Below are 55,507 nucleotides of genomic sequence, written 5' to 3'. Positions count from 1 at the left end.
CGGCTGATTTCCAGACGCCGCCATCAGGGTTTTCCCTGTGTGTTCCCCGAGACACTTCCAGGCAAAATCGAAGTCGTCCAACTACAAGAATTCCAACTTTTTCCAATATGGAACTTGCGTCCACGATCCGGTATTTCCTGACTGAATGGACATATATAGCGACCGCGACCAACGGTATGTTAAGTGGTATTATGCCGCCGGTTAATTACCTGTCGTTTAATGGCACAGTGACTCCAGCGTTTCATTAGCAATGTTATTGCCGGTCAATGATTGCTTAACGAATGCGGTATGAATCAATAACATAATTGACAGTATTTCCACACAGAGATCCGCCAGTCACCGGTCGGTCTGCCCGCAGCGAACATCCATTGGCTCCATCCGTTATGTACGCCAGTCTCAAGTCACTTATTACATGGCCACCCTCGCGGGAAAACGCCCGGCGCTTCACACTAGTGCTGTGTGTTCTGGCGACTATTGGCAGTCTGCTGGCCTATGTTTTTTCCGCGCACATTCCACTGGGGTTGCTGGCACTCGACATCGCCGCCACCGCGTGCGTCTGGGTGCAATATCGCTTGTCGCGCAAATCGATCAAGTTTCAGCCACAAGAGCTGGCTGATCGACTGCTGCAAGTCCAGGAAAACGAACGACATCGCCTCAGCCGTGAATTGCACGACGATATCGGCCAGTTGCTCACCGCCGCGAAGCTGCAAAGTGACTGGCTCAAACGCCGCCTGCCGGAAGATCTGCAGGAACAATGCAAGGTCCTCTGCGACACGCTGGATGAAACCCTGACCAAGGTGCGTGACGTCTCGGCGATTCTCAATCCACGTCAATTGACCAGCCTGGGCCTCGAAGCCAGCCTGCGTGCGCACTTGCTCAAGACACTGGCCAACACGCCGGTCAACTGGAGTCTCGATTGCCAGCAACGGCTCAACGGCATCCCCGAGGAAATGGCCGTCGCGGCGTTTCGCATTGCCCAGGAAGCCGTGACCAACATCCTCCGGCACGCACAGGCAAAAAACCTGTTGATTCGGGTACAGCGATTGCCGCAAGGTCTGACGCTGTTGATCAGTGATGACGGCCTGGGTTTTGCCCCGGCGGCCGACCCGGCCAGAGAAGGCCAACGCGGCATGGCCGGAATGGCCGAGCGCATCGAACAGTTGGGCGGCACATTGAGCGTTATCAGCGAGCCGGGCAAAGGCACTCGAATCGAAGCACTATTCCCGTGGGCGCCTCGGGCACTCGAACGGGCCAGTACGAATAAGGTTATGCGTTGACTTGTAACTTACTTCTGGTGGATGACCACTCGCTGATCAGAGCCGGCGTGCGCGCTCTGGTACTGGATATTCCCGGTTACGCGGTAATCGGCGAAGCCAGTGATGGTTCACAATTGCTTGAAATGGTCGAGCAATTGAGCCCAGACATCGTATTGCTGGATATCTCGATGAGGGAAACCGGTGGCCTGGAAGCCCTGCAACGGCTCAAGCGCGTTCGGCCGCAGAGCAAAGTGCTGATCCTGTCGATGCACACCGATCCGGCGCTGATCATGCAGGCGCTGGAATCCGGTGCCCATGGCTACCTGCTCAAGGACACCACGGCCACCGAGCTCGAGCACGCGCTGGAAGCCCTGCGCAACAACGAACGCTACCTCAGCCCGGCCATCGCTCATACGGTGATCAATCAGGCACTGACGCGAAACCAGAAAAGCCAGCCGGACATCGCCGATTCGCACAATCTGACCGCGCGCCAGCTGGAAATCCTTCGCCTGATCGTGCGCGGCAAATCGACCCGGGAAATTGCCAACGGCCTGGGCTTAAGCGTCAAGACCGTCGAAACCCACCGCGCACAGATCATGAAGCGCCTGCAAATCTACGACGTGGCGGGCCTGGTACTGTTCGCTGTGCGTGAACAGATCATCAGCCTTGATGACTGATTGACGGTTGTTGGCCCAATAACGGCGAGTCCTTCGGCAGATGCACCTGCAACGCTGCAGGTTTCGCAACAAATCGCAGACTGTCGCCTTCCAGCGGCTCGCCATCGAGATTGATGCTCAGCCCTTCGGCGACCTTGATCTCGACCCACGGCAATCGCGCCCGCACAAACATATTGTCGAGGCCGAAGCCCTCGCTCAGCAGATTCTTCAGCGTGCCGACCAGCTCCTGCGGTGCCGGCAAAATGCTGATGTCCAGCAAACCATCGTCGACTCGCGCCTCGGGGCACAGCACATGGCCGCCGCCCGCCTGCCGTCCGTTGCCGATTCCCAGTGCAAGCAGTTCACCCTGCCAATGAAAATCCGGGCCTTGCAACTCGCCGTAAGCGGCATGCAGTTCGCTGAACCGGGTCAGGCCGGTAAATAGATAAGCGGCGCCGCCCAAGACCTTTTTCAGGTCTTCCGAAGTATTGGCGGTCACCTGGCTACCGAATCCGCCGGTCGCCATGTTCAGGAAAATCTGCCCGCCCACCTCGCCCAGATCGATATCCGAGGGCTGAACATCCAGTAGCTCAAGGGCTTCGGCCGGCTCCAGGGAAATACCGGCGGCACGGGAAAAATCGTTGGCGGTGCCCAGCGGCAGGAGGACGAGACTGGCTTTTTGCGGATGCTGCGCCAGCGCCTCGGCAATATCGCGCAACGTGCCATCACCGCCACCGGCGATGATTTTGCTGTAGCCGGCCGCCAACGCTTCCTCAACCAGACGCTGGGCGTCGCCAGCCTCCCACGTCACTCGCACAGCCAGTTCCCAGCCTTGCTCACGCTTGGCTTCGACGGCAGCGCGGACATCTTCGTTGAGTGCCTGTTTGCCATGCAAGATCAGCAGTGCCCGGCGTTCACTCATAACGTCACTCCAAGAATTGAAATCGATTGAAACATCTTGACCACTGCGCGCGTTAAAAAAGCCGCAGGGATGGCAATTAATTGCTTTTCAAACGGCCAGCGTCCTACACAGCGGTATTTTTTCGTACGGAACAAGAGGAATCGGCTTAATTGACCCCGTCCGATCATTGGGTCACCGTGTGCCGGCAGCACCAACTTTCAACTCAATAACACAAGGATGTGCCGGTAATGAACGGATACCCCGCGATTCATTTCCATGAATCGAGCAATGGAATAATCAGCAAGCGTGCAGTTGCTACGACCAGCGAGTACTTCCATGCGCAACCATGAAACCAAGGCACCGGTGACCCCGGTCGCCGCTCTCGCCGAAAGTCGTGCCAGCAAGAAACCAGACTTCTGTAACAGCGCCAAGACCCCTGGAGAGTTTGATATGGAACCCCGAGTCAGCGAGCTGGAGACTCACTTCAAATACATGCGCCGCGACATGGACGAAGTGCTCAATGATGTGCGGACGATCAAACACCGTCTGGCGTATTCGGCGGGTGCTACCGCTGTCATCCTTGGTCTGCTGGGATGGGTGGCCAACAGCCGATTCGACCAGTTGGTGACGTTGATCAGCAACTGACCGAATCAATCGTTGCACGCGCCGTGCTTACCCGCCGACGCGTGCATGGGCAAGACCGGCTACCCCAGCAGGTCACTGAGGGGAATGAAGCTCACTTCATCACCCTCGCTCAGCGTGCGGCCCTCTCGGACTTCCACCAACCCGTCGGCCCACGCGGCGCTGCGCAGCACACCCGAACTCTGGTTGCGGTAAATGATTGCGCGCCCCTGCTCCAAACGTCCGCGCAAATATTCACGACGGTTGCCGGCCACCGGCCAGACAAAGCCTGCTGGCACTGCAAACTTGAGTGGTTCGACGGCTTGCACACCCAGGCGACGCAAAAGATAAGGCCGCGTCAGCAGGGCGAACGTCACCAGCGTCGAGGCGGGATTGCCGGGCAGGCCAATCACCGGCACGTTGCGAAAATGGCCGAAGGTCAACGGCTTCCCGGGCTTGATGGCCAGCTTCCACAGGGCCAACTCGCCTTCTTCACGCAGGGCAATGCCGAGGAAATCCGCCTCACCGACCGAGACACCGCCGGTAGACAGAATCAGATCGACATTTTGTAGCTCGCCCAACCGCGCCCGCGTGGTGGGCAGATCGTCCGGGAGAATTCCGCCATCAATCACTTCACAACCCAGACGCTGCAGCCAGCTGCACAAAAGCACGCGGTTGCTGTTATAGATCTGGCCCGGACCCAATGCCTGACCGGGTTCAACCAGCTCGTCGCCGGTGGACAAAACAGCGACGCGAGGTTTGCGCACGACATTGAGGCCGGCACAGCCAAGCGAAGCAGCCAAGCCTTGCTCAATCGGTCCGAGCCGGGTTCCAGCTTGCAGTACCAATTCGCCGACCGTGGTTTCCTGCCCTTGCGGACGAATGTTCTGCCCGGCCTTCAAAGGCTCAAGAAAGCGCACTCGGCCGTCGGCCTGAACTTCGGCGTTTTCCTGCATCTCGACACAGTCAGCGCCCGGCGGCAGCGGTGCCCCGGTAAAGATGCGTGCGCAGGTACCAGGCTCCAACGGCTGCGGAGATTGCCCGGCGAAGACCTTTTGACTGACCGGCAGCGGCTCGCCCTGCCAATCCGCCAGGTTCAAGGCGTAGCCGTCCATGGCGCTGTTCGGCCATGGCGGCAGATCCAGCGTCGAGATCAGATCTTCCGCCAGCACCCGCCCTTCGACTTGAGCCAGCGGCAAGTGCTCGCGCTCGACAATGCGCGACGCATCGGCCATGGCCAGCAAACGCTCGAGCGCCGTTTCGACAGGCAGCAAACTGCCGGTCTTGCCCGGCTTACCCACGGGATTCACAAGGCGCCGCCTGCTTCAGATGGGTGACGAAGTTGCAGGGACGATGACGGGCGTCCAGTTGCTCAGCGAGAATGCCGTCCCAACCGGTGCGCACTGCATTGGTCGAACCCGGCAGGCAGCAAACCAGCGTGCCGTTGGCCAGACCAGCCAAGGCCCGGGACTGCACAGTCGAAGTGCCGATATCGGCCACGGATATCTGGCGGAACAGTTCGCCGAATCCGTCGACCTGTTTGTCGAGCAGGCATGCCACCGCTTCCGGTGTGCTGTCACGCCCGGTGAAGCCAGTGCCGCCGGTGATCAGCACAACCTGAACCACATCGTCGGCAATCCAGTTGGCGACTTGCGCACGGATTTTGTAGAGATCATCTTTAAGCAAAACCCGCTCGGCCAGCGCGTGACCGGCCGCGATCAAGCGATCAACGAAGACCTGGCCGGAGGTATCGGTTTCCAGGGTTCGGGTGTCGCTGACAGTCAGCACCGCAATATTGAGCGGCACGAAAGGTACATCAGCCTTGGCTTTCATAGGCTCTTCCAGTTGTAGGGGAAACAGCCCGGTGTTATATCACAGCGGCTCATTTTTCCGCCGCCCTCTGGAGAGTCGTCATGCCGTCGAACAGTCAATTGTCGCCCTGCTCCGTCCTGCTTCTGGCCGGTGGACGCGGCCAGCGCATGGGCGGTCAGGACAAGGGGCTTATCGAGTGGCTGGGCGAGCCTTTGATCGCGCATTTGCAGCGCAAGGTACGGCCGTTGACCGACGATCTGATCATCTCCTGCAACCGCAATCGCGAGCGTTATGCCGGGTTTGCCGATCAGTTGGTGATGGATGATGAAGGCGATTTCCCCGGGCCGCTGGCCGGTATTCGTGCCGGGCTGAAAGCGGCGCGCCATGCGCATCTGCTGGTGTTGCCATGTGATGTGCCGCGAATCGACGAGGCCTTGCTCGAAGACATGCTGATTACTGCCAATCTGCAACGTGAAAAACCTTTAATGCTGCGCCACGGCGAGCATTGGGAACCGCTGCTGTGCGTGATTCCCGTGGCGCTGTTGCCGGCATTCGAAGCAGCCTGGAATGCAGGCGAGCGCAGCCCGGGGCGGGTAATGCGCAGCCTCGGCGCCGTCGCATTGCAATGCCCTGACAACGACCCGCGACTGGCCAATCTCAACACCCCCGAATTGTTACATCTGCACAACACTGTGTCAGACTGACACTATCCAAGGAACTCTCACGCCTTGTTTACGTCTCAAGCTCAGTAACCAGAAGATTTCCCATTCGGAGACACACTCATGACTCAACGGACCCTCGCCACTTTCATGCTCGCACTGGGCCTGGCAACCCTCGCAGGTTGCTCCTCGCCAACAGTGATCACCTTGAATGACGGTCGCGAAATCCAGGCCGTCGACACCCCGAAATACGATGATGATTCGGGCTTCTACGAGTTCCAGCAGCTGGACGGCAAAGAGACCCGCATCAACAAGGATCAGGTTCGTACCGTTAAAGAGCTGTAAGGCTCCGCGTCGTTACCGGATACAGAAAAGCCCGCATTGTCATGCGGGCTTTTTCATGGGCACTCGGAAAGCAGTTTCAGCATTACCACTGCAAGGTGATTTGACTCTCGAACTCCCGCAACTCACCGGTCACCGGGTCGATGAAGCGCAGGCCTTGCGCAAGCAGCTTCAACGGGTTGGCGTAATCGTCCTCGACATCTTTCAACACAGTCGGATAAAACGGATCGTTGCAGATACTCGCTCCCAGCGACGTCATGTGCACACGCAACTGATGCTTCTTGCCCGTCACGGGATACAGGCCATAGCGCCACAGATCACCATTTTTCTCACGCACCTCGACCGCCGTTTCGGTATTGCTGGCGCCAGGCCCCTCTTGCATGCGGAAGAACGGCTCGCCATCCACCAGGCGGCTCTTGTGCACCAGAGGGAAATTCAGCTCGGGCAACGCCGGGGCAATCGCTTCGTAGCGCTTGTCGATCTGCCGGGTCGGAAACAACGACTGATAGGCCGAGCGGGTCTGCGGATTGGCCGAAAAGATCACCAGCCCCGCCGTATGCCGATCGATGCGGTGCAGCGGCACCAGATGCGAATTGTCCAGCCGACGGATCAGCCGCCGCAGCAGGGTTTGTTCGACATATTCCCCGGCCGGGGTGACTGGCAGAAAGTGAGGTTTGTCGGCCACCACCAAGTGTTCATCGGCATAGAGAATCGACTCGAGAACCGGGATCGGCTTCTCGTCCGGCACTTCGCGAAAGTAGTGAATGCGCAGACCCTCCCTGTACGGCAAGTCCAGCGCAATTGGCTGGCCATGCGCATCCAGCACCCGTCCGCGAGCAATCCGGTCAAGCCACTGTTCGCGGCCGATGGCACTGAAGTGCTCGCACAGGCAATCGAGTACCGTCAGCCAGGAACCGGGCGGCAAGTACAAGGTGCTGGCCTGATTGTGCGCAGCGGAAAATACGGGACTGGACATACGAAACAGAATTCCTCAATGCAAGCCGGCATTATCCAACAGTGAGGCAAAGCCACCTAGCGCAGTTTGATCAGGCCGGAATCGACTTGAGGGCCGCCGCTTCGGTGAACTCCTTCAGCCAGCGCAACACATCGACCGCTTCCCAACGCCCTGGATCGTACAACGCGTATAACAGTCCCTGATAACCGACCACATCCAGCTGCTTGTGATAACCGGCGCGTTGAAAAAGGGCTTCGATTTCGGCAAAGCAGGTATTGAAATGCAGCTTGTTGAATGGCGTCTTGCCTTCCGTGACCAGCCCGTCCAGGCGCAATTCGAGGACGGCCTCGCGCACCACGTCCACCGACATCCGGTTAACGCTGCTCTTCAACTGTTCGACATTGACCACGGTTCATCCCTCTGACTCGATTGCTGTATGGACATACAGTAACCGAAGAACTCAGCGAGCGCCAACGCAAGGATGTATCGCTGCGACCAGCGGAAGGATCAAGGCAAAATCAACAGCCTAAAAATGCCACTACCTGGTCGCCACTGAACGGCCAATCCAGCTCAGCGCCAGTGTCGACCCGCCGCAGTACCGGGATGCGCAAGCTGTATTTTTCGAACCACGATTCGTCTTCGGTGATGTCCACCAATTCAACCAGCAGACCATGCTCGACGAAGGGCATCAGCTCGGCTTCGGCAACTTCACACAGATGACACCCGAGGGTGCCGAACAGCTGACATTCTGGAGACATGACGGCATTACCGGAAAACAAGTGAGCCCATTCTAGGACGCCACTAAACCCTCGTCGACCCGGCGCCGCCCAAAGGACCCAGCGCTCCCGGGGCAAAATCCTGACGCAAATCATTCAGCGCAAATTGCAAATGCGTCATCCTCGCGGACTTTTTGCCTCTACGCTTCAGAGGCCAACGCCCTGACAGCGGAGTGTCCCGTGTTTGCAAATCTGTTGATCATTCTCGCCTCATCCCTGGTGGTGATTGCCCTGTTCCGGCGCCTGCGACTGCCGCCGGTGCTGGGTTACCTGTGCGTGGGATTACTGGTCGGGCCGAACGCATTCGACTGGGTCAACGAGAGCGAACATCTGCCCGATGTCGCCGAGCTGGGCGTGGTGTTTCTGCTGTTTTCGCTGGGTCTGGAGTTCTCCCTGTCGAAGATGATTGCGCTGCGTCAGGTGGTGTTTCGCCTCGGCAGTCAGCAAGTGCTGATCAGCACAGCGCTGCTCGGCACACTGTTGATGGGCCTGGGCATGCCGCTGATGCCGGCGCTGTTACTCGGCGCAGGGTTATCGCTGTCATCCACGGCGATCGTGACCAAGGAGCTGGGCAGTCTTGGTGAAGTATTCAGCAGCCACGGCCAGAACGCGGTCGGCGTGTTGCTGTTTCAGGACGTTGTCGCGGTATTGCTGCTGACACTGGTTCCGGTCTTCGCCGGCACCAGCGAGCAGGCCTGGTATTGGGCCCTGCCGTTGACCCTGGGCAAAACCGTGGTGCTGTTCTTCGGCCTGCTGCTCGCCAGTCGCTGGTTATTGCCACGGCTGTTTCATGAGGTGGCGGCCTCGCGCTCTGCGGAGCTGTTCGTCCTGCTGGCGCTGGTGATCGTGCTGCTGACTGCCTGGCTCACGCACTTGTTGGGGCTGTCGCCTGCACTCGGCGCTTTCCTCGCCGGCATGTTGCTCGGGGAAAGCCATTACCGGCACCAGATCGAAGCCGACATCCGGCCCTTTCGCGACATTCTGCTCGGCGTGTTCTTCGTCAGCATCGGCATGCTGATCGACCTGCAATTGTTCGTCAGTCACAGCCTGTTGATCATCGGCCTGACGCTCGGCCTGATGCTGATCAAGGGCATCGTGGTCGCGCTGCTGGTGAAGTGGCGCGGCAGTGACAGCGAAACCGCATGGCGCAGCGGCCTGGCCCTGGCCCAGGGTGGCGAATTCTGTTTTGCCTTGATGGCGCAGATGCAGCAGAACAGCCTGTTGCCGGCCGAACCGGGCGCCCTGCTGCTCGCGGCGACCTTCTGTTCGATGCTGCTCACGCCACTGCTGTTGCGTGCGGCGCCGCGCATCGCCGCCGTGCTGCACCGCAAGCCCAATCAGGAAGCGCAGATCGAACAGATCAGCGCGCTCAACGCCGACCTCGACCAGCACGTGGTGATCTGCGGCTACGGACGCGTCGGCCAATCCATCGGCCGCTTCATGGGCAACGCCGGGCAAGCCTATGTTGCGCTGGACAACGATCCGGTGCGGGTGCAGGAAGCCGCATCTGCGGAAAGCGACGTGCATTACGGCGACTCGGCGCGTGGCGATCTGCTTACTGCGGTTGGCCTGTTGCGCGCCAGGCTGCTGGTGATTGCTGTAGATCAGAGCGACGTGGCGTTGCGCATTCTGCGCGAAGCCCGCCGACTCAACCGACAGGTGCCCATTCTGGTACGCACCCGTGACGACAGCCAATCGGCGGAACTCAGAGCCGCCGGTGCCACCGAGGTGGTGCCGGAGCTTTTGGAGTCGAGCCTGATGCTCGCTTCACATGCGCTGATCATGCTCGGCCTGCCCGCGCACAAAGTGCAGGAGAAGGTCGATCAAGTGCGTATCGATCGCTATCGCCTGCTCCACGGTTTCTATCCCGGAGCCAATGATGAGGAAATCTAGTCCTGACTCACCGCGCCGATCTTGTGCAGCGACAGGTCGGCGCCGTAATACTCTTGTTCCTGACTCAGGCGCAGCCCATGCAATGCCTTGATCGCGCCGTAGACGACGAAACCGCCGACCAGCGCGACCGCGACGCCAAGCGCAGTGCCGATCAACTGGCTGATCAGGCTGACACCGCCCAGGCCACCCAGCGCAGACTGACCGAAGATGCCGCAGGCAATCCCGCCCCACACGCCACACAAACCATGCAGCGGCCATACGCCCAGCACATCATCGATGCGCCATTTGACTTGGGCAGCGGTAAAGCACCAGACAAACAAGGCTCCGGCGATCGCGCCGGTTACCAGCGCACCCACCGGATGCATGAGGTCGGAGCCGGCGCAAATCGCCACCAGCCCGGCCAGCGGGCCGTTGTGCAGAAAGCCCGGGTCATTGCGCCCGACGATCAACGCGGCGACGGTGCCACCGACCATGGCCATCAGCGAGTTGACCGCGACCAGGCCACTGACACCTTGCAGGGTTTGCGCGCTCATCACGTTGAAGCCGAACCAGCCGACAATCAGGATCCACGAGCCCAGCGCCAGAAACGGAATGCTCGACGGCGCGAACGCGACCAGGCGCCCATCGCGGTAGCGACCATTGCGCGGGCCGAGCAGCAGAACAGCGGCCAACGCCAGCCAACCGCCCACGGCATGCACCACCACCGAGCCGGCGAAATCATGGAATGCCGCGCCAAACTGCTCCGCCAGCCAGCCTTGCAAGCCGAAGTTGCCGTTCCAGATCAGCCCTTCGAAAAACGGATAGATAAACGCTACGATCAGCGCCGTCGCGCACAACTGCGGGACGAAACGCGCGCGTTCGGCAATGCCGCCGGAAATGATCGCCGGGATCGCGGCAGCGAAGGTCAGCAGGAAGAAAAACTTCACCAGGCCATAGCCGTGGTCAGCCGCGAGCACCGCCGCCGGTTGCATGAAGGTGACGCCATAGGAGATCCAATAGCCTATAAAGAAATAGGCCAGGGTCGAGACGGCGAAGTCGCTGAGGATTTTCGCCAGCGCGTTGACCTGGTTCTTCTGCCGGACCGTGCCGACCTCCAGAAAGGCGAAACCGGCGTGCATCGCCAGTACCATCACCGCACCGATCAGAATGAACAACGTGTTGGAGCTGTGAACCAGCGTGTCCACAGCGCTTTGCAGATTTTCCATGAGGAGGCAGACCCAAGGCTAAAAGGCACCAAAGCGGTTCATGCGGGCATTTCATGCACCAAATTACGACTCATCAGTCATACAACCGCAGGGTTGATGAACTGATTTGGCGCATATATCGATGCCCGATCACAAACGGCTAGCAAATGAATTAGAGTTTTTCTGCTCGGACGCCCGGCAACAGCGCACATACGCGGAGCGACGCACCACGACACAGCAAAAGTTGTACCAGGCATTTGCACTGAACCTTCGCGCAAGGCTCATACTCGAACGCTTCAAAGCCACCTACGGAGATCCACCCATGGCCAGCATCAAGGCAAAGACTGCTCAAGAAATCCTGATGAACGACTTCCAGACTCTGGTCGCCGACACCGAACGCCTGCTCGAGCACACCAAGACCCTCGCTGGTGATCAGGCCGATGAGCTGCGTGCCCAGATTCACGACAGCCTGCTGCGTGCCCGGGAAACCCTGAAAGTGACTGAAGACACCCTGCGCGAACGCGGTCAGGCGGCGGTCACCGCTACTGAAGACTATGTATCGGCCAACCCATGGCAATCGGTGGGCATCGCTGCCGGCGTCGGCTTTCTGATCGGCCTGCTGGCAACTCGGCGCTGATCATGTCGATCGGTGAATCCGGCCCGACTACGGGCACCGCCTCCTCCACACGTCGCCTCGGCGCTGCCGTTCTGGGCCTGCTGCACAGTCATGTCGAGTTGTTCGGCATCGAATTGCAGGAGCAGAAATCACGTACCGTCAGCCTGCTGCTGTTCGCGGGCTTGGCACTGGTGTTTGCCCTGCTGTTGCTGGTGGGTCTGTCGACGCTGGTGATGATCATCTTCTGGGACACCTACCGCCTGGCAGCGATCATCGGCCTGTGCGTGTTTTACACGCTGGCGTCGATCTTCTGCGGCCTGCGCCTCAAAGCGGCGATTTTCGATGAGTCCTCGCCTTTCCACGGCACGCTCGAAGAGCTGGCCAACGACCGGGAGCGTCTGCTGCCATGAGCCTGCCTGAACTTCCGCACAACAGCTCGCGCCGGGAAATGCGCAAGGCACTGATCCGCCTGCGCATGGAAATGCATCGTCAGGAAATCCGCCACGAGACCGCGCAAGTGTTGCAACCGTTGCAGCGCATGCGTGGCATGAAGCAGAACGTGCAGGACGGTTTCGGCATCAAGCACGCGCCGTTGTGGGGCGTGGCGGCGGTGACGCTGCTGGGTTTCCTCACCGGCAAAGGCTCGAAACGCAGCAGTGGTGGCGGTTTGACGCGACTGCTGCGTCTGGGCACGACGCTTGGGCCGCTGATCAGACTGGTCATGCACAGCTCGGGCAAACGCTGAAGCGCCCATCTGGCTACATTCTTGCAATAGCGCCGGGATGAATCTCCTTATCGGGAGATTCCATCCCGCGTGCCTATCCGGCAAGCGCGGCCAAACCAAAAACAAGATTAAGGACTTGCCGTGATCGACGGGCAACCGCTCGCCTGTTTTCAGCCTTTCATCGATACCGCCACAGGCCGCATCGCTGGTGTCGAAGCACTCGGTCGCTTGCGCCAGAGCGATGGTCAACTGACCTCGGTCGGGCCATTGTTCGCCGACCCACGGACCCCGGCCACCGCCTTGCGCCGTCTCGATCGGCAGATCCGTGACCACGCCCTCAGCCGCCTGCATGAAGCGCCGGCGGAGTGGTTCCTCAGCCTGAACATGTCGCCACGCTGGATCAGTCGCCTGCGCGCCGATCAAGCGCTGCCAAGCCTCAAGCAATTGGCGCGACACCAGGTTGATCCGCAGCGCATCGTTTTCGAAATCACCGAACTGGGTGGTAACAGCGAACGCCTGGCCCACGTGGTCGGGCGCTACCGTAACGCAGGGGCGAGAATCGCCATCGATGATTTTGGCGCCGGCTATTCGCAGCTGGATCGGGTACTGGCCCTGCAACCGGACATTCTCAAGCTCGACATGCGCCTGTTTCAGGCTGCGGCCCTCGGCGGACCGAGCAGTGACGTGGTCAAAGCACTTGCGCAGATGGCCGAAAAAACCGGCTGCTGGATCATCGCTGAAGGCGTCGAAACCGAAGCACAGCTGAATTTCGCCCTGGAGTGCGGCTCGCGCTACGTACAAGGTTTTCTTTTCGCCCGGGCGCAGGAAGACTTCTTCGCTACGGATGCTTTCGTCGCGCATTTCGCCCAACTCAGGCAGCGCTACGTAAAACAGAAACTCAGCGAGCGCGGAAGGCTGATGCAGATGCGTCAGCAGCTCAGCGAACTGATGGCGATTCTGCAGCAATGGGCCCAGGCCCGCGCCCCGCTCAGTGCATTGCCGCAATTGCAGGCGTTTCCCTGGCTGCTGCGCTTTTATCAGTGCGATCGCCACGGCACGCAACTGACGCCCAACCTCGAATGGCGCCATGACGGCTGGTTTGCCGATGACCGCTATCTGGGGCACAACTGGTCGTGGCGACCGTATTTCTATCATCTGCTGGCCGAAGGCTGGGAAGAACGCCGCCTGACCCTGTCGAACACCTATCGCGATGCCACCAGCAACCAGTATTGCCTGACTGCCGGACAGTTTTTCGATAACGGTGAACGCTTGCTGTTGATCGATATCGACGCAGCAGGCCTGTAGTTCTGCTTGCAGGCACAGGGCCGAACCGGGAAGCTAGGACGATCAGTCACCAGACGGAGAGATTCAGCCTTGGATTGGCCAACCCTGCTCAACCGCGAACGCCTCGGCAAACCGCTGCACAGCCCGCAAGAACTCGGCCGCAGCCCTTTTCACAAAGACCATGACCGCATCATTTTCTCCGGTGCCTTTCGCCGCCTCGGGCGCAAGACCCAAGTGCACCCGGTCACCAGCAACGATCACATTCATACCCGCCTGACCCACTCGCTGGAAGTCAGTTGTGTCGGCCGTTCGCTGGGCATGCGTGTCGGTGAAACCTTGCGCAGCGCGCTGCCAGACTGGTGCGACCCGGCCGACCTCGGCATGGTCGTGCAATCGGCTTGCCTGGCGCATGACATCGGCAATCCGCCGTTCGGCCATTCCGGCGAAGACGCGATTCGCCACTGGTTTCAACAAGCCGCCGGGCGTGGCTGGCTGGACGGCATGAGCGAGGCCGAGCGTGGTGATTTCCTCAATTTCGAAGGCAATGCTCAAGGCTTTCGCGTGCTGACGCAGCTGGAATATCACCAGTTCGACGGCGGCACGCGCCTGACCTACGCGACGCTGGGCACCTATCTGAAATACCCATGGACCGCGCGCCACGCCGACTCCCTCGGCTACAAGAAACACAAATTCGGCTGCTATCAGAGCGAGCTGCCATTGCTCGAACAGATCGCGCACAAACTCGGCCTGCCGCAAATCGAAGACCAGCGCTGGGCACGCCATCCATTGGTCTACCTGATGGAAGCCGCTGATGACATCTGCTATGCGCTGATCGATCTCGAAGACGGTCTGGAAATGGAGTTGCTCGAATACGCCGAAGTCGAGTCACTGCTGCTCGGTCTGGTCGGCGACGATTTGCCGGAAACCTATCGCCAGCTCGGCCCGCAGGATTCCCGGCGGCGTAAACTGGCGATCCTGCGCGGCAAGGCCATCGAGCACCTGACCAACGCGGCGGCGCGGGCATTTGTCGAACAGCAGGATGCTCTGCTCGCCGGCACGCTGCACGGCGATCTGGTCGAACACATGCACGGGCCGGCGAAGCGCTGCGTGTTGAACGCCAAGGACATCGCGCGCAAGAAAATCTTTCAGGACAAGCGCAAGACCCTGCACGAGATCGGCGCGTACACGACGCTGGAGATCCTGCTCAATTCGTTCTGCGGCGCCGCGCTGGAGCAGCACAACGGTCGCACGCCGTCGTTCAAGAGCCGGCGCATCCTCGATTTGCTTGGCAACAATGCGCCGGATCCGCAGGGTTCGTTGCACAGTTCGTTTCTGCGCATGATCGATTTCATCGCCGGCATGACCGACAGTTACGCCAGTGACATGGCACTGGAAATGACCGGGCGTTCAAGTCACTGAGTCTTGAGGGGTCAGCCGGTCACTGATCTGACCGGCTGACCCCCATGAGAGTTTTGCTGAATGCCCCTGTGAACCAGGTGAGATTCAACTACGCTTGACCCATTAACCAGATCAAATAAACACCGCTGATTAAACACAACTTTAAACACCGACAAATAATTGAATATCAATATTGGCCTTCGGATCATTTCAATCTTCGGCTAATTGATTGCTCGCCCTTCCTTACGCCGAACCTAATTTCAACGTAGTCTCTTTCCTCATTACGCGTAGGATTAATCCGATAACGTAGTCGCGACACTACCAGTCCATGCGAGTGCTCATGCATCTGAGCTAAGGTGCGCGCTTTATTCATGCTTGCATGGGACTCTATTTATGAACTCCGTTTTTATTGTGGACGATCATCCGGTCATCCGCCTCGCCGTGCGAATGCTCCTGGAACATGAAGGCTACAAGGTCGTCGGCGAGACCGATAACGGTGTCGATGCCATGCAGATGGTCCGTGAGTGCATGCCCGACCTGGTCATTCTCGATATCAGCATCCCCAAGCTGGACGGCCTCGAAGTGCTGGCCCGCTTCAACACCATGGGTTCGAATTTCAAGATTCTGATCCTGACGGCGCAGTGTCCTACGCTGTTCGGCATTCGTTGCATGCAATCCGGCGCATCGGGATATGTCTGCAAGCAGGAAGACTTGAGCGAATTGGTCAGCGCAATCAAAGCGGTACTTTCCGGTTATAACTATTTCCCCAGTCAAGCGCTTAATCCGGTGCGCGCCGACGACACTCGATACGCTGAACTTGAACTGTTCAAATCCGTCAATGACCGCGAACTGATGGTATTGCAGTTATTTGCTCAGGGACGTACCAACAAGGAAATAGCCAAGGGCATGTTTCTCAGCAACAAAACCGTCAGCACTTATAAAAAGCGTCTGATGCAAAAACTCAAAGCCAGATCCCTTGTAGAACTTATCGAGATGGCCAAACGTAACGCACTCGTGTGAGACTCCGCATGCCCAGCCGTGTAAAGGACTACCTGATTGCCTTGAGCGCTGTTCTGTACCTGAGCGCCAATGCCCTCGCCGCGCCAAGCGCTTCACCGGACTATGCATTGCTCAGCCGCTCGGCCACCGAGGCCGTGCAAACTGTCCTGCAGCCGTCACAACGGCAATGGCTGCAGACTCGCAGCGAACTGAAACTGGGTACCTCCGCACCTGATTACCCGCCATTCGACATGACCGTCAGTGGCCAGGACTACGAGGGACTGACCGCCGATTACGCAGGGATTCTCGGTCAGGCCACCGGTTTGCCGATTCGCGTGCAACGCTTTCCCTCGCGCGAGGCTGCAATTCGCGCCTTGATCGATGGCCAGATCGACCTGCTTGGCACAGCCAACGGCTACGAAGCAGGCAATGCCAACCTCGCGCTTTCCAGACCCTATGCGGTCGATCAGCCCGTACTGGTAACCCGCGAGGACGAAACCCGCTCGTTGACCGAAGGCCTCGCCGGGCTGCGCCTGAGCATGGTGTATCACTACCTGCCGGTGCCCGAGATCAAAGCGCTGTATCCCAAAGCGCTGATCACCTGCTATCCGTCCTACCAGAATGCAATCAACGCGGTGGCCTTCGACCAGGCCGATGTGTTTCTCGGCGACACCCTCTCCACCCATTACATGATCAACAAGGGCTATCTCAACAATGTCCGTATGGCCAACTTCGGCAAGCAGGAAGCCCATGGCTTCAGCTTCGCCGTGCGGCGCAGCAATCCGCAGCTGCTGGGCATCATCGACACGGTGCTCGCAGCGATCCCGAGCAGTCAGCGCGACGACATCGCCAAGCGCTGGAGCGCCGGCAGCGACCTGCTGCTCACTGACAGAAAACTGCAGCTGACAGATCGTGAGGAAAACTGGCTCAAGCAGCATCCCGTCGTCAGCGTGGTGGTCAATGAAGCTTACGCACCGTTGACCTTCTTCGACAGCGCCGGCAATTTCCGCGGCATCAGTGCCGACCTGCTCGAGCTGATCCGCTTGCGTACCGGCCTGCGTTTCGAGGTTCAGCGCAGCCGCAACGATGCGGAAATGATCAGGCAGATCGACAATCACAAGGCCGATCTGATCGCAGCCCTGCTGCCCAGCGCCGAACGTGAAAAAAACCTCAGTTTCAGTCGCCCGTATCTGGAAAATTCCTACGTGCTGCTGACCCGCAAAAGCGCCGACAGCCCGACCAATCTGGGCCAACTCAAAGGCAAGCGGCTGGCAATCGCTCAAGGCAATCCGCTGGTCGCCTACTTGCATGAGAATTTTCCGGGCATCGAACTGATCGAAACCCCCGACACGTTCAGCGCCGTGTCGATGCTCGCCGAGAACCATGTCGACGGTGCGGTGAACTCGCTAGTGATCGCCAACTATTTCATCTCATCGCGCATATTCGATCGGCCACTGCAAATCACCACCACGATCGGCACCAGTCAGGCAGCCTTCTCGCTGGCGACCGCCCGTGACAACACCGAACTGGCCTCGATCATCAACAAGGCGCTGCTGAGCATCGCTCCCGAGGAGCTCGGCGTGATCAACGGCCGCTGGCGCGGTTACTCCACGGCATCACAGAACATCTGGCAAAACTACCAGCGCCTGTTCTACCAAGTGGTCGCAGCCGCCGGCCTGATCCTGCTGCTGTTGTTGACCTGGAACGCCTACATGCGCCACCAGATCAAACAACGCCAGGCTGCCGAACGTGCACTGAACGATCAACTGGAGTTCATGCGCTCGCTGGTCAACGGCACGCCGCACCCGATCTACGTGCGAGATCGCCAGGGTCTGCTGCAAAGTTGCAACGACAGTTATCTCGAAGCGTTCAACGCCAGACGCGAGGACATCATCGGCAAAGGCGTGATGCATGGCACCCTGAGCAACGCATGCGAGGCCGAGGCATTCCAGGCCGATTACCAGAGAGTCATTGCCGAAGGCATTCCGTTGATCCTCGACCGGCCCCTGCACATCGGCAACCGCCGTTTGACGATTTACCACTGGATTCTTCCCTACCGCGACTCCAGCGGTGACGTTCAAGGGATTATCGGCGGCTGGATAGACATCAGTGAACGCCGCCAATTGTTTGAAAAACTGCGTGCAGCCAAAGAGCAGGCGGACGAGGCGAACCGGGCCAAAAGTACCTTCCTGGCAACCATGAGCCATGAGATCCGTACGCCGATGAACGCCGTAATCGGCATGCTCGAACTGACCCTGCGACGCATCGATCCGCAACACCCCGATCGCGCATCGATCGACACGGCCTACCATTCGGCCAAGGATCTGCTCGGGCTGATCGGCGATATCCTCGACATTGCCCGCATTGAGTCGGGACGTCTGAGCCTGTCCCCGGAGTGGATCAATCTGGTCGACACAGTAACCTCCGTTGCACGCATCTTCGACGGCCTAGCGCGGCAGAAAAACCTTGCCTTGCAAGTCGTCTTCAACCCGCCGCACCCGGCTGTGGATGTGCATCTGGATCCGCTGCGCTTCAAGCAGGTGCTGTCCAACCTGGTCAGCAACGCTATCAAGTTCACCGAAAGCGGCCACGTGCGGATCACCCTCGACCTGATCCCGGCAGACGCTGCTGGTCGAACATTGATGCAGCTGACCGTGCAGGACAGCGGCTCAGGCATCAGCGCCGAAGATCAACAGCGCTTGTTCGAGCCATTCTCGCAGGCGGAAAACGGCAGTCGGCAGGCAAAAAACGGCGCCGGACTGGGGCTGGTCATCAGTCGCAACCTGTGCGAAATGATGGGCGGACAACTGCAGTTGAGCAGCCAGCCCGGCATCGGCACTCAGGTGTGCATATCGCTGCCGCTGGACAGCCTGCCGGCAAAGGCGAATCCGCCGAAAAGCGAGCCGTTGATCAAGCCTGCGACAACGCCGTTACATGTCCTGGTTGTCGACGACCATCCGGCCAACCGTTTGCTCATGTGCCAGCAACTGGAGTTTCTCGGACATCGCTTCAGCATTGCCGAAGATGGCTGCAGCGGCCTCGAGCGGTGGAAGGCCGATCATTTCGATCTGGTGATCGTCGACTGCAACATGCCCTTGATGAACGGCTATGAGATGACCCGTGGGATTCGCCAGCTTGAACTGCAAAACCATCGCCCGCCGTGCACCGTGCTGGGTTTCACCGCCAATGCCCAGCCGGAAGAAGTCCAGCGCTGCAAGCTCGCCGGCATGGACGACTGCCTGTTCAAACCGTTGAGTCTGACCCTGCTCGGACAGTGGATCGACGGCATCACGCCGGCTTCACCGGCCTCGGTGTTCGATCTGCAAAGTCTGAGCTTGCTGACCGGCAACAACCCGGCGCAGACCCGACGCATGCTGGTGGAGCTGCTCAAGAGCAGCCGCCTCGACCGCGAGGAACTGCTCAGGCTGTCGCCCGAGGATGATCGCGAAGCGCTGGCGGTGGCTGCGCACAAGATCAAGGGCGCAGCACGCATCGCGCAGGCCTCGCGGTTGATCGAATGTTGCGATGAGCTTGAGGCCGCTTGCGAGCAAGCGCTCGCATCACAGGAGATTGCCCGTCGCTGGGCGGCAACCAGCCAGGCGATGCTCGAACTGGCGCAGGCCCTGCAGCAGCAATTGACCCTGGCCGATCAAGGCACAGTCAGCGAGTCTTAACTATGCTTGGACGCTGAGCAGTGAGTTAAACATTCATGGAGAGCCAGCAATGCACAGCCCACTGCGCCCCGAGCAACGCCGGTTGCCGCTGCACGTGCACATCAGCGTCATGTTCACCTTTCTTTTATTGCTTACGGGCGTGGTGCTGGGCCTGTTCAATTACCACCAGACCACGCAGATCATCCTGTCGAGCAGCGAAAAGCTGTTTGATCGGATCGAGCAGGATGTACGCCTCGATCTGCAGGCAACCTATCAGCCGATCCGCAACCTGCTGAGCCTGCTGGCGGACACCCCGGCGGCCCACGCGAGCGATCTGCAACAACGCCTGCCGTTGCTCAAACCCTTCAGCCAGTCGCTGACCGACAACCCGGCGCTGGCATCGCTGTATCTGGGTTATACCAATGGTGATTTCTTCATGGTGCGCGCGCTGCGCACGGCGGAACTCAAGGCACAGCTTCAGGCGCCGGAAGCGGCGGCCTATCAGGTCTGGAGCATCGAGCACGAGCCGCAAGGCACTGTACGCTCGCAATCATTGTTCTTTGATCAGGCGCTGACGCCGCTCAGCCGCCGCGATCATCCAGACGAGCCTTACGATCCGCGCAGCCGGACCTGGTTCAGCGACGCCCTGCAACAGGCCGGGCAAATCACCACCGAGCCCTATGTATTTTTCTCGACCCACAATGTCGGCACCACGCTGGCCCGGCGCAGCGGCGAGAACGCGGTGATTGGCGCCGATCTGACCCTCGCTTCGCTGTCGACCGCCTTGGGCAAGCACCGGGTCACGCCTTCGACAGAGATCGCACTGTACGACACCGATGGCAACGCCGTGGCCTATCACGACAGCCATCGCCTGATCGTCGATGACCGCACTGCACGTCTGGCCAGAGCGGCCGATCTCAGCCCTGAGCTGAACGCGCTGCTCAGCTCCGACACTATCGGCAAGCGTCTGCAAGTAAACGACCGGCAATGGATCGTCGCGCGCACCAGCATCGAGGAAGGCGGGCCGAAAGGTTTGCAACTGGCGCTGCTGGTGCCAGAAGACGAATTACTGGTGGATGCGTTCCGCATGCGCTGGCAAGGCGCGCTGATCACCCTCGCCATCCTGTTGCTGTGCCTGCCATTGGGCTGGGTGATTTCGCGGATTCTGGTCAAGCCGCTGCATGCCTTGGTCAAAGAAGCCGACGCGATCCGCAGCTTCGACTTCAGTTCTCCGCTGGCGCGCCGCTCGCCCGTACTGGAAGTCGATCAATTGAGCCTGTCGATGGCGCGGATGAAAGAAACCCTGGGCAGTTTCTTCCGCATCACCGACAGCCTTTGCGCCGAAACCCGTTTTGCCCCGCTGCTCGAACGCGTGCTGTTCGAAACCGTGCAGATCGCTCAGGCGCAGGCCGGTCTGATCTACCTGCGCGAAGCCGACGGCGCGCGCATGGAACCCTATGGACTGGTCATCGATGGCGTGCCGCAGAAGCTGGAGGCGTTTGACATTGAGGGACGTGAGCTGCACAAAAACACCGGCCCGGCGTGGTTCGAGCAACTGGCCAGCGCCAACAATACCGTCAGCCATCTGGGCTTCGATCAGGCCGGCGACTTGCAGAAAATCCTCTTGGCCATGGAATCACCGCGCATCCACCTGATCGGCATCCGCCTGCACAACCAGCACGACGAAACCATCGGCCTGCTGATTCTGCTGGTCAATGACAGCGGCGCGCCGGGCGACCTGGAAAAGCTGCGCCCCGACCGTATCGCCTTCTTGCAGGCGGTGTCCGGCGCGGCGGCGGTGAGCATCGAAAGTCAGCGTCTGCAAGCGCGGCAGAAACAACTGCTCGATGCCTTCATCCAACTGCTCGCCAGCGCGATCGATGCCAAGAGCCCCTACACCGGTGGCCATTGCCAGCGAGTGCCGGAATTGACGCTGATGCTCGCCCAGGCCGCTGCGGCAAGCCAGGACCCGGCGTTCAGCGCTTACCAACCGAGCGAGGATGAATGGGAGGCGTTGCACATCGCAGCGTGGCTGCACGATTGCGGCAAGGTCACGACGCCGGAATACGTAGTCGACAAGGCCACCAAGCTCGAGACCATCAACGACCGCATCCACGAAATCCGCACCCGCTTCGAGGTGCTCAAGCGTGACGTGTGGATCAACTACTGGCAGACGCTGGCAAGCGGTGCAGACGAAGCGGCGCTGGCCCGCGCCCGTGATAGTGAGTTGCTGATGCTCGACGACGACTTCGCCTTTGTCGCCCGCTGCAATCTCGGTGGCGAGGCCATGGCCGAGGCCGATCTGCTGCGCCTCGAGCAAGTCGCGCAACGCAGATGGCTGCGCACACTGGATGATCGCCTCGGTGTGTCATGGGAAGAAAACCGCCGCCAGGCAAAAACACCGGCGGCGACGCTGCCCGTCAGTGAAACACTGCTCGCCGACAAACCCGAGCATCTGATCGAACGCGACAAGAACGAGCTGATCCCCGAGGACAACCCCTGGGGCTTCAAACTCGATGTACCCGAGTACAAGTACAACCGCGGCGAGCTGTACAACCTGAAGATCGCCCGCGGCACCCTTACCCGTGAAGAGCGCTACATCATCAACCATCACATGGTGCAGACGATCATGATGCTCAGCCACCTGCCCTTCCCCGGTCACCTGGACAGCATTGCCGAGATCGCCGGCGGTCATCATGAAAAAATGGACGGCACCGGGTATCCGAAACGGCTGAAACGCGAGGAGATGAGCCTGCCGGCGAGGATGATGGCGATTGCCGATATTTTCGAAGCGCTGACCGCCGCCGATCGCCCTTACAAGAAAGCCAAGTCGTTGAGCGAGGCGCTGGGGATCATGGCGACCATGTGCCGTGAAGCGCACATCGATGCGCCGTTGTTCGGCCTGTTCATCAATGAGGGTGTGTACATGCAGTACGCGACGCGGTTTCTTGATCCCGCGCAAATCGACAGCGTGGATACGGCCAGCCTGTTGCACAAGGCTGGCCTCAGCGGTTGATCAGCAGTCGGTCAGGCGCAGGAAAATCGCCGCCAGTTGCTCAATGCCGGCCTGATCCTCGGCGCCGAAACGCGCCAGCTTCGGGCTGTCGAGGTCGAGCACACCTATCAGGCGTCCGTCCTTGACCAAGGGCACTACCAGTTCGCTGTTGGACGCGCTGTCGCAGGCGATGTGGCCCGGGAAGGCATGTACATCCTCGACGCGCTGGGTTTGCAGGCTGGCAGCAGCAGCGCCGCAAACACCGCGCCCGAACGGGATGCGCACGCAAGCGATCTGTCCCTGAAACGGGCCGAGCACCAGCTCTTCGTTGCGATTGAGGTAGAAACCGGCCCAGTTCAGATCATCGAGCTGGTTGAACAGGAATGCGGAAAACTGCGCGGCATTGGCGATGAAGTCGCGTTCGTCCGCCAGTAGCGATTCCAGTTGCGCGGCCAACATACCGTAGCCTTCGAGGCCCTGGCCGCTTTGTTGCAAATCAATCATGCCTTGTGCTCCAGCAATTTCAGTCCCACCCAGTAGCGGGCGAATTGATACGCGCAACGTCCGTTGCGATTACCGCGGCCGGTGGCCCAGCGCACGGCGAGGATGTCCAGTGCTTCGTCGCGCTGCCAGCTCAGGCCGGCCTTGGCGGCCAACTGGCCGATCCAGTGCTCGACGACGTTGAGAAAATGTTCCTGGGTAAACGGGTAGAACGACAGCCACAGACCGAAACGGTCGGACAGGGCGATCTTGTCTTCCACCGCTTCGCTCGGGTGCAGTTCGCCGTCGACGCGCTTCCAGTTTTCGTTGTCGCTTTCCTTTTCCGGCACCAGGTGGCGGCGGTTGGAAGTGGCGTACAGCAAGACGTTGTCGGGTGCCTGCTCGAGCGAACCGTCGAGCACGCTTTTCAGCACGCGGTAGTCGCCTTCGCCGGATTCGAACGACAGGTCATCGCAGAACAGCACGAAACGTTGCGGCAATTTGGCGACTTGCTCGACCACCCGTGGCAGGTCAGCCAAGTGATCGCGTTCGATCTCGATCAGACGCAGGCCGGCAGCGGCGTGCTCGGCCAGCAACGCACGCACCAGCGAAGACTTGCCGGTACCGCGCGAGCCCCAGAGCAAGGCGTGGTTGGCCGGCATGCCATCAAGAAATTGTTGTGTGTTGCGCCCCAACTGCTCCAACTGCCGGTCGACGCCGATCAGGTCGGACAGACGCATGTCGAGGCTGACTTCCAGCGGCAACAGGTAGCCGCTGCGACCGTCACGCTGCCAGCGCGCTGCCAGGCATGTGTTCCAGTCAATGACGGGGCGCGGTGCCGGCAACAGTGGTTCGATTCGCGCCAGAACCGACTCGGCGCGTTCAAGAAAAGCATTCAATCGGGAATCCACGTCTTCTCCTCGGGCACTTTCACAGTGATGATGACGATCCAGCGACGACACACAGATAAAATCGCCTCAGCAAGCCTTGTTACAAGGCGATTCGGGAACCTCGGTATCCCTGCATGATCGACTATGCTTGAGCAGCGAAGGGAAACGGAAGTGGTTCAACAACCCATGGATATCAAATTCACCCACCGGCTGTCTTACAAGCAAGCCAGGCTTACCGTGCTGGTCGGGTTCATTCTGGGCACCCTGCTCAGTCTGCTGCAGATCGGCATCGATTATGCCAGCGAAGACGCTTCCATCAACCGGGAAATCCTCGCACTGCTGGAAATCAGCCACAATCCGGCCTCGCGCATCGCCTACAACATTGATGCCGAACTGGCGCAGGAGCTCACCCTCGGCCTGCTGCGCTCGCCGGCGATCATCGCCGCGCAACTGATCGACAACAACGAGACCGTCCTGGCCAACGTCAAACGCCCGGAACTGCAGAGCAGCTATCGGCTGATCAGCGACTTCCTGTTCGGCGCCAAGCGTCATTTCGAAGATCGCCTGTACCTCGACCATTTGCCCAACGAATCCCTCGGCGTCCTCAAACTGGAAGTCGACACTTACGCCTTTGGCAGCCGCTTCTTGCGCCGCGCGGAAGTCACCCTGCTCAACGGTTTCGCCCGCAGTCTGCTGCTGACCGGTATCCTCCTGGCGCTGTTCTACGTGATGCTGACCAAACCACTGGTGCGGGTCATTCGTGAGCTCAGCGGTCGCGACCCGCGCAGCGCCGAGCCGACCACGCTTGAGTGCCCGGCCGGCCACGGCAACGATGAGATCGGCGTGCTGGTCAAGGTCGCCAATCAGCAGTTCGAGAACATCGCCACCGAAATCCAGCAACGGCGCACCGCGGAAAATCGCCTGACCGAATACCTCGCGCAACTGGAAGACATCGTCTCGGCGCGCACCGCCGAACTCAAGGCAATCAACGCCCGCCTCAGTCAATCCAACGAAGAGCTCGAAGTGGCCCGCCGCACTGCGCTGGACATGGCCGAAGCGCGTTCGGCGTTTCTGGCCAACATGAGCCATGAAATCCGCACACCGCTCAACGGTTTGCTGGGGATGATCGCACTGTCACTGGACGGCCCGCTCAACGCCGAGCAGCAGCAACAACTGTCGATCGCCCACGACTCGGGCAAGGTGCTGGTGGAACTGCTCAACGATATTCTCGACCTGTCGAAATTCGACGCCGGGCAACTGGAGTTGGAAAACATCCCGTTCGACCTCGGCTCGCTGATCGAAGACACCGCCAACCTGCTCTCGCAGAACGCCGCGCCGAGCGTAGAGCTGACCTGCCTGATCGAGCCGCACTTCCCGGCGCTGGTGCTGGGCGACCCGACCCGAGTGCGGCAGATCGTCAGCAACCTGCTGTCGAATGCGCTGAAATTCACCCGTTTCGGTCGGGTCGATGTGCGCCTGTCGGCACACAAGGGCGGCGTGCGCATCGAAGTCTGCGACACCGGCATCGGCATCGCCCAGGAAGCGCAGGTGAAAATCTTCCAGCCGTTCACCCAGGCCGGCGCTGGTATCACCCGTCAGTACGGCGGCACCGGGCTGGGGTTGGCGCTGACATATAACCTGTGCGAAGCGATGCAGGGGCGCCTGACCATCAGCTCCGAAAGCGGTTTTGGCAGCCAGTTCTGTGCCGAGCTGCCACTGCCCTGCCACACTCGCGCCCTCCCTCCCCAGCCGTTACGTGGCAAGGTCCTCGCCATTACTGCAGCCAGCAGTGGCCTGGCGGAATTGCTGAAAAGCCTGTTGCCGGTGTGGGGCCTGGAATACACGCAGCGCACTATTGATGATTCGCTGCTGGGCCTGAATCCGGATGTGCTGATCACCGATTGTCCGGAATGCCTGTTCGGTCTGCGCCCGAGCATCACCGCGCCGATTCTGCTGGTGACTGCTTACGGCAGTTTTCTGCCCAGCGAAGAAGCCGCCGCCCTCGCCCCCTTGCAGCAGCAGGCCCGGCCGCTGGCGCGCAACGCGCTGTACCAGCATCTGCGACGGATTCTGCAACCGGAGGTCGCCGCCCTCACCGAAGCGCAAGCGGACGCCTCGCCGTCCGCGCGCCGGGGCAAGGTGCTGCTGGTCGAGGACAACCCGGTCAATCAACTGGTGGCAAAAGGCATGCTTGGCAAGCTTGGCTGCGATGTGGTGGTGGCGGGGCATGGCGCCGAGGCGCTGGATCAGCTGGAGTTTGCCGATTTCGATCTGGTGCTGATGGACTGCAACATGCCGGTGATGGATGGCTATGAAGCCAGTCGGCAGATTCGCCAGAGCGGGCGCTGGCCGAATCTGCCGATTGTCGCGCTGACCGCCAATGCCATGTCCGAGGAACGCGAACGCTGCCGCGCGGCGGGCATGAGTGACTATCTGGCCAAACCGTTTCGCCGCGAAGAACTCGCCGCGCTGCTCGATCAGTGGATGCCGACTACGCCAGCGCTTTGATTTGCCCGAGCAAGTGATCGAGGCCGGCGCGCAAATCATTGAGTCGGTCCAGATCAACGCCACTGTCGCAGAGCAGGCGCGCTTTCAGCGGACCGACCCGCTCGCGCAATGCGGCTCCGGCAGGCGTCAGGCTCAGATGCATCTCACGTTCGTCGCGCGCCGAGCGCCGACGCCGGACCAGATCGCTCTGCTCCAGACGCTTGAGCAATGGCGTCAATGTCCCCGAGTCCAGCGCCAGACGTTCGCCCAAGGCCTTGACCGTCGGTTGCTCCGGCGCAGCATCCTGCCATTCCCACAGCACCAGCATCGCCAGGTACTGCGGATACGTCAGGCCCAACTGATCGAGCATCGGCTTGTAGGCACGAATCACCGCCCGCGAGGCCGCGTACAGCTTGAAGCACAACTGGCTGTCGAGCTTCAGCGAATCACCCGGCTGACTCATTTCAGCAAAGCTTCGATCTCGCCGCTCAGGTCCTGCGGTTTGGTCGTCGGGGCGAAACGCTTGACCAACTGGCCATCCTTGCCGATGAGGAACTTGGTGAAATTCCACTTGATGCCCTGCGAGCCGAGCAGGCCCGGGGCGCGCTTCTTCAACTGCACGAACAGCGGGTGAGCATCGGCGCCGTTGACGTCGATCTTTTTGAACAGCGGGAAGCTGACGCCGAAATTCAGTTCGCAGAACTCGCTGATGGCGCCCTCATTGCCCGGCTCCTGCTTGCCGAACTGGTTGCACGGAAAACCCAGTACCACCAGCCCCTGGTCCTTGTAGGTCTGCCAGAGTTCTTCGAGGCCCTTGTATTGCGGAGTGAAGCCACACTTGCTCGCGGTATTGACCACCAGCACCGCTTTACCGGCGAAATCGGCCAAAGTCTTTTGCTCACCCTTGATGGTGGTGCACGGGATATTCAGCAGGTTGTCGCTCATGGGTCGGCTCCGCAATGGTGAGGAAGGCGCAAACATAACGAGCAATTGAATTGCGTGCAATCTAATTGCTCGATAAAAAGGCGACGCAATGTCGCCTGTTTCGGTTATTCGCGCGGCTCGAGATTCAGGCACACCGAGTTGATGCAATAACGCAGGCCCGTCGGTGGCGGGCCATCCGGGAATACGTGCCCCAGATGCGCATCGCAGCGCGCGCATTTCACTTCGGTGCGAATCATGCCGTGGCTGGTGTCGCGGATCTCAGCCATCGCGCTATCGCCGATCGGCGCGTAAAAGCTCGGCCAGCCGCAGCCGGAGTCGAATTTGGTCTTCGAATCGAACAAAGGCTCGTTGCAGCACACACAGTGGTAGACACCGTCGGTTTTGGTGTCGTTGTATTTGCCCGAGAACGGACGCTCGGTGGCACTCAGACGGCAGACGTTGTACTGCTCGGGGTCGAGCATGGCACGCCATTCTTCCAGGGTTTTCTGCAACTTTTCCATCATCACACCTCAGCGGCTGAAAAAGCCCGATCTGTACCTTTTCCACGGATCGGGCGGCACGTATGATTGCGCCTCGTCACGCGCCAGTCTGGCAGCCAGACCGGGCGCATTCAAACGGATTCTGAGCGCAAAAGCGCCAGACCTCCGCCTGTGCGAAGACGCAGCAATCCCAGTACGGTTGTCCATTTGCCGCCTGGATCGTTCATTTTCGGGATCACATCGCCATGCAGTTCAGCAAATCGAACAAGCTCGCCAACGTCTGCTACGACATTCGCGGCCCGGTGCTCAAGCACGCCAAACGACTGGAAGAGGAAGGCCAGCGCATCCTCAAGCTGAACATCGGCAACCCGGCGCCGTTTGGTTTCGAAGCGCCGGACGAAATCCTCCAGGACGTGATCCGCAACCTGCCGACCGCGCAGGGCTACAGCGATTCCAAAGGCCTGTTCAGCGCGCGCAAGGCGGTGATGCAGTACTACCAGCAGAAGCAGGTTGAAGGTGTCGGCATCGAAGACATCTATCTGGGCAACGGTGTGTCCGAGCTGATCGTGATGTCGCTGCAGGCGCTGCTCAATAACGGCGACGAAGTGCTGGTGCCAGCCCCGGACTATCCGCTGTGGACCGCTGCCGTCAGCCTCGCTGGCGGTAACGCTGTGCATTATCTGTGCGACGAAGGCGCCGACTGGTTCCCGGATCTGGCCGACATCAAGGCCAAGATCACCCCGAACACCAAGGCCATGGTGATCATCAACCCGAACAACCCGACCGGTGCGGTGTACTCGAAGGAAGTGTTGCTGGGCATGCTGGAAATCGCCCGTGCGCACAATCTGGTGGTGTTCTCCGACGAGATCTACGACAAGATTCTTTATGACGACGCCGTGCACATCTGCACCGCTTCGCTGGCCCCGGACCTGCTCTGCCTGACCTTCAACGGCCTGTCGAAATCCTACCGCGTGGCCGGTTTCCGCTCCGGCTGGATCGCCATCTCCGGGCCGAAACACAACGCGCAGAGCTACATCGAAGGCATCGACATGCTGGCCAACATGCGCCTGTGCGCCAACGTGCCGAGCCAGCACGCGATCCAGACGGCGCTGGGCGGCTACCAGAGCATCAACGATCTGGTGCTGCCGCAGGGTCGCCTGCTGGAGCAGCGCAATCGCACCTGGGAGTTGCTCAACGATATTCCCGGCGTCAGCTGCGTGAAGCCGATGGGCGCGTTGTACGCGTTCCCGAAAATCGACCCGAAGGTCTGCCCGATCCATAACGACGAGAAATTCGTGCTTGATCTGCTGCTTTCCGAGAAGCTGCTGGTGGTGCAGGGCACGGCATTCAATTGGCCGTGGCCGGATCACTTCCGCGTGGTCACCCTGCCCCGCGTCGATGATCTGGAAATGGCCATCGGCCGCATCGGCAACTTCCTCAAGTCCTACCGCCAGTAATGGGCCAGCAGTGCGCAACGGATTGGCTGTTGCGCACTGTCTGATTCAGCAACACATCTTTGTTCCGCGCCTTTGCAGCCCTTCTACACTTGCGATGCGAGCCGTACAGACGTATCTGACCTAATGGCGGCGGGGCGAAAGGCTGTGTCATCCGTGTCGGAATCGAGGGTGGGAATTTTCTTTTTGCTCAGGAAACCGCTGTAGGACACAGTTTGAAATAGTCACTCGGTTGAATAGCCCGGTGCCGCACCTTATATACCCCGCAGTACGCTACATCTTTAGCTTGAGGAGAGTTCTACAACCATGATGCGCATCCTGCTGTTTTTGGCCACTAACCTGGCGGTCGTGCTGATAGCCAGCATCACCCTGAGCCTGTTCGGCTTCAACGGGTTCATGGCGGCCAACGGGGTCGACCTCGACCTCAGTCAGCTGCTGGTCTTCTGTGCGGTCTTTGGTTTCGCCGGCTCGCTGTTCTCGCTGTTCATCTCCAAGTGGATGGCGAAGATGAGCACCGGCACGCAAATCATCAGCCAGCCACGCACCCGTCATGAGCAATGGCTGCTGCAAACGGTCGAGCAATTGTCCCGCGAAGCCGGGATCAAGATGCCTGAAGTCGGGATTTTCCCGGCCTACGAAGCGAATGCTTTCGCTACCGGCTGGAACAAGAACGACGCGCTGGTCGCGGTCAGCCAGGGCCTGCTCGAGCGATTCTCGCCCGATGAAGTGAAAGCCGTACTGGCCCACGAAATCGGTCACGTCGCCAATGGTGACATGGTCACGCTGGCGCTGATCCAGGGCGTGGTGAACACTTTTGTGATGTTCTTCGCGCGGATCATCGGTAACTTCGTCGACAAGGTCATCTTCAAGAACGAAGAAGGCCAGGGCATCGCCTATTACGTGGCGACCATCTTCGCCGAACTGGTGCTGGGCATCCTCGCCAGCGCAATCGTCATGTGGTTCTCGCGCAAGCGCGAATTCCGTGCCGACGAAGCCGGCGCCCGCCTGGCCGGTACCAGCGCGATGATTGGCGCTCTGCAACGCCTGCGTGCCGAACAGGGCCTGCCGGTGCACATGCCCGACACCCTGAACGCCTTCGGCATCAACGGTGGCATCAAACAGGGCTTCGCCCGCATGTTCATGAGCCACCCGCCGCTGGAAGAGCGTATTGACGCACTGCGTCGTCGCGGTTGATTTGACCGAAGTGAAAAAGAAGGCCCGCAGCGATGCGGGCCTTTTTTTGTATCTTCAGATCATGCGTTGTCAGCAAAGTCCCTTTCGCGAGCAGGCTCGCTCCCACCTTTGGAATGCATTCCCCTGTGGGAGCGAGCCTGCTCGCGAAGACGCCGGAGCTGCTGACAGAAAACTATCTGGAAGAAACCCGATAAACCCGCTCCACCAACCACTCAACCCCGCCCTGCAGAAACTTCGGGCTCTCAGCCAGAATATCCCGCTCTTCCAGTTTCTCCAGCTGCCAACCCTGGCCCAGCAGCCGCTGCGCCTCATCATCACTCACCGCAAACGGCGGTCCCGGGATCTGCGACTGATCGTAATCCAGGGTAATCACCAGCCCTTTCATCTCCGACGCCAGCAACTGTTGCAGATGCTCCGCGTAGCGCTGGCGCATGGCGTCCGGCAAGGCAATCAACGCGGCGCGGTCGTACAGCGCCGTGCAACCGGCAACATCCTCTGCCGTCAGCGCAAAAAAATCACCGCACCACAATTCGAACGCAACAGTGCGATAAACCTTGAATGCCCCCTTATCGCTGATCTGCGGCTGCAACTGATGTTCGCTGAAAAACTCCTCGACAGCCTTTTCGGCTAGCTCAACCCCAATCACCTGGTGTCCCTGCCCGGCAAGCCAGAGCAGATCCAGACTCTTCCCGCACAGCGGCACCAGCACACGCGCCGACGGTGCAATCGCCAGCTCCGGCCAGTAACGCTGCAAATACGGGTTGGCCTCGGCCTGATGAAAGCCGATCTGGTTCGAATCCCATTTCTTGTACCAAAACTCAGGCTGCATGGATCACTCCCGAAAAACCGATGAAAAACCGCAGAAACTTATATTGGATTCAGATCGATGATCTGACTGAAGATGGTTCATCTTAGCGCTCAGGAGCCCGTCCATGTTGCCCAGCCTGTTTATCTCCCACGGTTCACCGATGCTGGCGCTGGAGCCCGGTGCCAGCGGCCCGGCACTGGCGCGACTGGCCGCCGAACTGCCGCGTCCCAAAGCCATCGTCATCGTCTCTGCACACTGGGAAAGCCAGGAACTGCTGGTCAGCAGCCACCCGCATCCGGAAACCTGGCACGACTTCGGCGGTTTCCCCCGTGCGCTGTTTGAAGTTCAGTACCCGGCCCCGGGTAATCCGCAATTGGCCGCAGAGGTGGCTGAGCGGTTGAACACCAATGACCTGCCGGCGCGGCTCGATCCGCAACGACCGTTCGATCATGGTGTCTGGGTGCCGCTGTTTTTGATGTATCCGCAGGCCGATATTCCGGTGGTGCAGGTTTCGTTGCCGAGTCGCGGCGGACCGGCGTTGCAGACCCGGGTTGGCCGTGCGCTGGCGAGCCTGCGCGAACACGGCATTCTGTTGATCGGCTCCGGCAGCATCACCCACAACCTCCGCGAGCTGGACTGGCATGCCGGCCCGGAAAGCATTGAACCGTGGGCGCGGGATTTTCGTGACTGGATGATCGACAAACTGGCGGCCGACGATGAAACGGCGCTGCATGATTATCGCCAGCAGGCGCCGAATGCCGTGCGCAGTCACCCCAGTGATGAGCATTTGTTGCCGTTGTATTTTGCTCGCGGTGCGGGCGGGGTTTTCAGCGTGGCGCATCAGGGTTTCACGATGGGGGCGCTGGGTATGGATATTTATCGCTTCGGTTGAGGCCTTCGCGAGCAGGCTCGCTCCCACAGTAGCCAATGAACAGGCAAAAAAAATCCCCGAACCAGTCGGGGATTTTTTATGTTCGATCAATCAGCCCAAGGGCGGATCAATCTTCGCGGTAGCGACGCAGCTTGAGCTGCTTACCAGCCACGCGAGTGTCCTTCAGCTTGGTCAGGAGTTTTTCCAGACCTTCTTCCGGCAGTTCGACGAGGCTGAAGCTGTCACGCACCTGGATGCGACCGATCGCTTCACGGGCCAGACCGCCTTCGTTGAGGATGGCGCCCAGCAGGTTTTTCGCAGCGATACCGTCACGCGCACCCAGCGCGGTACGGCAACGAGCACGGCCTTCGCCCAAAGGCATTGGCGCGCGACGCTCGCGGTCACCACGATCAGGACGATCACCGGAACGCTCAGGACGGTCGCCACGCGGTGCGTTGTTCGGCACCAGTGGACGTTCCTTCTCGATCGCGGCCAGGTTCAGCGCTTGACCGTTGGTAGCCTTGCGCAGCAGCGCAGCAGCCAGTGCACGCGGGGTGCAACCGATGTCGGCAGTCAGGCGATCAAGCAGTTCACCGTGAGTCGATTCGGCATCAGCGACCAGCGGCGACAGGCTGTTGGTCAGTTTCTTGATGCGAGCATCGAGAACGGCTTGAGCGTCTGGCAGGCGTACTTCGGCAACTTTCTGACCGGTTACGCGCTCGATCACTTGCAGCATGCGGCGCTCACGTGGAGTCACCAGCAGCAGTGCACGACCTTCGCGACCGGCACGGCCGGTACGGCCGATACGGTGCACGTAGGATTCCGGGTCGTACGGCATGTCAACGTTGAATACGTGAGTGATGCGCGGAACGTCCAGACCACGGGCAGCAACGTCGGTCGCGACAACGATGTCCAGGCGGCCATCCTTGAGCGAGTCGATCACGCGCTCACGCTGGTTCTGGGCAATGTCACCGTTCAACGCAGCGGCTTTGTAGCCTTTGGCGTCGAGGGCGCTGGCCAGGTCCAGGGTCGCTTGCTTGGTGCGCACGAACATGATCAGCGCGTCGAAGTCTTCGACTTCCAGCAGGCTGAGTACGGCCGAGGTTTTCTGGTCAGCGTGAACCAACAGGTGAGCCTGTTCGATCGCGGTAACTGTCTGGGTCTTGGTCTGGATCTTGACGTGTTGCGGATCGCGCAGATGGCGTTCGGCAATGGCGCGGATCGACTGCGGCAGGGTCGCCGAGAACAGCACGGTCTGGCGGGTCGATGGCAGAGCCTTGAAGATGACTTCCAGGTCATCCATGAAGCCCAGCTTCAACATTTCGTCAGCTTCGTCGAGAACCAGATGGTTCACGGTCGACAGGACTTTCTCGTCGCGACGCAGGTGGTCGCACAGACGACCCGGAGTAGCGACAACAATCTGTGCGCCATTACGGATTGCCTTGAGTTGCGGGCCCATCGGCGCGCCGCCGTAGACAGCCACGACGGTGACGCCTGGCATTTGCTTGGCGTAGGTTTCAAAAGCGGTTGCTACTTGCAGCGCCAACTCTCGGGTTGGCGCCAGGATCAGGGCTTGCGGTTCGCGCTTGGCAGGATCGATGCGGTGCAGAATAGGCAGTGCGAACGCGGCGGTTTTACCGGTACCGGTTTGCGCCTGGCCAATCATGTCCTGGCCGGCCATGATGATCGGGATCGATTGCTGCTGAATCGCCGAAGGCTCTTCGTAGCCAGTCGCTGCGACGGCTGCAAGAATATTCGGGTTGAGATTAAAAGCGGCGAATCCGCCGGTTTCCTGGGTCATGGGTCTGCCTCTAAGTGCATCCGCAAAGACCCATGCTCCAAAGCTGCGCATGCCGTGTTGAGACTCAAGAGTCGCCCTGGCAGCTTTGTCGGCGGGGATTTGCGAAAACGAATGAATGAAGATGAATCGTCAAGGAAGAGCCCGCAATGCGGACGTGCAGCCGAAGCTGACTTCGGGAAATGCGCTACCTAAACGCGGCCCGGTTAAAGGCCGGCGCGCACTATACCGGATTTCGCCCGAAAAGGGAGCTTTTTTTGTGGCCCTTATCCGTGTGTCACCGCCGTGTAACGGGGTTTTGCGGATAATCGCGCAACGGTCTATTTTGCAAAGGCCCGGCCCTGCGGGCGATGACGCTTAAACGGTTCACCGACCTGCGGCAAAGCGCCGCGCACCCGCCCTTCCCGCTTGAGGATTTAGCCATGAATCAGCCCTGCGCCGGCCGCGTCAGCCGAGAACGTCGTGGTCATGTGCACTTGATCGGCCTCGATCGGGCGGCCAAGCGCAACGCTTTCGATATCGACCTGCTCAACGACCTGAGCCTGGCCTACGGCGAGTTCGAAGCCGACCGCGAAGCGCGGGTCGCCGTGGTGTTCGGCCATGGCGAACACTTCACCGCCGGGCTCGATCTGGTCAATGCCAGCGCGGCGCTGGCCGAAGGTTGGCAGGTTCCGAGCGGCGGCTGCGATCCCTGGGGCGTTTTCGTCGGCCCACGGGTGAGCAAACCGGTCATCGTCGCCGCGCAGGGTTACTGCCTGACCATCGGCATCGAGCTGATGCTGGCGGCGGACATCAACCTGTGCGCGAGCAATACCCGCTTCGCGCAGATGGAAGTGCAGCGTGGGATCTTTCCGTTTGGCGGCGCGACTTTGCGTTTCCAGCAGATTGCCGGCTGGGGCAACGCGATGCGCTGGTTGCTCACCGGCGATGAGTTCGATGCCCACGATGCGTTGCATCTGGGCTTGGTCCAGGAAGTGATGGCCAGCGAAGATTTGCTGCCCCGCGCGATCGAGCTGGCCGAACGGATTGCCCGGCAGGCACCGCTGGGCGTGCAGGCGACCTTGATGTCAGCGAGACAGGCGCGTTATGAGGGTGAGACAGCGGCGGCGCAGGCGTTACCGGCGCTGGTGAAGAAGTTGCTCGCCACTGAAGATGCCCGGGAGGGGGTGCGATCGTTGGTGGAGCGGCGGCCAGGGATCTTCAAAGGCATCTGAAGATTCTGCTGCCTGTCAGGGCCTTTTCGCGAGCAGGCTCGCTCCCACAGGTCGAACGCATTTCAAATGTGGGAGCGAGCCTGCTCGCGAAGGGGGCGGTACTGCCGGCTCAGGTGGCCGGGCGAATCGCGTTGATCAACGACTGCAACGAATAACCCAGCTGCGGCGCCAGCGCTTCGGCTCGTTGGGTCAGCGCCTGCATGTCCAGCGCCTGATCGAGATCCGCCGGAACGATCAGAATCACGTTGCCCTCCTTCACTGGCAGCTCCCAGTAATGCCGGTGATAGAGCCCGCGCAACAACGCCGCGCCCAGTGGCTTGCCATCGTCGGTGGCCCACTGGTTGATCACCAGCCAGCCGCCCGGATTCAGGCGCTTCTGACAATCGCCGAGAAAACTCCAGGCCAGATGCCCGACACCGGGACCGACATCGGTATAGAGGTCGACGAAAATCAGATCCGCCGGCTCGGCAGTCGGCAGCAGTTCAAGCGCATCGCCGACGCGGATGTACAAACGCGGATCATCATCCAGACCGAGATATTCGATGGCCAGGCGCGGCACGTCCGGGCGCAGTTCGATGGCTTCGACGTCTTCCAGCGGCAGAAACTTCAGGCAAGCCTGGGTCAGCGTGCCCGCGCCCAAACCGAGAAACAGCGCACTCTCCGGCTGCTCGAGGCACAGCGCGCCGATCAGCATCGCGCGGGTGTAGTCGTATTCCAGCCAGCTCGGGTCGGCAGTGAACACGCAGCTCTGCTCGATCGCATCGCCGAACTCGAGAAAGCGGTAATCGGCCACTTCCAGCACGCGAATCACGCCGAACTCATCCTGTACTTCGGCGAGCAGATGCTCGACGCGCTCCTCAGTCATTTCGTCTCCTGATGGTCACCGGGCGCGGTGACGCGATGGCACCGCTGTGGCGCCGTGGCAAAGCGGCGATTGTCAGCGATGGGGCGGGAGCAGGTCACGCACTAATTGCTGCTAACATGGCGCTTCCCTGCGTACGAACTTCGAGACCGTGATGAGCCAACCGTGGAGCCCTGACAGCTGGCGCGCCCTGCCGATCCAGCAACAACCGCAATACCCCGACGCCGCGCATCTGCGCCAGGTCGAGCAGACCCTGGCCAGCTATCCGCCGCTGGTGTTCGCCGGCGAAGCGCGCGAGCTGCGCCGCCAGTTCGCCGAAGTCACCCAGGGTCGCGCGTTTCTGTTGCAGGGCGGCGATTGCGCGGAAAGCTTCGCCGAATTCTCCGCCGCGAAGATCCGCGACACCTTCAAAGTGTTGCTGCAAATGGCAATCGTCATGACCTTCGCCGCTGGCTGCCCGGTGGTCAAGGTCGGGCGCATGGCCGGCCAGTTCGCCAAACCGCGTTCGGCCAACGACGAAACCATCGGCGGCGTAGCCCTGCCGGCCTACCGTGGCGACATCGTCAACGGCATCGGCTTCGACGAAAAGAGCCGCGTGCCGGATCCGGAGCGTTTGCTGCAGTCCTATCATCAGTCCACAGCAACCTTGAACCTGTTGCGCGCTTTCGCCCAGGGCGGTTTTGCCGACCTGCATCAAGTGCACAAGTGGAACCTGGATTTCATCGCCAACTCGGCGCTGGCCGAGAAGTACAGCCACCTCGCCGACCGCATCGATGAAACCCTGGCGTTCATGCGCGCCTGCGGCATGGACAGCTCGCCGCAACTGCGCGAAACCAGTTTCTTCACCGCCCACGAAGCGTTGCTGCTGAACTACGAAGAAGCCTTCGTCCGCCGCGACAGCCTGACCAACGATTACTACGATTGCTCGGCGCACATGCTGTGGATCGGCGACCGCACCCGCCAGCTCGACGGCGCGCACGTCGAGTTCCTGCGCGGGGTGAACAACCCGATCGGCGTCAAGGTCGGACCGAGCATGAATCCTGATGACCTGATCCGCCTGATCGACGTGCTCAACCCGGACAACGATCCGGGCCGCTTGAACCTGATCGCGCGGATGGGTGCGAACAAGGTCGGCGATCATCTGCCGGCACTGATCCGCGCGGTACAGCGCGAAGGCAAGCAGGTGCTGTGGAGCTCCGATCCGATGCACGGCAACACCATCAAGGCCAGCAGCGGCTACAAGACACGTGACTTCGCGCAGATCCTTGGCGAGGTGAAGCAGTTCTTCCAGGTGCACGAAGCGGAAGGCAGCTATGCCGGCGGCATCCATATCGAGATGACCGGACAGAATGTCACCGAGTGCATCGGCGGCGCCCGACCGATTACCGAGGACGGCTTGTCCGATCGTTATCACACCCACTGTGATCCGCGGATGAATGCCGATCAGTCGCTGGAATTGGCGTTTTTGATTGCCGAGACCCTGAAGCAAGTCCGGCGCTAGACCGAGTCGCCATCTTCGCGAGCAAGCTCGCTCCCACATTTGCAATGCGTTTCCCTGTGGGAGCGAGCCTGCTCGCGAAAGCGCCGGCTCAGGCAACCTCAATCCGCGCCAATGCCACCCGCAACCGAGCCGCACTCTCGCGCTGACAATTCAACTGCACCCGCTCAAGCCCCAGCCAACCCGCCATCCGCCGCAAATTCAGCGCCAGCGCCAGCATGCCCTCCTCGTCCAGCCCCGGTTCTTCCTCGTGCACCGCATGCACCGCCAACTGCCCTGCCGCCCGTTCGGCGCGCAGATCAACCCGCGCGGCGATCCGCTCGTTGTGCAAAAACGGCAGCACGTAATAGCCGTAAACCCGCTTGGGCTGCGGTGTATAGATTTCCAAACGATAGCGGAAATCGAACAAACGCTCGATGCGGCTGCGCTCCCAGATCAGCGAGTCGAACGGCGACAGCAGCGCACTGGCAATGACCTTGCGCGGCACTTTGGGCGCCGGCAGGCAATAGGCGATCTGCCGCCAGTCGGCGACTTCACACATCTGCAATTGACCAGCTTTAACCAACTCAGCCAGACGCGGCCGAGCATCCGCAGGGCTCAGGCGAAAGTAATCACGCAGGTCTTTTTCCGTACCAACGCCCAATGCTTGCGCCGCATGCAACAGCAAACCGCGTTGCGCCTCGGCCTCGTCCGGCGTGGGCTGTTGCAGGATCGCCGCAGGAATCACTCGCTCGGGCAAATCGTACAAGCGCTCGAAACCGCGTCGCCCCGCCACTGTGACCTCACCGGCGGCGAACAACCATTCCAGCGCATGTTTCTCGGCACTCCAGTCCCACCATGGCCCGGCCTTGTCTTCGCGGGTCGACAGACTGCCGGCACCCAGCGCGCCCCGCTCCTCAACCGCAGTCAGCACGCGGCGGATGGTTTCCTGTTGTTCGCGACCAAACCTCGCCAATTGCTGATAGATGTCTTCGCCACGCTTGGCGCGTTGCATGCGCCAACCCAGCAACGGGTACATCGACAGCGGCAACAGCGACGCTTCATGGCCCCAGTATTCGAACAGCGTGCGCCGACGCCCCGAACTCCAGGCAGCCTGATCGAGCAAGTCAGAGGGGTAGGAACCGAGACGGGAAAACAGCGGCAGGTAGTGCGAGCGCACCACGGCATTGACGGAATCGATTTGCAGCAGGCCCAGCCGTTCGATCAGCCGGTTGAGATGACTGGCATTGACGTTCGGCGGCTGGCGCCCGTTGAACCCTTGGGCAGCCAGCGCCAGACGTCGCGCCTGTTTGAGGGAAAAGGACACTGTCGCGGGCATTTATTCCTCCATGTCTGCTCGCAACCTACCTCACCTGAAAGGGGTTTGTGTAGCGATAGCCTCATCATTTATGCATCGGGTCGTCCCAGAACGGCCGCACGGTTTCGTGTTCGACATCGGCGCGGCTGATGCCGATGTCCTTCAGCGCCTCATCGCTCAGACCGGCGAGCATTTCCCGTTCACGATGCAGCTCATACCAGCGGCTGAATTTGTGCAGCAGATCGGACACGATATGGCCGTGGCCGGCCAGCTGTTCTTCGCTTGCATACTCTCTTTGACCTTTCATCGTCTTGCCTCCTTTTGTGGATGGCTCAAGTTTCGCGCTGGCGCTAAGATCAATCCAACGAATGTTTCTGATGGCATGCATCACGGAGATTCATCAATTGTCCGCCTACCCCAGTATCGATACCGATGTCCTGCGCACCTTTGTCGCGATTGCCGATCAAGGCGGTTTCACCCGTGCTGGCGAGATGGTCAATCGCACCCAGTCGGCGGTGAGCATGCAGATGAAACGCCTGGAAGAAGACGTGTTGCAGCGCCAGTTGTTCGAGCGCGATGGCCGTCAGGTGCGGCTGACAGCTGAAGGCCAAGTGCTGCTCGGTTACGCGCGGCGCATCCTCAAACTGCACAGTGAGGTGTTCAACACCCTGCGCGAGCCGCACATGGTCGGCACCGTGCGCATCGGTACGCCGGATGATTATGTGATGCGTTTTCTGCCGGGGATCCTGTCGCGGTTCGCGCAGTTCTATCCGCTGATCCAGATCGAAGTGCATTGCGAGTCGAGCAAGCAGTTGCTGCAACGCACTGATCTGGACTTATCGATCGTCACCCGTGAGCCGGGCAACGAGATCGGCCAGTTGCTGCGCAAGGAGCGCTTCGTCTGGGCCGAGGCGCAGAATTTCAGCGCCCACGAACAGACGCCGCTGCCCCTGGCGATGTTCAACAGTGATTGTTTCTGCCGCTTGTGGGCGTGCAATGCGCTAGACGCGATGGGTCGCGATTACCGCATCGCCTACAACAGCAGCAGCCTGTCGGCGCTGATGGCGGTGGTCAGCGCAGGGCTGGCGATCACCGCGCAACTGGAAAGCCTGATCACCCCGGACATGCGCATCCTTGGCGCCGCCGAAGATCTGCCGCTGCTGCCCGAGGCGAGCATCATGCTGATCCGCAATCTGAACAACCCGTCGCCGATCACCGAGTGCCTGGCCGAGCACATCGTCGAGGGCTTCAAACTTTAAACGCGAGCATCACCGCACACAGCACCAGAAAACCGCAGAACAGCCCACGCAGGAGTTTTTCCGGCATGGCGTGGGCAACTTTCACGCCCCAACTGATGCTGAGCAGACCTCCGACGGCCAGAGGCAAGCCGATCGTCCAATCGACCTCGTGGTGCACCGCATAGGTCACCAGGGTTACGCCAGTGCTCGGCAGGGCCAGCGCCAGCGACAATCCCTGAGCAACCACTTGGCTGGTGCCGAACAGGCTGGTCAGCACTGGAGTGGCCACCACCGCGCCGCCGACGCCGAACAAGCCGCCCATGGTCCCTGAGGCGGCGCCAAGCACGCCCAACCACGGCCACGAATAGCGCATCTCGGCAGTCGGCGCTGGTCGTGTGCCGAACATCTTCAACAGGTTGTAGGCCGACAGCGCCACCAGAAAGGCGACAAAGCCGATGCGCATGGTCTGCGCATCAATGCCCACAGCCCAGATCGAGCCAAGCCAGGCAAAGCAGAAACCCATCACCGCCAGCGGCAGCGCATGGCGCAATTCGATGCGATTGCGCTGGTGATAACGCCACAGCGCCAGCATCACGTTCGGTACCACCATCACCAGTGCCGTGCCCTGGGCGATTTGCTGATCAAGCCCAAACCACACGCCAAGCAACGGAATCGCAATCAAGCCACCGCCAATGCCAAAGATCCCGCCCAATGTGCCCAGGGCGGCGCCGAACAGCAGGTACAACAGAAAATCCATCACAACGGTAATCCTCTAACGACAGGCGGCCAATGCTACGCACTCGCGCCTAGCGGGGAAACGCATAGCAACGCACAATGGCTATGCCGATTTTGCACAAGCGTGGTTTCCATGAATCCCAACCAATTGACCGATCAGCTCGGCCTGTTTCTCGATGTGCTGGAGAGTGGCAGCTTTTCTGCCGCTTCGCGCCGCCATCCGCTGACGCCTTCCGCTGTAGCCCGGCGCATCGACAGCCTGGAAAGTGCCGTCGGCAGTCAGCTGTTCGTGCGCAGCACCCATGCCGTGCTGCCGACTTCGGCCGGCCTGGCCTTTGCCGAACGGGCGCGACGGATCATCGCCGAGTTGCAACTGGCGCGTGCCGAAGCGGTGTCGTTGAGCAGTGCACCGGAAGGCCTGATCCGCATCGATGCGCCAGCAGCCTTCGGGCGGCGGCATCTGGCGCCGGTGATTGCCGATTTTCTCCTGCTGTATCCGGGACTGGATGTGCAGATGCACCTGATCGACAGCTTCAGCGACATGGCCGGCAGCAGCCTGGGCAAGGTCGATCTGGTCCTGCGTACCGGCCAATTGGCTGACTCGCGCCTGGTCGCCACGCCATTGGCGAGCATGGTCCGCGTCGCCTGCGCCAGCCCTGACTATCTCAAGCAGCGTGGCGTGCCCGAGCACCCGGCGCAGTTGAGTGAACACGACGGGCTCGACTGGGAGGGCCTTGCGCCGCCGTTTGCCTGGAAATTCGAAGTGGACGGGCAAATGCAATTGCACCGGCCATCGCGGGTGCGGCTGAGCGCCAACAATGCCGAAGCTCTGGCGTGTGGCGCGGCGGCGGGTCTGGGCGTCGCACACCTGCCGACCTGGCTGGCCAGCGAATACTTGCTGCGCGGCGAACTGGTGCCGCTGTTTTGTGAAAATGGCCTGCCGCCGCCGGAGTCCACCGGCATTTACGCGCTGCGCATGGAACAGCAGGTCCATTCGCGCAGTCGGTTGTTGCTGGAATACCTGAAAACCCGCTTCAGCCCGGTGCCGCCGTGGGATCTGGCGCTGCAACGGCAATTCGCCCGGCACTGACGCCGGACATATTTATCTGGCGCCTTAAAGATTCGAGCGCTAGATTAAAAAACGATCAACGATCAAGGCTTTGACAATGACTTGCGAACGCGACAACTGCGACGACCTTCTGCTCGACAATCAGGCGTGCTTCGCCCTGCACTCGACCTCGCTGATGATGACCAAGGTCTACAAGCCGCTGTTGCAGGCGCTGGGCCTGACCTATCCGCAATATCTGGCGATGATGGTGTTGTGGGAGAAGGACGGTCTGACTGTCGGAGAAATCAGCGCACGCCTGCTGACCGATCCGGGATCGCTGACGCCATTGCTCAAACGCCTGGAAGCCGAAGGCCTGCTCAGCCGCACCCGCAGTCGCGAAGATGAGCGGGTGGTGATTGTCGAACTGACCGCAGCAGGCCGCGCCTTGCGTGACAAGGCGCAGACCGTGCCGCAGTGCATCCTTGGCGCCAGTGGCTTCACCCTTGAACGTCTGCAGAAGTTGCAGGCCGAGCTGCAAGCGCTGCGCGGACATCTGCAAGACAGCCTGAATTAAGCCCCGCTACATTCCCCTGTGGGAGCGAGCCTGCTCGCGAAAGCGTCCGATCAGACAGCGAGTCGTTGAATGTTCCACCGCCTTCGCGAGCAGGCTCGCTCCCACAGTGATTTCAGCGCCAATAAAAATATTTTTCCCGCCTGCATTCCCTCGTCAAGGGCTCTAAATCAAGCCTTAACCGCCCCTTCCACGCTATGCCCTTGAACAAAATGCGATTTTTATTAAAAATTTATCTTGCGCGCTAAACATTAGCGCTATACATTCTCTTCACACCTACTTAGCGCGCAAACAATTAGCGCGCAAAAACGCAACCAATGAGGCTCACACCATGCAAACTCTCTACACCGCAATCGCAACTTCCACTGGCGGCCGTGACGGTCGTGCGATCTCCAGCGACAACGTACTCGACGTCAAACTGGCCACCCCGAAAGAACTCGGCGGTGCTGGCGGTGCGGCGACCAACCCTGAGCAACTGTTCGCTGCCGGTTACTCGGCCTGCTTCATCGGCGCACTGAAATTCGTCGCCAGCCAGACCAAGCGCAAGATTCCTGACGACGCGTCAATCACCGCGCATGTCGGCATCGGTCAGATTCCTGGCGGTTTCGGTCTGGACATTGATTTGCACATCAGCCTGCCGGGCCTGGAACAAGCCGATGCGCAGTCGCTGGTCGACGCCGCTCACCAGGTCTGCCCGTACTCCAACGCCACCCGTGGCAACGTCGATGTGCGTCTGCACGTGACTGTGTAATCACTCAAGCCCCCGGCCCGAACAAGGAAAAATGAACATGAACACCTTCAGCAAAGTCTTGACCGGTACCCTTCTCGCCCTGTCGGTACACAGCGCTTTCGCCGGTGATGTCGAACACAACACCCAGGCATTCCTCGATGCGCTGAATTCAGGCAGCGGCAAGCCGATCGAGCAGCTGTCACCCAAGGATGCCCGCGCCGTGCTGGTCGGCGCGCAGTCCGGGGTCAAGTTGACGTTGCCCAAAGCCGATGTCAGCGAGAAGACCATCCAGGTCGATGGCCAACCGCTGAGCCTGACCATCGTCCGGCCGGCCGGGGTCAAGGGTGAGCTGCCGGTGTTCATGTTCTTCCACGGCGGCGGCTGGGTGCTGGGGGACTTCCCGACTCACGAACGTCTGGCGCGCGATCTCGTGGTCGGTTCGGGGGCGGCGGCGGTGTTCGTCAATTACACCCCTTCGCCGGAAGCGCATTACCCGGTGGCGATCAACCAGGCCTACGCTGCGACCAAGTGGGTGGCGGAACATGGCAAAGAGATCAATGTCGACGGCAAGCGCCTGGCCGTGGCCGGCAACAGCGTCGGCGGCAACATGGCCGCAGTGGTTGCGCTGATGGCCAAGGACAAGGGCACTCCGGCGATCAAATTCCAGGTGCTGCTGTGGCCGGTGACCGATGCCAACTTCGACACCGGTTCGTACAACCAGTACGCCGAAGGGCACTTCCTCACCCGCAACATGATGAAGTGGTTCTGGGACAACTACACCACCGACGCCAAGCAGCGCAACGAGATCTACGCCTCACCGCTGCGCGCCACCACCGCACAGCTCAAAGGCCTGCCGCCAGCACTTGTGCAGACGGCCAGCGCCGACGTGCTGCGTGACGAAGGCGAAGCTTACGCACGCAAACTCGACGAGGCCGGGGTTCCGGTAACGTCGGTGCGCTACAACGGCATGATTCACGATTACGGTTTGCTCAACGTGGTCAGCCAGGTACCGGCGGTGCGTTCGGCGATGTTGCAGGCGTCTGAAGAACTGAAGCAACACTTGAAGTAACCACCGTCCCATTGTGGGAGCGAGCCTGCTCGCGAAGGCGTCCTGTCAGACAACATGCCGTTGAAGGACACACTGCTTTCGCGAGCAAGCTCGCTCCCACAGGGTTCCGAGCGTTTCTAACAGGCACAAAAAAACCCGACTCAATGGTCGGGTTTTTTCTTTCCGCAAAAAGCAGTGCTTATTTCGCACGGCCTTTGTAGGAACCGCCTTCGCGGGTATCGATCTCGATCATGTCGCCGATTTCGATGAAGTCGGCAACCGACAGCTCGGTACCGTTCTTCAGTTTGGCAGGCTTCATCACCTTGCCGGAAGTGTCACCGCGAGCGGAGCCTTCGGTGTAGTCAACCTGACGCACGATGGTGGTCGGCAGTTCTACGGAAACCAGACGCTCTTCGAAGAACACGGCTTCGCAAACGTCGGTCATGCCTTCTTCAACGAAAGGCAGAACGCTTTCGATGTCTTCGGCGTTCAGCTCGTACATGGTGTAGTCAGTGGTGTCCATGAACGTGTAAGTGTCACCGCTGATGAACGACAGGGTGGCTTCTTTACGATCCAGGATCACGTCGTCCAGTTTGTCGTCCGCACCGTAAACGGTTTCGGTCTTGTAACCGGTCAGCAGGTTCTTCAGCTTGGTCTTCATGATCGCGCTGTTACGGCCCGACTTGGTGAATTCAGCTTTCTGAACCAGCCAAGGATCGTTGTCGATACGGATCACGGTACCGGGTTTGAGTTCTTTACCAGTTTTCATTGCGAATATCCGAATTTGGATGGGATTTACAAAAATCTAGGCCGCGTATCATATCCAATTTACATAAAACTGTACCAGCGCCGTGGCAAGATCCGCCTGCAAGGCCTGTTCCAGACACCATGCCTCGGCGTTTTTCTCAAGTTCCGGCCAATGATTTCGCACCGCCAGCCAGTGCTCGCCGATCGGTTGCCCGGCGCTCCATGCTCGCCACAGACCGTTCATCGCCTGCGCCGCAGCGGGTGAAAGGCCGTGAGTGTAGAGCGCGAGGAAAGCGTCGAGCTTGTCCAGATGGATGTCATCGTCCTGCTGATAGATGTGCCAGAGCATCGGCCGCCCCGCCCATTGCGCGCGCACGAATGAGTCTTCACCGCGCACCGCGTTGAAATCGCAACACCAGAGCAGGTGGTCGTATTGATCCTGACGGACGAACGGCAGCACTTGCACGGTCAGGGACTCGCGCACATGAATCGCGCCGACCGTCAGGGTTTCCACATTCAGCCAGCGCGCCACATCGCCGAGAATCCGCCCTTCCGGCACCAGCAGGTGAGTCGGCCGCGCATCGGCCGCCAGCACGTCCAGCCAACTGGCCAACCCGGGGTTTTCATAAGCAAACAGCGAGATCAGTTGCGCGTCCGGAGCAGGATCGATGCCCAAGGCTTGCAGGAAATGTCGCTGGGCCGGCCGATCCTGCTGAAACTGGCGACGTTGTTCGAGCAGTCCGCGTTCGCGCAGCAGGCCACCGGTGCCCGGTTTGAAGCCTGGAAAGAAAAAGAACTTCTGCACCGTTTTGTATTTTACCGACGGCAAGCCGTGGCAGCCGGTGACCCAGTCTTCGGCGCTGAGATAATCGAGGTTGAGCCACAGCGGTGGCGTTTCCCGTGCGGCCATGCTGTCCATGTAATCAGTGGGCAGTTGGCAGGCGAAGGCGGCGATGACTACGTCGGCCGCCTCGGCGTGCAGCCATACGCTCGGCCACTGTCGCACCTCGACGCCCTGCTGCCATTGCTGCACAACATCGACATCGATCTCAGGACAGAGGCGCTCGAACGCGCGCAGATCATCCACCCACAGGCGCACCGGCAAGGCATGCTCGGCCACCAGCTGCCGGGCCAGGCGCCAGGTCACGCCGATGTCACCGAAGTTATCGACCACGGTGCAAAAAATGTCCCAGCGGGGTTTCGCTTCAGGCATGCCGTTCTCCCGTTGGCAAAAAACCTCGATTGTCCGCATAAATGCGCTCGCGCAGAAGAGCCGACGGCGATTAATCTTCGTGCGACAATCGCCGCTTGCCCGCAACCATCCGCCAGGAGGCCGCCATGCCCTACCGTCCCAATCCCCGTCGTCCCTTGCCTGTTCAGCTTAGCGCGCTGCATCTGACCGGCAGCATTGCGCTGGGCCTGTGGCTGGGGTTCCTGGCGATTGCGCTGACCTGCTGGCTGCTTTCGCGCTTTATCTTTCCCGAGCAACTGGCCCCTGTCGCGCAAGCGGTGCAGCAGCGCGTCAATCCCCCGGCTGTGGCGCCCGTGCAGGTTCAGCCGGACATTCCACCGCAGAGTCCGCTGTTCCAACAGTACGAAGAAAACCTGCGCAAGAATGAACAGCAGGCCCGACTGGATCAGGCGCGCGCCAATTCGCGTAATGCGTCGAACCCGAAATGCCAGTTCTGGCTGCAGCAGGACCAGACCGCGCCGACCGAAAAGAGCCGCGCCAACGTTTTGCAATTCTGCGATTGATCATGAACAAACACAGCGTCCACCAGTTGATTCTCGACAAGCTGCGCATCGACCTCGACATCGCCGAGCGCGCCGCGCAAACCGCTTACGAAACCGCGACCCACGAAGAAAACATCGCCGAAAACAAGTACGACACGCTGGGGCTGGAGGCGTCGTATCTGGCGGCGGGTCAGGCGAAGCGGGTTGAGGAAATCCGTCAGTCCCTGGCGCTGTGCCAGAATCTGACCTTGCGTGCCTACGATGAAAATCGCGGCATCGAAGTCGGCGCCCTGCTCGGTCTGGAGGACGAAAAGGGTCGCGAGCAATGGCTGTTTCTGGCGCCGGATGCGGCGGGGCTGAAAGTCGACGTGGTCGGTCAGCCGATCACCGTCATCACCCCGCGCTCGCCGCTGGGCAAAAGCCTGCTGGGCAAGTTCGCGGGCGATGAGGTGGAGATTCTGGTGGCGGGCACCCGGCAACAGTTTGCTGTCACCGAGGTGCTCTGAAGCGGGTGTTTAGTGAACGGGCAGTTCGACGCCGTCGAACAGCTCTTCGAGCTCTTGCTTGTTGTGGCACTGAATGGCCTTGGCCATGACTTCGCGGGTCAGGTGCGGGGCGAATTTCTCGATGAAGTCGCACATGAAGCCACGCAGGAAGGTGCCACGACGGAAACCGATCTTGGTGATGCTCGACTCGAACAACTCGCTGGCATCCAGCACCACCAGGTCGTTATCGAGTTTGGTATCGACCGCCATTTTAGCCACGATGCCCACGCCCAGCCCCAGACGCACGTAGGTTTTGATCACGTCGGCGTCAGCAGCGGTGAACACCACTTTCGGCGTCAGGCCACGATGGCTGAAGGCTTCGTCGAGCTTGGAACGGCCGGTGAAACCGAACACGTAAGTGACGATCGGATATTCGGCCAGCGCTTCGAGAGTCAGCTTCGGCAGCTTGGTCAGCGGGTGGCCGTGGGGTACGACCACGCATCGGTTCCAGCGGTAGCACGGCATCATCACCAGATCACCGAACAGCTCCAGCGCTTCAGTGGCAATGGCGAAATCGACGGTGCCGTCAGCGGCCATTTCGGCGATCTGCATCGGCGAGCCCTGATGCATGTGCAGGGCCACGTCCGGGTATTGCTTGATGAAATTGCTGATCACCGGCGGCAGCGCATAACGCGCCTGGGTGTGGGTGGTGGCGATCGACAGGGTGCCCTTTTTCTCGTTGGAGAATTCCTGGGCAATCTGCTTGATGCTTTCGACTTTGCGCAGGATCTCGCCAGCGGTGGTGATGATGCGCTCGCCGGCCGGGGTGACGCGGGTCAGGTGCTTGCCGCTGCGGGCGAAGACTTCGACGCCCAGCTCGTCTTCCAGCAGGCGGATCTGCTTACTGATGCCCGGTTGCGAGGTGTACAGGCTTTGAGCGGTAGCGGAAACGTTGAGGTCGTGGTGCGCCACTTCCCAGATGTAGCGCAGTTGTTGAAGCTTCATATCAATCCCTCAAAGCAGGTAGACGCCACGGGCATCAGCGACGGTATATAACTATATTAATGGTTCGAAGAATAAATCTAGAACTTTTTTATCAAAACGCCATTATTCCTGCTTCAACGATCCTCACGCCGCCGGCGTTCCATCAGCGGCACCAGATAGACCGGCACCTTGGCCAACTGCAGGACCCGCGCCGCCGTGCGCCCCAACGGCGTTTCCGCGCCGACGCCATGGCTGTGACTGCCGACGATCAGCAGATCGACCGAGAGCTTGTGCACCTGATCGAGAATCACCTGCGACGGGTCGCCCTGCAGCACGCGCACCGCGCGAATGCGCTGCAGATCCTGTTCGCCGTCGTCCCCCAGTTCTTCACGAAAGCTGTCGAGCACCCGTTGTTCGATATTGGCGATGACTGTTTTCAGACCCTGACTATGGAATTCGTTCAATGCCTGTTCGTCGAGATAGCTTTGCAGCACCGACTCGGCAAACAGGCCCATGGGTTCCACCGCGTGTACTACATACAGATCGGCATTGAAGGTGCGCGCCAAGGCCAGGGCATGCTGCATCACGAACGGTGCGTACAGACCGAGGTCGGTGGCATACAGCATTGAGCGAATCATGGGACCTCCTCGCGAGCCAACGATGGCGGAGATTGATTCAGCTTAGCAGTGCCTTGGCGAGTACGACGTGCGACGCAACGTCCTGAATGAAAAGGCTCTAGATCGGCGGTTCGTTGCTGATGCCGTGGGGCACGTGGCCGGTGGCGACCACTTCGCGAGCCAGTTCGCAATGACCGGTCTGGTCATCGAAGAACACGTCGGCGGCGAAGGCTTCGAGGAACGCCGATTTGGTCAGGCCACCGAGAAACAGCGACTCATCGAGGCGAATATCCCATTCCCGCAAGGTGCGGATCACCCGCTCATGGGCCGGCGCCGAACGCGCGGTAACCAGCGCCGTGCGGATCGGGCAATCGTCATCGGGGAACTCGCGCTGCAACAGATTGAGCGCTGCCAGAAAGCCTTTGAACGGCCCACCACGCAATGGCTCGCGTGCCGATTCGCGTTCCTTGGCCTGAAACGCTTCCAGGCCGCCGGACTGATAGACGCGCTCGGACTCGTCCGAGAAGATCACCGCATCACCGTCGAAGGCGATACGCAATTCATCGCTGGCCGCGCGGCTCGCGCCACCGGAGAGAATCGTCGCGGCGGCGAACCCGGCGTCCAGCGCGGCACGCACGTCTTCGGCGTGGGTCGAGAGAAACAGGTCGCAGCCAAACGCTTTCAGATACGGATACGGACTGCGCCCGCCGACGAACGCCGCACGAGAAATTGCCAGGCCGTAATGATGAATCGAATTGAACACGCGCAGCCCGGTGTCGGCGCTGTTGCGGGAAACCAGAATCACCTCGACCCGCGCGCGGCCGAGACGGCTGTTCAGGCTCAGGAGTTTTTCCACCAGCGGGAACGCATCGCCCGGCGCGAGGATTTCGTCTTCGTGCTCGATCTGATATTGCCGATAGGCTTCGACGCCGCTCGACAGGTAGACCTTATGGCTTTCGCTCAGGTCGAACAAGGCGCGCGAGGAAATCGCCAGCACCAGTTTGTCATCGATGTTATTGGCCATGCCTTCCCCCAGAACAACCGACTCAGGTATTGCGTCGGTCGATAAAACCCAAATGGCGATACAACGCCTCGATGCGCGGCAACTCGCAACCCGCCGCGTTCGCCGCCGCCAGTGGCCGGGCGTAGATCGCCTCCAGCTCCAGCGGGCGTTTGTGTGCAAAGTCGTGGTACATGCTTGGCCAGTAATCGGGCATTTTTTCCGTCATGGTGAACAGGTACTCGGCATAGCCGGGCGGGATCTCGTATCCACAGGCCCGGGCGCCCTGCACCACTTCGGCCATCAACGCCTGAATCGACAGGCGGCTGTCGGCATCGGCCATCAGCGCTTCGGTTCCCGCGCCGAGCAATACCGAAAGTCCGTTGTAGGGGATATTCCACACCAGTTTCTGCCAGCGCGCCTGATGCAGGTTGGCCATCGCCTGCGAGTCGATGCCGGCGGCACGGAACAGTCCGGCGCCCTCCTCGACGATCGCCATGCGCGCTACTTCATCAATGGCCGAGCCGCTGTGATAACCGACATTCACCGCGCCAAGGGCCTGATGGGTGATATGCCCCGGACCCTCGCGGTGCACGCAGATCAGGCACAGACCACCGAGCAGATGCAGCGAATCCGGCAACAGTGGTCGCAGGCTGTCTTCGACATCCAGACCGTTCTGCAGCAACAGCACTTTTGCGTCAGGTTTGGCGGCCTGAATGATCGCCGGGGCCAGACCGGCGTTGCTGGTGGTCTTGGTGCCGACCAGCAGCCAGTCACAGGGCGGCATGTCTTCGGCAGCGGAATAGGCATTGGCCGGATGCAGCGTCAACGGGCCGTGCACCGCGCTGTTGATGCGCAAACCGCGCTCAGCCACCGCCGAGAATTCGCTGCGCAATAAAAAATGCACGTCGAAACCGGCACGCGCCAGCATCACTCCGTAGAATCCGCCGATTGCACCGGTGCCGATAATCCCCACCACCGGTTTGCTGACTGTCTCGCTCATGGCAACTCCTCTGCTGTACGTCCCAGCGCCTGCGCCACTGCCTGGTTGAGTTCCTCAACCGTCAGGCGAGCGTGCACCGCACCAAAGAACTCGCCGTCGCGCACCACAAACAGCGCCGGCAAATGAAACACCTGATAACGCTCGACCAGGCCGCCGTTGTTGCCGGCGTCGATCCAGCACAGCCGATCGATCGCCAGCGGCAATCCCGGCAACACCTCGCGGGCATAACGACAACTGGCGCAGCCGACGCTGGTGAAGATCACCAGAGAAACCCCGTGCATCGCCAGCAGCCGCTGGTCGGCGTCGAAGTCGGTCAGCTCGGATTCGACCACTATACTGGGGGAAACAATGTCAGATGGCCGACACAGGGAGTCTGTGCTCATGGGACGTTTCATTCCTCATCCGGACGAAGTGCCGGTTGAATTGACGTTACTCAAGCCTGAATGCATTTCCAGACAACAGCTGCACACTATCAGCCTCGGCGGCATCGCTTGCAATTACCACCGCGCCTGGCGCCACGGCACTGCACTGCAAGTACGCATGCCGACGCTGAATGCCGACTTCTGTTATCCGGGCTATGTGGCCTGGTGTCTGCGGCGTAAAAAAGGCTATCTGGTGGGCATTGCCTTCACTGACGAACAGACCCTGTTCAGCGCGCGAATGGGTGAGCAGGTGTGTCAGATCGAACGCTATTCACGCATGCAGGACAGCCACGACGATCTGCAGGATAGTCAGGCGCTGGCCCTGCAGTGGGTCGAGGAGCACGCCGAAGAGTTCTCCCACGACAACCTGCGCAAGGCTTTTGCGCAGCCAGCGCTGGACTAAAGCACGGTTTGCCCATTGTCGAGCCGCCTCTGACGCGCTAAGGTTCGGCTCCCCCGACGCGCTAAATCTGCTGTGCTCCGCCGCGCGGGGATCGCTGGCGGCCGGCACCCGTGACCTGACGAGTAAACGATGGCTGATTTACCGATCAACGACCTAAACGTCGCCTCTAACGAGACCCTGATCACTCCCGATCAGCTCAAGCGTGATATCCCCCTGAGCGACGCCGCCCTGCGCACCGTCACCAAGGGCCGCGAAGTCATTCGCAACATTCTCGATGGCACCGACCACCGTCTGTTCGTCGTGATCGGCCCGTGCTCGATTCACGACATCAAGGCTGCCCACGAATACGCCGATCGCCTCAAGGTGCTCGCCGAGGAAGTCTCCGACACCCTGTATCTGGTCATGCGCGTGTATTTCGAGAAGCCGCGCACCACCGTCGGCTGGAAAGGTCTGATCAACGATCCGTATCTGGACGACTCGTTCAAGATCCAGGACGGTCTGCACATCGGTCGTCAGTTGCTGCTCGACCTGGCCGAGAAAGGCCTGCCGACCGCGACCGAAGCCCTCGACCCGATCTCCCCGCAGTACCTGCAGGATCTGATCAGCTGGTCGGCCATCGGCGCGCGTACCACCGAATCGCAGACTCACCGCGAAATGGCTTCCGGCCTGTCCTCGGCCGTCGGCTTCAAGAACGGCACCGATGGCGGCCTGACCGTGGCGATCAACGCCTTGCAGTCGGTGTCCAGCCCGCACCGTTTCCTCGGCATCAACCAGGAAGGTGGCGTTTCGATCGTCACCACCAAAGGCAACGCCTACGGTCACGTGGTGCTGCGTGGCGGTAACGGCAAGCCGAACTATGATTCGGTCAGCGTGGCCCTGTGCGAGCAGGCGCTGAACAAGGCGAAGATCAAGCCGAACATCATGGTCGATTGCAGCCACGCCAACTCCAACAAGGACCCGGCCCTGCAACCGCTGGTGATGGAAAACGTCGCCAACCAGATCCTCGAAGGCAACCAGTCGATCATCGGCCTGATGGTCGAAAGCCACCTGAATTGGGGCTGCCAGGCAATCCCGAAAGACCTCGCCGACCTGCAATACGGCGTGTCGATCACCGATGCCTGCATCGATTGGTCCGCCACCGAAAACACCTTGCGCAGCATGCACGCCAAGCTCAAGGACGTATTGCCGAAGCGTCAGCGCACGTAAGCACGGTTTTACGGATATAAAAAAACGCCGGACATTGTCCGGCGTTTTTGTGTGTGCGATTCAGATCTTCGCGGCGCGACGCTGATGGCGTTCCATATATCGCTCGACGTAGGAGCAAGACGGGATCACCGTGTAGCCCATTTCTTCGGCGTATTGCAGCGCGCGTTCAGTCAGCGCTGCGGCAATGCCACGGCCGCGCAGGGCATTGGGCACGAAGGTGCGGTAGATATCCAGGGTCTGCTTGCCCAGATCCATGTAGGTCAGGTAAGCACGATGACCGTCCACAGTGGTCTCGAATTGATGACCAGCCTGGTCATGGTGGATGGACAACGCCTCGCTCATCACTACTCCTCGCGGGTCTTGAATTGTGACCCCTACCTTACCGATGTTTTTCCGGCGAAGGAACATCTACGCCACCCCGTGCCTGATGGACACTGAGAAGAGCCACACCGATCTCGCGCAATCTGACACCTGCTGAATAGTAGGCACCATTGGCGAAAATGCTCAAGGTACGCTCGTCATCGGATGGTTTGCGTGCATTGGCATCGATGGTCGCAGGTTCGGCCGCAAGACAATCTTTGCGTGCCGTTTGCCTGAACATTGCCGGAATGTTGAGACTTAAGACGTGCAACCTTTTTTAAAGTCACCTGTACATCAACAAAGATACGCGAAGCGCTTCGCAGAACCTGAACAAAAGTGTGGACGAATTCATTTAGAAAGACTTTAGCCGAAGTCGCAAAAACAGCGCACGAGGGCGGGAACTTTTTCCGTTTGAGTCGCTCACGCCGGGGCTTGCAGCTGGATATTTTTTATACAGCGCAGTTAAAAGTTGCTCGAAAAAGAATCAACGCCTACAATTTTTTTTGCTTCTTGCGCTACGTCAGTTTACTTACTACAAGTAATGGGTAGTATGTACGCCGGCTATTTCCTCAATCGTGAGGAGACAGCCACTTAATTTGAAAGTCCTTGAAGGGGAACACGATGAACAACGTTCTGAAATTCTCTGCTCTGGCTCTGGCCGCAGTTCTGGCTACCGGTTGCAGCAGCGCATCGAAAGAAACCGAAGCACGTCTGACCGCTACTGAAGACGCAGCTGCTCGCTCCCAGGCTCGTGCAGACGAAGCTTACCGTAAAGCTGATGAAGCTCTGGCTGCTGCTCAAAAAGCACAACAGACTGCTGACGAAGCTAACGAGCGTGCTCTGCGCATGCTGGAAAAAGCTAGCCGCAAGTAATAATCCCTCGGGATTGTTATCGAGCCGATCCGGTTTTCCGGGTCGGCTTTTTTGTGCCCGGTGCTTTTCTCCGGGCAATAAAAAACCCGCCGACGCTGCACGCATCGGCGGGTTTTCAATCAGCTCTTATTGCTGCAGATCGATCGGTGCACTGCTCACCATTGGCGCCGAGGTATTCGGCACGGCGATCTCTACCGGCAGGCCGTCTTCGGCGGCGACCACATCACGCACCACATCCCAGTTCATGCGCAGGTTGCTGGTGATGTCTTCACGCTTGAGCATCGCGTTGATTACCGCGGTGTGCTTGTCGACCACCGACGGGTTGCCCTTGTCGTCGAGCGGCGTGTGCGCTTCCAGATAGACCTTGCCGCCACTGCGACCGAACTTGTACGGGTCGTTGATGATGCGCACCGAGGTGCCGACCGGGACCATGCCGGCCATTTCCAGCACGTTGTTGTTGAACATGCGGAAGCAGCCGTGGCTGGTGCGCATGCCGATGCCGAACTTCTTGTTCGAACCGTGGATCAGGTAGCCCGGCGTGCCGAGGGTGAACTTGAACGGCCCCAGCGGGTTATCAGGACCGGCCGGCACCACATTCGGCAGCGGATCACCGTCAGCAGCGTGTTCGGCCTTGATCGAAGCCGGAGGCGTCCACGTCGGGTTCGGTGTCTTGGCGATGATCGAGGTGTGCGCGATCGGCGAGCCCCAGCCTTCGCGGCCGATACCCAGCGGGAACGTGTACACCACGTCGCGGCCTTTCGGATAGTAATAGAGACGGTATTCGGCGAGGTTGATGACGATGCCTTCACGCGGGCCCGGCGGCAGGATGAAGCGCGTCGGCAGGACGATCTCGGTACCGGCGCCAGGCAGCCAGGCATCGATGCCCGGGTTGGCTGCAACCATTTCCGAATAGCCCAGATCGTAGGTGGTGCCCAGGTCGGCGAAGGTGTCTTCGTACTTGGCTTTGATCACCTGCACCTGGCCGACGATGTCCTCGCCGGGTGGTGGCAGGGGAAGCTCCAATGCAGCAACGGGACCGGCCACACACAGGGCGGCAAGTGACAGGCAGCGGGTGACGGCAGGAAAGCGCGGCAACATCCGGAAAATCCTTCGCATGATCATCAAGGGTATAAGGGCGCGATTGTACACCGCGGCCTGGGGATTCGGGAGACACGCCGATAGACCGTGTCGCGCCCTGAAAGATCGCAGCCTCGTTGCACTCGTCAGCTCCTACATTTGCAACGCATTCCCTGTAGATACTCTGTTCACGGTCAAGCTTTTTGGGTGTGTTTACCGCTAAAA

The 55,507-nt window shown here is 60.1% G+C and carries 57 protein-coding genes; 30 read left to right on the top strand and 27 right to left on the bottom strand.

What is annotated here, in order from left to right; genetic code table 11:
- Positions 1-383 precede the first annotated feature (383 nt).
- Both D8U61_RS20320 and D8U61_RS20315 read left to right on the top strand, forming a co-directional pair.
- Positions 384-1,277 (top strand): sensor histidine kinase, encoded by an 894-nt coding sequence (locus tag D8U61_RS20320; RefSeq protein WP_123443514.1) that lies wholly within the window; start codon positions 384-386, stop codon positions 1,275-1,277.
- Entirely contained in the window at positions 1,274-1,933 is a 660-nt protein-coding gene (locus D8U61_RS20315) for a response regulator transcription factor (protein WP_041478445.1), read from the top strand. Before D8U61_RS20320 ends, D8U61_RS20315 begins: the two co-directional genes overlap by 4 nt.
- On the opposite strand, the gene yegS is transcribed toward D8U61_RS20315, so the two are convergent.
- Entirely contained in the window at positions 1,917-2,834 is a 918-nt protein-coding gene (gene yegS, locus D8U61_RS20310) for a lipid kinase YegS (protein WP_016770833.1), read from the bottom strand. The genes D8U61_RS20315 and yegS overlap by 17 nt on opposite strands.
- A gap of 315 nt (positions 2,835-3,149) precedes the next feature.
- On the opposite strand from yegS, the gene D8U61_RS27840 reads away from it, so the two are divergent.
- A complete protein-coding gene (locus tag D8U61_RS27840) occupies positions 3,150-3,458 on the top strand; it encodes a hypothetical protein (RefSeq protein ID WP_177433352.1) in 309 nt (102 codons plus the stop codon).
- Positions 3,459-3,517: 59 nt separating this feature from the next.
- Here the strand turns inward: D8U61_RS27840 and glp are convergent, their stop codons facing one another.
- A complete protein-coding gene (glp, locus tag D8U61_RS20300; RefSeq protein WP_130927529.1) occupies positions 3,518-4,744 on the bottom strand; it encodes a gephyrin-like molybdotransferase Glp in 1,227 nt (408 codons plus the stop codon).
- Positions 4,728-5,267 (bottom strand): molybdenum cofactor biosynthesis protein B, encoded by a 540-nt coding sequence (moaB, locus tag D8U61_RS20295; RefSeq protein WP_016770598.1) that lies wholly within the window; start codon positions 5,265-5,267, stop codon positions 4,728-4,730. The genes glp and moaB overlap by 17 nt, the downstream gene beginning before the upstream one ends.
- Before the next feature lie 80 nt (positions 5,268-5,347).
- On the opposite strand from moaB, the gene mobA reads away from it, so the two are divergent.
- The gene (mobA, locus tag D8U61_RS20290; RefSeq protein ID WP_125926331.1) at positions 5,348-5,950 is read left to right on the top strand and encodes a molybdenum cofactor guanylyltransferase MobA; all 603 of its coding nucleotides are present in this window, start codon (positions 5,348-5,350) and stop codon (positions 5,948-5,950) included.
- 78 nt (positions 5,951-6,028) lie between these two features.
- Positions 6,029-6,250 carry a YgdI/YgdR family lipoprotein gene (locus D8U61_RS20285; RefSeq protein WP_016770600.1) on the top strand — a complete coding sequence of 74 codons (222 nt, stop codon included), beginning with the start codon at positions 6,029-6,031 and terminating at the stop codon, positions 6,248-6,250.
- An 82-nt stretch (positions 6,251-6,332) separates the two neighbouring features.
- On the opposite strand, the gene D8U61_RS20280 is transcribed toward D8U61_RS20285, so the two are convergent.
- The 3 genes from D8U61_RS20280 to D8U61_RS20270 form a co-directional block, all read right to left on the bottom strand.
- Positions 6,333-7,223, bottom strand: a complete 891-nt coding sequence (locus tag D8U61_RS20280) for a pseudouridine synthase (protein ID WP_130927528.1) — start codon at positions 7,221-7,223, stop codon at positions 6,333-6,335.
- Between the two features lie 70 nt (positions 7,224-7,293).
- Complete coding sequence (locus tag D8U61_RS20275) at positions 7,294-7,611, bottom strand: hypothetical protein (protein WP_016770837.1); 318 nt, start codon at positions 7,609-7,611, stop codon at positions 7,294-7,296.
- A gap of 109 nt (positions 7,612-7,720) precedes the next feature.
- Positions 7,721-7,960 carry a glutaredoxin family protein gene (locus tag D8U61_RS20270; RefSeq protein WP_024013696.1) on the bottom strand — a complete coding sequence of 80 codons (240 nt, stop codon included), beginning with the start codon at positions 7,958-7,960 and terminating at the stop codon, positions 7,721-7,723.
- Positions 7,961-8,158: 198 nt separating this feature from the next.
- On the opposite strand from D8U61_RS20270, the gene D8U61_RS20265 reads away from it, so the two are divergent.
- Entirely contained in the window at positions 8,159-9,871 is a 1,713-nt protein-coding gene (locus tag D8U61_RS20265; RefSeq protein WP_016770839.1) for a monovalent cation:proton antiporter-2 (CPA2) family protein, read from the top strand.
- Here the strand turns inward: D8U61_RS20265 and D8U61_RS20260 are convergent.
- Positions 9,868-11,076, bottom strand: coding sequence for an ammonium transporter (locus tag D8U61_RS20260; RefSeq protein WP_130903337.1), 1,209 nt, complete (start codon positions 11,074-11,076; stop codon positions 9,868-9,870). The genes D8U61_RS20265 and D8U61_RS20260 overlap by 4 nt on opposite strands.
- A 301-nt stretch (positions 11,077-11,377) precedes the next feature.
- Here D8U61_RS20260 and D8U61_RS20255 point away from each other — a divergent pair, with 301 nt between their 5' ends.
- From D8U61_RS20255 to D8U61_RS20220, 8 genes are all read left to right on the top strand, one after another.
- Positions 11,378-11,692 (top strand): YqjD family protein, encoded by a 315-nt coding sequence (locus D8U61_RS20255; protein WP_016770842.1) that lies wholly within the window; start codon positions 11,378-11,380, stop codon positions 11,690-11,692.
- Positions 11,693-11,694: 2 nt separating this feature from the next.
- Positions 11,695-12,081 (top strand): phage holin family protein, encoded by a 387-nt coding sequence (locus D8U61_RS20250; RefSeq protein ID WP_016770843.1) that lies wholly within the window; start codon positions 11,695-11,697, stop codon positions 12,079-12,081.
- Positions 12,078-12,416, top strand: a complete 339-nt coding sequence (locus D8U61_RS20245) for a hypothetical protein (protein WP_016770844.1) — start codon at positions 12,078-12,080, stop codon at positions 12,414-12,416. Before D8U61_RS20250 ends, D8U61_RS20245 begins: the two co-directional genes overlap by 4 nt.
- Before the next feature lie 120 nt (positions 12,417-12,536).
- Complete coding sequence (locus D8U61_RS20240) at positions 12,537-13,700, top strand: EAL domain-containing protein (protein WP_024013699.1); 1,164 nt, start codon at positions 12,537-12,539, stop codon at positions 13,698-13,700.
- Positions 13,701-13,769: 69 nt separating this feature from the next.
- Positions 13,770-15,098 carry a deoxyguanosinetriphosphate triphosphohydrolase gene (locus D8U61_RS20235; protein ID WP_016770846.1) on the top strand — a complete coding sequence of 443 codons (1,329 nt, stop codon included), beginning with the start codon at positions 13,770-13,772 and terminating at the stop codon, positions 15,096-15,098.
- Positions 15,099-15,470: 372 nt separating this feature from the next.
- Positions 15,471-16,097, top strand: a complete 627-nt coding sequence (locus D8U61_RS20230) for a response regulator transcription factor (protein WP_016770847.1) — start codon at positions 15,471-15,473, stop codon at positions 16,095-16,097.
- 8 nt (positions 16,098-16,105) lie between these two features.
- Entirely contained in the window at positions 16,106-19,750 is a 3,645-nt protein-coding gene (locus D8U61_RS20225; protein WP_130927527.1) for a transporter substrate-binding domain-containing protein, read from the top strand.
- A gap of 49 nt (positions 19,751-19,799) precedes the next feature.
- A complete protein-coding gene (locus D8U61_RS20220) occupies positions 19,800-22,745 on the top strand; it encodes an HD domain-containing phosphohydrolase (protein WP_130927526.1) in 2,946 nt (981 codons plus the stop codon).
- On the opposite strand, the gene D8U61_RS20215 is transcribed toward D8U61_RS20220, so the two are convergent.
- The gene (locus D8U61_RS20215) at positions 22,746-23,228 is read right to left on the bottom strand and encodes a GAF domain-containing protein (protein ID WP_016770850.1); all 483 of its coding nucleotides are present in this window, start codon (positions 23,226-23,228) and stop codon (positions 22,746-22,748) included.
- Positions 23,225-24,115, bottom strand: a complete 891-nt coding sequence (locus D8U61_RS20210; RefSeq protein WP_016770851.1) for an ATP-binding protein — start codon at positions 24,113-24,115, stop codon at positions 23,225-23,227. Before D8U61_RS20210 ends, D8U61_RS20215 begins: the two co-directional genes overlap by 4 nt.
- A gap of 165 nt (positions 24,116-24,280) precedes the next feature.
- Here D8U61_RS20210 and D8U61_RS20205 point away from each other — a divergent pair, with 165 nt between their 5' ends.
- A complete protein-coding gene (locus D8U61_RS20205; protein WP_038860418.1) occupies positions 24,281-26,602 on the top strand; it encodes a response regulator in 2,322 nt (773 codons plus the stop codon).
- On the opposite strand, the gene D8U61_RS20200 is transcribed toward D8U61_RS20205, so the two are convergent.
- The 3 genes from D8U61_RS20200 to msrB form a co-directional block, all read right to left on the bottom strand.
- The gene (locus tag D8U61_RS20200; RefSeq protein ID WP_125926337.1) at positions 26,586-27,044 is read right to left on the bottom strand and encodes a MarR family transcriptional regulator; all 459 of its coding nucleotides are present in this window, start codon (positions 27,042-27,044) and stop codon (positions 26,586-26,588) included. The genes D8U61_RS20205 and D8U61_RS20200 overlap by 17 nt on opposite strands.
- Positions 27,041-27,526: a glutathione peroxidase gene (locus D8U61_RS20195; protein ID WP_016770854.1), complete on the bottom strand. Its 486-nt coding sequence runs from the start codon at positions 27,524-27,526 to the stop codon at positions 27,041-27,043. Before D8U61_RS20195 ends, D8U61_RS20200 begins: the two co-directional genes overlap by 4 nt.
- A 104-nt stretch (positions 27,527-27,630) precedes the next feature.
- A complete protein-coding gene (gene msrB, locus D8U61_RS20190; protein ID WP_016770855.1) occupies positions 27,631-28,026 on the bottom strand; it encodes a peptide-methionine (R)-S-oxide reductase MsrB in 396 nt (131 codons plus the stop codon).
- A 224-nt stretch (positions 28,027-28,250) separates the two neighbouring features.
- On the opposite strand from msrB, the gene D8U61_RS20185 reads away from it, so the two are divergent.
- Together D8U61_RS20185 and htpX are read left to right on the top strand one after the other, a co-directional pair.
- Positions 28,251-29,462, top strand: a complete 1,212-nt coding sequence (locus D8U61_RS20185) for a pyridoxal phosphate-dependent aminotransferase (protein WP_016770856.1) — start codon at positions 28,251-28,253, stop codon at positions 29,460-29,462.
- Between the two features lie 303 nt (positions 29,463-29,765).
- A complete protein-coding gene (gene htpX, locus D8U61_RS20180; RefSeq protein WP_007908619.1) occupies positions 29,766-30,653 on the top strand; it encodes a protease HtpX in 888 nt (295 codons plus the stop codon).
- A 172-nt stretch (positions 30,654-30,825) separates the two neighbouring features.
- On the opposite strand, the gene D8U61_RS20175 is transcribed toward htpX, so the two are convergent.
- Positions 30,826-31,482 carry a thiopurine S-methyltransferase gene (locus D8U61_RS20175; protein WP_130927525.1) on the bottom strand — a complete coding sequence of 219 codons (657 nt, stop codon included), beginning with the start codon at positions 31,480-31,482 and terminating at the stop codon, positions 30,826-30,828.
- A 103-nt stretch (positions 31,483-31,585) separates the two neighbouring features.
- Here D8U61_RS20175 and D8U61_RS20170 point away from each other — a divergent pair, with 103 nt between their 5' ends.
- On the top strand, positions 31,586-32,353 hold the full coding sequence (locus tag D8U61_RS20170; RefSeq protein WP_130903331.1) for a class III extradiol ring-cleavage dioxygenase: 768 nt from the start codon (positions 31,586-31,588) through the stop codon (positions 32,351-32,353).
- Positions 32,354-32,459: 106 nt separating this feature from the next.
- Here D8U61_RS20170 and D8U61_RS20165 read toward each other — a convergent pair whose 3' ends face one another.
- The gene (locus D8U61_RS20165; RefSeq protein WP_016770859.1) at positions 32,460-34,133 is read right to left on the bottom strand and encodes a DEAD/DEAH box helicase; all 1,674 of its coding nucleotides are present in this window, start codon (positions 34,131-34,133) and stop codon (positions 32,460-32,462) included.
- A gap of 419 nt (positions 34,134-34,552) precedes the next feature.
- Between D8U61_RS20165 and D8U61_RS20160 the strand changes: the two genes are divergently transcribed.
- A complete protein-coding gene (locus tag D8U61_RS20160; protein WP_073472434.1) occupies positions 34,553-35,344 on the top strand; it encodes a crotonase/enoyl-CoA hydratase family protein in 792 nt (263 codons plus the stop codon).
- Between the two features lie 109 nt (positions 35,345-35,453).
- Here the strand turns inward: D8U61_RS20160 and D8U61_RS20155 are convergent, their stop codons facing one another.
- Positions 35,454-36,209: a spermidine synthase gene (locus D8U61_RS20155; protein WP_130927524.1), complete on the bottom strand. Its 756-nt coding sequence runs from the start codon at positions 36,207-36,209 to the stop codon at positions 35,454-35,456.
- A 151-nt stretch (positions 36,210-36,360) separates the two neighbouring features.
- On the opposite strand from D8U61_RS20155, the gene D8U61_RS20150 reads away from it, so the two are divergent.
- Complete coding sequence (locus tag D8U61_RS20150) at positions 36,361-37,707, top strand: 3-deoxy-7-phosphoheptulonate synthase class II (RefSeq protein ID WP_130927523.1); 1,347 nt, start codon at positions 36,361-36,363, stop codon at positions 37,705-37,707.
- 88 nt (positions 37,708-37,795) lie between these two features.
- Here the strand turns inward: D8U61_RS20150 and D8U61_RS20145 are convergent, their stop codons facing one another.
- Together D8U61_RS20145 and D8U61_RS20140 are read right to left on the bottom strand one after the other, a co-directional pair.
- A complete protein-coding gene (locus tag D8U61_RS20145; RefSeq protein ID WP_130927522.1) occupies positions 37,796-39,022 on the bottom strand; it encodes a winged helix-turn-helix domain-containing protein in 1,227 nt (408 codons plus the stop codon).
- 64 nt (positions 39,023-39,086) lie between these two features.
- Complete coding sequence (locus D8U61_RS20140; RefSeq protein ID WP_130927521.1) at positions 39,087-39,308, bottom strand: DUF1127 domain-containing protein; 222 nt, start codon at positions 39,306-39,308, stop codon at positions 39,087-39,089.
- Positions 39,309-39,405: 97 nt separating this feature from the next.
- Here D8U61_RS20140 and D8U61_RS20135 point away from each other — a divergent pair, with 97 nt between their 5' ends.
- Entirely contained in the window at positions 39,406-40,260 is an 855-nt protein-coding gene (locus D8U61_RS20135) for a LysR substrate-binding domain-containing protein (protein WP_172667885.1), read from the top strand.
- On the opposite strand, the gene D8U61_RS20130 is transcribed toward D8U61_RS20135, so the two are convergent.
- The gene (locus D8U61_RS20130) at positions 40,250-40,999 is read right to left on the bottom strand and encodes a sulfite exporter TauE/SafE family protein (RefSeq protein ID WP_130927520.1); all 750 of its coding nucleotides are present in this window, start codon (positions 40,997-40,999) and stop codon (positions 40,250-40,252) included. The genes D8U61_RS20135 and D8U61_RS20130 overlap by 11 nt on opposite strands.
- Before the next feature lie 108 nt (positions 41,000-41,107).
- On the opposite strand from D8U61_RS20130, the gene D8U61_RS20125 reads away from it, so the two are divergent.
- The 4 genes from D8U61_RS20125 to D8U61_RS20110 all read left to right on the top strand — a co-directional run bounded on the left by D8U61_RS20125 (position 41,108) and on the right by D8U61_RS20110 (position 44,392).
- Positions 41,108-42,064: a LysR family transcriptional regulator gene (locus D8U61_RS20125; protein WP_016770867.1), complete on the top strand. Its 957-nt coding sequence runs from the start codon at positions 41,108-41,110 to the stop codon at positions 42,062-42,064.
- 76 nt (positions 42,065-42,140) lie between these two features.
- Positions 42,141-42,596 (top strand): MarR family transcriptional regulator, encoded by a 456-nt coding sequence (locus D8U61_RS20120; protein ID WP_073472431.1) that lies wholly within the window; start codon positions 42,141-42,143, stop codon positions 42,594-42,596.
- Positions 42,597-42,924: 328 nt separating this feature from the next.
- Positions 42,925-43,344 carry an organic hydroperoxide resistance protein gene (locus tag D8U61_RS20115; RefSeq protein ID WP_007940002.1) on the top strand — a complete coding sequence of 140 codons (420 nt, stop codon included), beginning with the start codon at positions 42,925-42,927 and terminating at the stop codon, positions 43,342-43,344.
- A gap of 37 nt (positions 43,345-43,381) precedes the next feature.
- Complete coding sequence (locus D8U61_RS20110) at positions 43,382-44,392, top strand: alpha/beta hydrolase (RefSeq protein WP_130927519.1); 1,011 nt, start codon at positions 43,382-43,384, stop codon at positions 44,390-44,392.
- 178 nt (positions 44,393-44,570) lie between these two features.
- Here D8U61_RS20110 and D8U61_RS20105 read toward each other — a convergent pair whose 3' ends face one another.
- Both D8U61_RS20105 and earP read right to left on the bottom strand, forming a co-directional pair.
- Entirely contained in the window at positions 44,571-45,140 is a 570-nt protein-coding gene (locus tag D8U61_RS20105; protein WP_003226785.1) for an elongation factor P, read from the bottom strand.
- Positions 45,141-45,188: 48 nt separating this feature from the next.
- On the bottom strand, positions 45,189-46,331 hold the full coding sequence (earP, locus tag D8U61_RS20100; protein WP_130927518.1) for an elongation factor P maturation arginine rhamnosyltransferase EarP: 1,143 nt from the start codon (positions 46,329-46,331) through the stop codon (positions 45,189-45,191).
- Positions 46,332-46,456: 125 nt separating this feature from the next.
- Here earP and D8U61_RS20095 point away from each other — a divergent pair, with 125 nt between their 5' ends.
- A complete protein-coding gene (locus tag D8U61_RS20095) occupies positions 46,457-46,873 on the top strand; it encodes a hypothetical protein (RefSeq protein WP_056788478.1) in 417 nt (138 codons plus the stop codon).
- Between the two features lie 2 nt (positions 46,874-46,875).
- Positions 46,876-47,358, top strand: coding sequence for a GreA/GreB family elongation factor (locus D8U61_RS20090; protein WP_024013776.1), 483 nt, complete (start codon positions 46,876-46,878; stop codon positions 47,356-47,358).
- Between the two features lie 9 nt (positions 47,359-47,367).
- On the opposite strand, the gene cysB is transcribed toward D8U61_RS20090, so the two are convergent.
- The 5 genes from cysB to D8U61_RS20065 all read right to left on the bottom strand — a co-directional run bounded on the left by cysB (position 47,368) and on the right by D8U61_RS20065 (position 51,324).
- On the bottom strand, positions 47,368-48,342 hold the full coding sequence (cysB, locus tag D8U61_RS20085) for an HTH-type transcriptional regulator CysB (protein ID WP_016770873.1): 975 nt from the start codon (positions 48,340-48,342) through the stop codon (positions 47,368-47,370).
- 113 nt (positions 48,343-48,455) lie between these two features.
- Positions 48,456-48,959, bottom strand: coding sequence for a universal stress protein (locus D8U61_RS20080; protein WP_016770874.1), 504 nt, complete (start codon positions 48,957-48,959; stop codon positions 48,456-48,458).
- A gap of 97 nt (positions 48,960-49,056) precedes the next feature.
- Positions 49,057-49,962 (bottom strand): 5'-nucleotidase, encoded by a 906-nt coding sequence (locus D8U61_RS20075; protein WP_024013777.1) that lies wholly within the window; start codon positions 49,960-49,962, stop codon positions 49,057-49,059.
- Positions 49,963-49,984: 22 nt separating this feature from the next.
- Positions 49,985-50,941 (bottom strand): putative 2-dehydropantoate 2-reductase, encoded by a 957-nt coding sequence (locus D8U61_RS20070; protein WP_130927517.1) that lies wholly within the window; start codon positions 50,939-50,941, stop codon positions 49,985-49,987.
- On the bottom strand, positions 50,938-51,324 hold the full coding sequence (locus tag D8U61_RS20065) for a thioredoxin family protein (RefSeq protein WP_130927516.1): 387 nt from the start codon (positions 51,322-51,324) through the stop codon (positions 50,938-50,940). The genes D8U61_RS20070 and D8U61_RS20065 overlap by 4 nt, the downstream gene beginning before the upstream one ends.
- Here D8U61_RS20065 and D8U61_RS20060 point away from each other — a divergent pair.
- The gene (locus tag D8U61_RS20060) at positions 51,323-51,766 is read left to right on the top strand and encodes a PilZ domain-containing protein (RefSeq protein WP_024013780.1); all 444 of its coding nucleotides are present in this window, start codon (positions 51,323-51,325) and stop codon (positions 51,764-51,766) included. The two genes, D8U61_RS20065 and D8U61_RS20060, sit on opposite strands and share 2 nt — an antisense overlap.
- Before the next feature lie 129 nt (positions 51,767-51,895).
- A complete protein-coding gene (locus tag D8U61_RS20055) occupies positions 51,896-52,972 on the top strand; it encodes a 3-deoxy-7-phosphoheptulonate synthase (RefSeq protein ID WP_016770878.1) in 1,077 nt (358 codons plus the stop codon).
- A gap of 60 nt (positions 52,973-53,032) precedes the next feature.
- On the opposite strand, the gene D8U61_RS20050 is transcribed toward D8U61_RS20055, so the two are convergent.
- Positions 53,033-53,314 (bottom strand): GNAT family N-acetyltransferase, encoded by a 282-nt coding sequence (locus D8U61_RS20050; protein WP_016770879.1) that lies wholly within the window; start codon positions 53,312-53,314, stop codon positions 53,033-53,035.
- 639 nt (positions 53,315-53,953) lie between these two features.
- Here D8U61_RS20050 and oprI point away from each other — a divergent pair.
- Entirely contained in the window at positions 53,954-54,205 is a 252-nt protein-coding gene (oprI, locus tag D8U61_RS20045) for an outer membrane lipoprotei OprI (protein WP_003183784.1), read from the top strand.
- 126 nt (positions 54,206-54,331) lie between these two features.
- Here the strand turns inward: oprI and D8U61_RS20040 are convergent, their stop codons facing one another.
- Positions 54,332-55,303: a L,D-transpeptidase family protein gene (locus D8U61_RS20040; protein ID WP_024013783.1), complete on the bottom strand. Its 972-nt coding sequence runs from the start codon at positions 55,301-55,303 to the stop codon at positions 54,332-54,334.
- Positions 55,304-55,507: the final 204 nt, after the last annotated feature.

The sequence above is a fragment of the Pseudomonas sp. Sample_14 genome (genome assembly GCF_004307515.1).
Classification (GTDB): domain Bacteria; phylum Pseudomonadota; class Gammaproteobacteria; order Pseudomonadales; family Pseudomonadaceae; genus Aquipseudomonas; species Aquipseudomonas atacamensis.
This window is presented reverse-complemented; position numbering and strand designations above follow the sequence as displayed.

Coding starts and splice junctions, on each gene's coding strand:
- D8U61_RS20155 (WP_130927524.1), bottom strand. CDS start 36,209: ATGACTGAGGAGCGCGTCGAGCATCTGCTCGCCGAAGTACAGGATGAG.
- D8U61_RS20320 (WP_123443514.1), top strand. CDS start 384: ATGTACGCCAGTCTCAAGTCACTTATTACATGGCCACCCTCGCGGGAA.
- D8U61_RS20095 (WP_056788478.1), top strand. CDS start 46,457: ATGCCCTACCGTCCCAATCCCCGTCGTCCCTTGCCTGTTCAGCTTAGC.
- oprI (WP_003183784.1), top strand. CDS start 53,954: ATGAACAACGTTCTGAAATTCTCTGCTCTGGCTCTGGCCGCAGTTCTG.
- earP (WP_130927518.1), bottom strand. CDS start 46,331: ATGCCTGAAGCGAAACCCCGCTGGGACATTTTTTGCACCGTGGTCGAT.
- D8U61_RS20250 (WP_016770843.1), top strand. CDS start 11,695: ATGTCGATCGGTGAATCCGGCCCGACTACGGGCACCGCCTCCTCCACA.
- D8U61_RS20110 (WP_130927519.1), top strand. CDS start 43,382: ATGAACACCTTCAGCAAAGTCTTGACCGGTACCCTTCTCGCCCTGTCG.
- D8U61_RS20230 (WP_016770847.1), top strand. CDS start 15,471: ATGAACTCCGTTTTTATTGTGGACGATCATCCGGTCATCCGCCTCGCC.
- D8U61_RS20200 (WP_125926337.1), bottom strand. CDS start 27,044: ATGAGTCAGCCGGGTGATTCGCTGAAGCTCGACAGCCAGTTGTGCTTC.
- D8U61_RS20140 (WP_130927521.1), bottom strand. CDS start 39,308: ATGAAAGGTCAAAGAGAGTATGCAAGCGAAGAACAGCTGGCCGGCCAC.
- D8U61_RS20285 (WP_016770600.1), top strand. CDS start 6,029: ATGACTCAACGGACCCTCGCCACTTTCATGCTCGCACTGGGCCTGGCA.
- D8U61_RS20150 (WP_130927523.1), top strand. CDS start 36,361: ATGAGCCAACCGTGGAGCCCTGACAGCTGGCGCGCCCTGCCGATCCAG.
- D8U61_RS20120 (WP_073472431.1), top strand. CDS start 42,141: ATGACTTGCGAACGCGACAACTGCGACGACCTTCTGCTCGACAATCAG.
- D8U61_RS20070 (WP_130927517.1), bottom strand. CDS start 50,941: ATGAGCGAGACAGTCAGCAAACCGGTGGTGGGGATTATCGGCACCGGT.
- D8U61_RS20260 (WP_130903337.1), bottom strand. CDS start 11,076: ATGGAAAATCTGCAAAGCGCTGTGGACACGCTGGTTCACAGCTCCAAC.
- D8U61_RS20185 (WP_016770856.1), top strand. CDS start 28,251: ATGCAGTTCAGCAAATCGAACAAGCTCGCCAACGTCTGCTACGACATT.
- D8U61_RS20055 (WP_016770878.1), top strand. CDS start 51,896: ATGGCTGATTTACCGATCAACGACCTAAACGTCGCCTCTAACGAGACC.
- D8U61_RS20195 (WP_016770854.1), bottom strand. CDS start 27,526: ATGAGCGACAACCTGCTGAATATCCCGTGCACCACCATCAAGGGTGAG.
- mobA (WP_125926331.1), top strand. CDS start 5,348: ATGCCGTCGAACAGTCAATTGTCGCCCTGCTCCGTCCTGCTTCTGGCC.
- D8U61_RS20060 (WP_024013780.1), top strand. CDS start 51,323: ATGGGACGTTTCATTCCTCATCCGGACGAAGTGCCGGTTGAATTGACG.
- D8U61_RS20270 (WP_024013696.1), bottom strand. CDS start 7,960: ATGTCTCCAGAATGTCAGCTGTTCGGCACCCTCGGGTGTCATCTGTGT.
- D8U61_RS20125 (WP_016770867.1), top strand. CDS start 41,108: ATGAATCCCAACCAATTGACCGATCAGCTCGGCCTGTTTCTCGATGTG.
- D8U61_RS20280 (WP_130927528.1), bottom strand. CDS start 7,223: ATGTCCAGTCCCGTATTTTCCGCTGCGCACAATCAGGCCAGCACCTTG.
- D8U61_RS20160 (WP_073472434.1), top strand. CDS start 34,553: ATGAATCAGCCCTGCGCCGGCCGCGTCAGCCGAGAACGTCGTGGTCAT.
- D8U61_RS20255 (WP_016770842.1), top strand. CDS start 11,378: ATGGCCAGCATCAAGGCAAAGACTGCTCAAGAAATCCTGATGAACGAC.
- D8U61_RS20040 (WP_024013783.1), bottom strand. CDS start 55,303: ATGTTGCCGCGCTTTCCTGCCGTCACCCGCTGCCTGTCACTTGCCGCC.
- moaB (WP_016770598.1), bottom strand. CDS start 5,267: ATGAAAGCCAAGGCTGATGTACCTTTCGTGCCGCTCAATATTGCGGTG.
- D8U61_RS20165 (WP_016770859.1), bottom strand. CDS start 34,133: ATGACCCAGGAAACCGGCGGATTCGCCGCTTTTAATCTCAACCCGAAT.
- D8U61_RS20215 (WP_016770850.1), bottom strand. CDS start 23,228: ATGATTGATTTGCAACAAAGCGGCCAGGGCCTCGAAGGCTACGGTATG.
- yegS (WP_016770833.1), bottom strand. CDS start 2,834: ATGAGTGAACGCCGGGCACTGCTGATCTTGCATGGCAAACAGGCACTC.
- D8U61_RS20105 (WP_003226785.1), bottom strand. CDS start 45,140: ATGAAAACTGGTAAAGAACTCAAACCCGGTACCGTGATCCGTATCGAC.
- D8U61_RS20170 (WP_130903331.1), top strand. CDS start 31,586: ATGTTGCCCAGCCTGTTTATCTCCCACGGTTCACCGATGCTGGCGCTG.
- D8U61_RS27840 (WP_177433352.1), top strand. CDS start 3,150: ATGCGCAACCATGAAACCAAGGCACCGGTGACCCCGGTCGCCGCTCTC.
- D8U61_RS20145 (WP_130927522.1), bottom strand. CDS start 39,022: ATGCCCGCGACAGTGTCCTTTTCCCTCAAACAGGCGCGACGTCTGGCG.
- D8U61_RS20115 (WP_007940002.1), top strand. CDS start 42,925: ATGCAAACTCTCTACACCGCAATCGCAACTTCCACTGGCGGCCGTGAC.
- D8U61_RS20220 (WP_130927526.1), top strand. CDS start 19,800: ATGCACAGCCCACTGCGCCCCGAGCAACGCCGGTTGCCGCTGCACGTG.
- D8U61_RS20080 (WP_016770874.1), bottom strand. CDS start 48,959: ATGATTCGCTCAATGCTGTATGCCACCGACCTCGGTCTGTACGCACCG.
- D8U61_RS20175 (WP_130927525.1), bottom strand. CDS start 31,482: ATGCAGCCTGAGTTTTGGTACAAGAAATGGGATTCGAACCAGATCGGC.
- D8U61_RS20050 (WP_016770879.1), bottom strand. CDS start 53,314: ATGAGCGAGGCGTTGTCCATCCACCATGACCAGGCTGGTCATCAATTC.
- D8U61_RS20205 (WP_038860418.1), top strand. CDS start 24,281: ATGGATATCAAATTCACCCACCGGCTGTCTTACAAGCAAGCCAGGCTT.
- D8U61_RS20090 (WP_024013776.1), top strand. CDS start 46,876: ATGAACAAACACAGCGTCCACCAGTTGATTCTCGACAAGCTGCGCATC.
- cysB (WP_016770873.1), bottom strand. CDS start 48,342: ATGAAGCTTCAACAACTGCGCTACATCTGGGAAGTGGCGCACCACGAC.
- D8U61_RS20225 (WP_130927527.1), top strand. CDS start 16,106: ATGCCCAGCCGTGTAAAGGACTACCTGATTGCCTTGAGCGCTGTTCTG.
- msrB (WP_016770855.1), bottom strand. CDS start 28,026: ATGGAAAAGTTGCAGAAAACCCTGGAAGAATGGCGTGCCATGCTCGAC.
- D8U61_RS20075 (WP_024013777.1), bottom strand. CDS start 49,962: ATGGCCAATAACATCGATGACAAACTGGTGCTGGCGATTTCCTCGCGC.
- D8U61_RS20245 (WP_016770844.1), top strand. CDS start 12,078: ATGAGCCTGCCTGAACTTCCGCACAACAGCTCGCGCCGGGAAATGCGC.
- htpX (WP_007908619.1), top strand. CDS start 29,766: ATGATGCGCATCCTGCTGTTTTTGGCCACTAACCTGGCGGTCGTGCTG.
- D8U61_RS20065 (WP_130927516.1), bottom strand. CDS start 51,324: ATGAGCACAGACTCCCTGTGTCGGCCATCTGACATTGTTTCCCCCAGT.